The organism is Jiangella anatolica, assembly GCF_003236295.1.
GTDB classification, from domain to species: domain Bacteria; phylum Actinomycetota; class Actinomycetes; order Jiangellales; family Jiangellaceae; genus Jiangella; species Jiangella anatolica.
This window is the reverse complement of record NZ_POTW01000013.1, coordinates 57264-107521: the sequence shown is the minus strand read 5'-3', so window position 1 is coordinate 107521 and position 50258 is coordinate 57264. Positions and strand designations below refer to the sequence as shown.

The window sequence follows — 50258 nt, the reverse complement described above, 5'->3', positions numbered from 1 at the left end:
CAACCCCTCCGCCGCCAGCCCATCCACCGCCGGACTCGTCACATCACCATGCCCATACGCACCCAAATGCGTGCCCACATCATGCCAATGGATCAGCACCACGTTCGGACGCTCAGTCGCCGTCATGTCTCGCCTCCCGCTCCCTCAGTCCTGCCTACGCGGTGATGCGGCCGGCGGCGCGGGCTTCGGCGGTGTCGCGTTGGGCGTCGATCTCGGCGGTGAAGTGGGCGGCCAGGCCGGTGAGGTGGTCCAGGATGTCGGGGTGGCGGTCCTTGAGGTCGTAGGTCTCGCCCGGGTCGAGCTCGAGATCGAACAGCTGCGGCAGTTCCCGGCCGTGGGCCCGGTTGGGGTCGCGGGGGAACCGGTCCAGGTGCAGCTTCCACCGCCCCCACCGCACCGCGTTGAGCGTCCACCAGTGGAAGAAGAACAACGCCCGCCGCACCGGCAACGACCCACCGGCCAGGACCGCCGCGATGTCCACCCCGTCGACCGGACGATCCCCCGGCACGGTCGCCCCGGCCAGCCCGGCCAGCGTCGGCAACAGGTCGAACAGGCACACCACCTCATCCGACACCACCCCCGCCGGGATCCGTCCGGGCCACCGGGCCAGGAACGGGACCCGGATGCCGCCCTCATAGGTGTGCAGCTTGCTGCCCCGCAACCCGCCCGTGCTGCCCTCGAACCACGGCCCGTTGTCACTGGTCACCATCACCAGCGTGTCCTCGCCCAGACCCAGCTCGTCCAACCGGTCCAGCAACCGCCCCACGTGATGATCCAGACACTCCACCACGTCGCCGTAGCGGCCGCCGGCGGACCGGCCGGCGAACTCCTCCTCCACGTGCAGCGGAATGTGCGGCATCGTGTGCGCCAGATACACGAAGAACGGCCCACCCGCATGCGCCCTGTCGATGAACTCGATGGCCTGATCGGTGTAGGCACGCGTCAATGCGGCCTGGTCGACATCGGCGGCCGTGATCTTCTCCCCCTCGAACAACTCCACCGGATGCATGTCGTTGCTGTACAGCAGCCCGGCGTACTCGTCGAACCCGTGCCGGGTCGGGTAATGCTCCGGCCGGCACCCCAGATGCCACTTCCCGAACATCGCCGTCCGATACCCCGCATCACGCAACACCTCAGGCAGCGTGTACTCGAACGAGGACAACCCGGTCCCATCACGCGGGTTCAACACCTTGGGCAGACCGACCCGCTGCGGATACCGGCCGGTCAACAACGCCGCCCGCGACGGCGTACACACCGCCGACGCCGCATACATGTGCCGCAGCACGATCCCCTCGGCCGCGACCGCATCCATCCGCGGCGTCCGCAGGATCCGGTTGCCCATACAGCTCAAATCCCCATACCCCAGATCGTCCATCACGATCAACACGATGTTCGGCCGGCCGCTCATCGGGTCACCGGGGAGATCGCGGCGTGCACCTGGCCGAGGCCCTCGATGCCCCCGCGGACGACGACGCCGGCCTCGTACTCGGCGCGGGTGAGGCGGAGCCGAGCCGTCGTCGACCCGAGCGTGATGACGTCGCCGGGAAAGAGCGTGATCATGGCGGAGATGGTGCTGATGAGCTCGCCCGGCCCGGCGAGGTAGTCCGACGTCGAGCCGCTCACCGCCCGGGAGCCCACCTCCAGGGACATGGCGCGGCCGCGCCAGTCGTGATCGGGCAGCGGCACGAGCGGCGCGCCGACCACGTTGAACCCGTCCGCCCATCGGCCGTACATGGCGGGGATGCCGCGTTCGCCGGTCCGAGCCGGCTCGACGACCGCGTCGGCGAACGAGCGGTCGCACACCGAGACCATGGGCGCGTACCCGAGCACGAGTTCCAGGCCGTCCTCCACCTGGGCGGCGAGCGCACGGACGACGACGGCGAGCTCGATGCTCAGGACGAGGTCCGTGGCGCGCCGCGGGATGTCGACGGGCCCGCCGCCGAGGGAGCTCGCCGGACCGTTGAGGAATCGCGGCACCTCCAGCCGGGCCAGCCCGTCGGACTCCTCGGCGGCTTCGTGATTGCCGAACGACGTGTAGAAGTGCCGGGCCGACCCCGCGGTCCAGTCGTCCGGCGCCTCGAGCACCGGAGTGCCGGAGGACGCGACCTGCCGCACGGCATAGGACGGGTGCGAGTCCAGCCGCACCGGGCCGTCCGCCACGGTCACCGGGTTCACCAGCGTGCCGACGTCCTCGATCTCGACCTCGAGCCGCGTCGCCGGGTCGGCGACGTCGTCCGGGAGGACGGGCAGGCCGTCGACGCCCATGGTCGCGAAGTGGAGGACGTCGCCCGGGTACAGCGAGGCGAACGAGGAGTACCAGGAGATGACGCGCTCGATGCCCAGCAGCGTCGCCCCGCTGTGCGCGCGGTCGCGCGTGCGCCCGGACTGCCGGGTGTACATCAGCAGGTCGTACGGGTCGCCGACCTCGTCCTTCGTCACCAGGAACGGGCCCATGGGCGCCAAGGTGTCCGCCTTCTTCCCGCCCCACGAGGCGGTCGCCTGGTAGAGCCAGTCGCTGTAGCGCTCCGGCAGCGCGTAGCCGCGGCCGGCGTTGCCCGGGACGATGTCGTAGTAGTAGGTGCCGGACACGTCGTTCACGACGGTGTAGCCGGCGACGTGCTCCATGGCCCGCTCCAGCGGGATGTAGCGGCCGGCCCTGCCGATCACCACGGCCAGCTCGACGTTGTAGGCCATGAGCGGACGATGGTGGCCGTTCCGGAACGTGACGGGTGCGCCCGCGCCGATCGCCGCACCCTGCGGGCGCTGGTGGCCGAGCGGGAACAGGTTGACGATGGGGATGCCCGGCTTGTTGCGCACGAAGGACGGAGCGTTCGCGACCAGTCCCCAGTAGAGCCGGGGCCGCGGCACGGGCGCAAGGAGCTCGACGTCCTCCACCGGTGACCCGGCCCTGGGCAGCAGCGTCGCGTCCGTCTGCGCCACGAACCGCTCGACGTAGGTCACCAGACGCGACAACGCCGTCATGCCTTCGTCCTCGAGGGCGAGGAACTCGGCGAGCGTGGCCGGCCAGTCGTCACCGAGGAACCGGGGACGACTGGCGACCAGGCCCGACGACGGGATCGACGCGTACCGGCCGACAAAGGCCTCGGCCCGCGCCGGCTCGACGACCCACACCTGACCGGTGGCCGGCTCGTCGACGACGAACCCCCACCGCTCGGCGCCGTCGAGAAGGTAGCTGGCGAGCCTCACGCGTCGATCCCCTTCACCTCAGGACGTCCTGACCAGGGCGCCCAGCGGCAGCCGGCGCCACCCCGTGCCGTCGGCGACGGCGAGGACGCTCGCTCCAGTCGACCCGTCCCGCACCAGCGCCACCGCGCCCGGTGTGGGTTCGGGCAGGTCCGCGGCCGCCACGGTCGTGAGCTGCAGGTTGTGCGCGTACACGGTGCGGATCTTCCGCTCCGCCGAGCCGATGTCGCGGGCGTTGTCCGCCGTCGGGACGAGCCCGTTGATGTCCACCCGCATGGCCGCGACGGCGTTGGTGTCGTTCGTCGAGCAGAGCAGCTCGACGGCGGCCGCGCCGGACGCGTTGGCCGGGACGACCCGCATGCCGCCCTTGACCCCGGGACCCGCTCCGGTCGCCTGTTCCGACGCGGCGACGAAGCTGCCGTACGCGTCGGCGTCCGGCGCGGGCGCCGCGGTCGCCCGGACCACGAGCGCGCCGTTCTTCGCCGCGCTGAGCTCGTGTTGGCGGGCGCCGGCGCTGCGGCGCTCGACGTAGTTGTCCTGCCCGAACGTGTCGGCGTGGACGGCAGCGCTCGCGCCGTCGACGATGTTGCCCACGATCGTCGAGCCGGACAGCGTCCCGATCACCCGCACCGGCGGCGCCCCGGCGACGGTGTTCGCACCGAACGCGTTGCCCATGACCGATAGACCGGTGGCGTTCCCGTTGACGCGGACCGCGCTCCACCGCTCCTCCGCCAGAAGATTCCAGTTGTCGAACGAGTTCGCCGAGATCGTGATCTCGGCGGCCGCGGCGGCGAAGTAGACCGGCGAACCGTCGACCCAGTTGAAGCTGTTGCCCGTGATCGTCACGTTGCGCGCCGTCGCCTCGGGACGGAACTCGATCGAGTGCCGGGGCCGGCCGCCGCCGCCCGGCTCCCCGCCGCCGAGGACGTTCCCGGTGAAGGTGAGGTTGGTGCCGCCGGACGTCACCGCGACGATCGAGCCGTTGGACCCGTTCTCCACCACATTGCCCGAGAACGTCGAGTTGACGATGCCGCCGGCGAACAGGCGCCGGCCGATGTCGAGCAGGTTGTTGGCGATGATCGCGCCGCGGAAGTTGTGGGCGTCGGCGCCGGTGGTGACGATGGCCGTGCCCATGCTGTGGAAGTGGTTGCCCTCGATGAGCCACTTGCGCATGCCGTACGGCAGGAGGTGGACACCACTGCCCGAGACACCGGCCGTCGGCCACGAGATGTCCAGCCCGTAGTCGCCGACGGCGACGAGGTTGTTGGTGAAGACCAGGCCCCGGCCGACGTGCTTGACCGCCGTGTAGAACTCGACGAACGTGCACTCCGTGATCGTGGGGTCCATGTCGTCGGTGTTCGCCTTCACGGCGTCCGGATCCCGGGCGATGTGGATGGCGACGCTGTTCGGCAGGCTCGCCTGCACGACGAAGCAGAGGCCCTTGACCGCCGCCAGCGGCGCGCGCAGCAGCAGGGCGGTCCCGTCGAAGTCCGGGCGGATGATCGACGTGCGGACACCCATCGTTCCGGCGCCGGCCAGCACGATGCGGTTGAAGTTCGCGCCGCCCTCCCCCTCGACGTCGGGGACGACCAGGGTCCGGGTCGTGCGGTAGGTGCCCGGCGGGAAGTAGACGATCTTGTTCGGCTTGGCCTGCTGGGCGTCGATCGCCTGCTGGATGGCGTCGGTGTCGTCGGCGACGCCGTCACCAACCGCGCCGAAGTCCTGCGGAGTCGTGGCACCGGACACGTCCACGGCCGGCGCTGCCTGCGCCGACGTGCTGACGGCGCCGAGCGTCGCGGTGGCGAGGCCGGCGATACCGGCCGTGCGGAGGAGGCGACGCCGGTCGACTGTCGTACCCATGCTGCTGTCCCTTCGTCGGGTGAAGTAGCTGGTCCTCGTGCGGTGAGCTGAACTCGCGGAGTTGCTCCGCGCCGGCGGGCTCTGCCGTCACTGCTCGCCGGAGAGGCGGGATCGTGCGATGAATGCCTCGCTCGCATCGGTCGCCGAACTCGTCGTCCAGTGCTCGAAGGCTGGAGCCGCGGTGTTCGCCGGCAGGGTCCAGCTCGCGAGCGTGACGCCGTCTCTCTTCAACGTGGCCAGGCGCGCGCTGTCGACGTCGACGTGCCAGACGTGTGCGGCGGAGTCGGTGCTGCCCGCCCAGACCTCGACCCAGGTCGTGCCCGACGCCGACGTCATCGCCCACACGCCGTCACTCTGGATCGCCAGCATGAGCCGATCCGCGCCGGTGGTCACCTTGGTGCCCAGGCTGACGGCTGTGGCCGGCGTTCCCGCCACATAGTTCGTGATGCGGGCCTGGAACTCGACACTGAACGGCTTCCCGGCCGGAGCGCCGGAGCGATGGACCCGAGCCCCGGGTGTGCCCTGCTGGAACAGGCGCAACTCGCTGTCCGAGGCAGTCACCGAACCACCCTGCGGGTCCACGGTCCAGCCCCTCAGGTTGTGCCAGTCGGTGTTCTGACCCTGGACGGTGTCGTCGGCCTCGAACTTCGCGAACATGATGTTCGTCGACGCGTTGTCCCAGGTCGCGTAGAACTTCCCGGGGAGATATTCCGTCATCATGGCGTAGGTGTCGATTCCGGTGCCGTCCGCGAACGGCTGGCCGCTGACCCACGCTCCGTCGCGTTCCTTCTGCTGATAGAGGATCGATGCCCGGCCGCTGGAGTTGTAGAGGTTCACGTACTGGTTGTTGCCGTCGTTGACGTGGTAGCCCTTGGACGCCGTGTTGACGATGTTCGTGTCCGGCGCCGGCGCCGACCATGTTCCGCCGCCGTCGTAGGACACCGTCGTGTAGGCGACATTCCCTGTCTGGGAGCGGATCGCCATCAGCAGTTTCGTCGGGTCGGCATTCGAGACGGTGATGAAGGGCTCGGAGAGGTAGGGAGTGGTTCCGTCGACGCCGTCATAGGCGATGCCGGCCAAGGTCCAGTTCGAGAGATCGGTCGAGGTGAGCACACCGATCACCCGAGTCGGGCCGTGGAAGAACGGCAGCAGGTATTCATTGCCGTACCGCATGATCGCCCCGCCGACGTTCACGGCGCCCGCGTAGCTCATGGCGACGGCGTTGGCCGCCCAGCTCGCGCCGCCGTCGGTGCTCTTGAAGCCGATGTACTCAGGCGGCGTCCTCGCGTCCGGCGCATCGGCAGGGAACCTCGCGATGTAGGCGTAGATGTCCTGGGTCTCCGGCTCTGTGAACAGGACGAAGTTGCCGTACGTGTAGGTCGCGTTCTTCGCCGCCAGCGCGACGCCGGGCCCGAAGCTCACCCCGCCGTCGGTCGACCGAGCGATCATGATGTCGCCGAGTTCCACGCCGTCGGGGGAACCCAGTTCGACGGTCTCGTTGCGCCATCCGACGACGACCGTGTTGGTTCCGGAATGAGCGATCTGCGGGATGCGGGAGCCGGCGACGTCGGCCGGCTTGGTGTAGACGACCCTGGAGCCGCTCGTGCCGTCGGCCGCCGATGCCGGTGCTGCCACGGCTCCGGTCAAGGCGAGGGACAGCGCGACGCCGGCGAATGCGGAACGAGCACGGATTCTTCGTTTGGTGCGCACTTCACATCTCCCTTGACGACGGAACCATCGACCTCGGCGACGCGGCGTAGATCTGATCGACGATGCGTTGGGCCAGGAGGAGGTCGTGCACGTCTCCTGCGACTGATCGCCCCGTGACGGCGAAGTCCGCGAGTGTTCGGCCGAAGGCGAGATACTGCTCGCTGGAGGGGGCGCCCGCGTAGCTCCTCGGACCCTGATCGTCGCGGATCGTCACCGTGCCGTTGCTCTCGCTGACCGCCCATCCGGGCCCGTGGACACGCCACTCCTTGTCGGCCGCGTTCTCCGCCGGCATGGCGTAGCCGGCCTCGATCGTGATGGTTCGCGCGTCCGTCGTCTCCAGGACGGCGATCGCGAAGTCCTCGACCTCCAGGCCATGGAGGCGGTTGGAGGTCCGCGCCGATCGAACGCTGACCTCGGCCGAGCCCGTCAGCTGGGACACCGCGTCGGCTGCGTGGATACCCAGGTTCCTGAGTGCTCCACCTCCGTAGTCCCGACGGCTCAGCACCCACGGCACCCCGTCGCGGACGTATCTGCCGGGCGGTCCGGCAAGGATGCGGAAGTGGGCATGCGTCCAGTCGTCCTTGATCGAGCCGAGCGCGCGGAGCTCCGCCCAGAAGTCGGCGTACCGGTTCACGAACGGGACGGCTGTGGCGATCCGTCGCGCGGCCACGGCCTCGACGATCGCCGCCAGCGCGCCGGCATCGACGGTGCCCGGCTTCTCGAGGACGAACGGCGTGCCGCCTTCGACGATGCGTTCGAGCACGGCCGGCGTTTCGCGAGGCGGCGTGAGCACGATCGGGATCGCCTCAGGATGCCGGGTGAGCGCTTCGTCGACGTCCCCGTACTCGCGCACCGCACGACCGGCTCCGAGCGCGCTGCGGGCGGCGGGCGCGCGATCGACGATCGCGACGACCCGCGCCCCTGCGGCCTCCAGCGCTCGAAGGTGCCACGGCGCGTGCCAATGAGCGGCGCCGATGATCAGGAAGCGGGCCTCGTTCATCCGATGGCTTCCCAACGACCGGATCGTTGTGATCGCCGCACCCCTTCGACCGCCGCCACGATGTGGCGCCCGTAGGCGAAGTCGGGTCCGGTCGAACGTCCCAGGATCACGCCGGCGAAGGCGTCGAGCTCTCCTCGTAGGGTGCGTTCCCACTGGTCAGCTGTCTGGCTCGCGTGTTGTTCCCAGCCACCACCGGAGTCGACGAAGAGGTCGCCGCGGTGGGAGACCCGCATCGTCGCCTCCGTCCCGGTGATCTGGGTGTAGATCTCCGTCGCGCCCTGCCGGATGCCCGCGATCGTCACCGAGACGGGAACGGTCCCGAACCGCGCGAGCGCGGTGCCGTAATCGTCGGCGTCCTGTTCGGGATGGAAGCGCGTCTCGGACCGGCCGACGATCCTGTCGGGCCATGCGTCCAGGAGCCAGCACAGCTGGTCGAGCACGTGGACCCCCTGCACCATCCACATCCCGCCGCCCTGGGCCGCCGAGCGGTGCCAGGGACGTCGGTGCGCCCAGTTCCAGGGGATGACGCGCCGGCTCTCCGCGGCGACCACGTCGCCCACCACTCCCTGGTCCAGCAGGTGGCGGGCGAGTCGGTGCGCGGGCGCCCAGCGCATCAGGTGTCCCACCATCCCTCGTCCGGCGCTGGTCTTCTCCGCGGCGAGCAGCGCGTCGCACTCCTCCGTCGTGACGGCGAGAGGCTTCTCGACGAGCACGTGCTTGCCGGCCTCCAGCGTTCTCCGGGCGAGGTCGAGATGCGTGGCATGTGGCGTGGCGATGATGACGCCGTCGATCGACGGGTCCGCGAGAACGTCGTCGAGGCCGCCGTGGAGGACACCGAACCGGTCCGCGAGGCGAGCGGCGGATTCGGTCGTCGATCCCACGACAGCACGCAGTTCCAGCTCGGGATGAGCGTCGATCGCGGTCGCGTGCGTGAGACCGAACGCTCCCGCACCCACGATCGCGACCCCGCGCGCGGCCATCAGTAGCCCTTCACCTCGGGCCAGGCGAGCTCGAACCCGTCGGCGACGAGCTCGCTCTGGAACGTCGCGAGCCGCCGGGTGTCGCCCCGCACCTGGTCGGGGGTCAGAGAGTTGACCAGGCAGTGCGCGGCCAGGGCGCCCGCCGCCTCGCCGACGTTCCACTCGACCGGGTGCAGGCGGTAGCAGCCGTTGGTGATGTGCGTCGTGCCGAGGTTCTTCCCGGCGGCGAGCAGGTTGCGCACCCGGACCGGCAGCAACGCGCCGAGCGGGATCTGGAACGGGCTGCTCGGTACGTCGATGTAGTTGTCGCCGCCGGTCGACGGGTGCAGGTCGATGCGGTACATCCCGACGCCGACCGAGTCGGCGTACGGCACCGCGCCGGCGTCGCCGCGCACGGTCATCGACAGGTCCTGCTCGACGACGGTCGTCTGCGCCTTGATCCGGCGCGACTCACGGATGTACGGCGCCATCGCCAGGCCGTCGGCCGTCCCCATGACGTCGGGGCGCAGCCGCAGCCCCGGCCAGCCGGCGCCCCCGTCGGGGCGGGGCGCCTCGGTCTGCAGCCAGTGGAGCATGCTCAGCGAGAGCTGCCGGGCGCCCTCGAGGTGCTTGGTCCGCTCGTCGTCGGAGACCCCGGCCAGCGGGCCGGGCAGGTAGTCGATCATCGGCCAGTTGACGACGGTGATGTCGCTCGCGGCGAAGCCGGGCTCGTACTGCTCCCGGGCGAAGATCCGCCGGAACAGCCACAGGTCGCGGTCGCCAGGGTCCTTGCTCTGGTCGGCCACCACCGGTCCGGCCGGCGCATGCGGCACGAAGGTCCGGGTGAGCGGCTCCAGCGTCCGCGGGTCCGGCGCGGTGAGGCTGAGCAGCCGGTCGGGCCAGAAGTCCGGCTGGTAGTCCCGCCAGTACCCGTACTGGTCCGGCCGGTCGATCGTGTGGTCCTCCCCCTCGCGGTGCTCGACCGCGAACACCCACGAGAACGCCTGCTGGTTGAGCGGCTGCGCCTCGCTCGGGGCGCTCGGCTCGCCGGTCTCGGACCGCGCCTCGAAGCCGAGGGCGTGCTCGACCCCGGCCAGCGGCAGCAGGTCGCCGAGCTCGGTCGCGTCCAGGACGTACGCGGCCTCGATGGTCTGCTCGGTCCCGTCGCGACCGGCGACGGTGACGGCGGTGACGCGGTCGCCGTCGGTGAGCGCGGCGACCGGGCGCCGGCCGGTGAGGATCCGCAGGGCGCCGGCGGAGCGGTACGGGGCGAGCATGCCCTCGATCACGGCGAGGGCGGCCCGCGGCTCGTGGCACAGGCGGCTCACCCGGCCCAGGCCCGGGTTCAGGTCGGCCTGTCGGCGCGCGGCCGCCGTGAGCGGGTACCAGGTCCGGTAGTGGTCGCGAACGCCGTCACGGAACGCGCGGTAGGAGCGGGTGCAGCCGAACTGCTCGATCCACGGGTGCTCGTCCGGTGGGACGGCCTGGCTGGTGAGCTGTCCGCCGAGCCAGTCGTACTCCTCCGTCACGATCACCGAGCGGCCGCGGCGCAAGGCCGCGAGTGCCGCGGCGACCCCGCCCACGCCTCCGCCGACGATCAGGATGTCGGTGCGGAGGTTCGCGTCTGTCGTCAACTGACCTGCTCCTGTGTGTGCTCGAATTCGGCTCGGGTGCCTTCGAGGTCGTGTGCCGCGCTCAACAGCCCTCGGGTGTAGGGGTGGGCGGGCGCGGTGAACAGCTGTTCCGCCGTCGTGCACTCGACCAGTTCGCCGCGCTTCATCACCGCGACCCGATCGGCGATCTGCCGCACCACCGCGAGGTCGTGGGTGATGAAGAGAATCGCCAGGTCGTGTGTGCGCTGGAGATCGACGAGCAGCCGCAGGATCTGCGACTGCACCGAGACGTCCAGCGCCGACACCGCCTCGTCGCACACCAGCAGCCGCGGCCGCAGCGCCAGAGCCCGGGCGATGCTCACCCGCTGGCGCTGCCCGCCGGAGAGCGCCGACGGACGACGGCCGGCGACGCCCGCGTCGAGACCGACGTCGGCGAGCACCTCGGCCAGCGCCTGCCGTCGATCGCCCTTCGGCGCGACCGCGGGATGGACGTTCCACGCCTCGCGGATGATCGCGCTCACGGTCATCCGCGGGTTCAGCGACGATCCCGGATCCTGGAACACCATCTGGATGGCGCGCTGCAACTCCGCGGGCCGCTTGTCGATCGGCCCGAGCGCCCGGCCCTCGTACGTGATCGTGCCCTCCTGCGGGCGGACGAGCCCGAGGACACAACGCGCGACGGTCGACTTCCCCGACCCGGACTCGCCGACCAGGGCCAGGGTCTCCCGGGCCCGGATGTCCAGGTCGACGCCGGCGACGGCCTGGACGATCGTCCGAGCCGCGCGCAGCGACCGGCGGGGTCCGGGGAACGCCACCCTGAGGTCACGGATCTCCAGAACGTGCGGACTCACGGCTCCACCTTCTCGGCGCCATGTCATGACGCCACCTCCGTGGCGAAGTGGCAGGCGCTGAACCGGCCCCGCTCGACCTCGCGCAGGACCGGCACCTCGGTGCGACACCGGTCCTGTGCCATCGGGCAGCGCGGATGGAATGCGCAGCCGGTCGGCCGGTCGAACGGGTTGGCCGGGGCGCCCTGCAGTGGCTCGGCGATCGCCGACTTCGTGCTGACCGCCGGCACGTTGTTCGCCAGTGCCCGGGTGTACGGGTGCCGCGGGTGCTCCAGCACCTCCCGCGCCGGGCCGCGCTCGGCGACCCGGCCGGCGTACATGACCACCACGTCGTCGGCGACGTGTGCCATCACGCGCAGGTCGTGGCTCACCAGCAGCATCGCCAGGTCCTCCTGCTCGCGCAGGTCGGCGAGCAGCTGGAGGATGCGTGCCTGGGTCGTGACGTCGAGGGCGGTGGTCGGCTCGTCGGCGATGATCAGCTGTGGCTCGCCGGCCAGCGCCATCGCGATCATGACCCGCTGCCGCATGCCGCCGGACATCTCGTGCGGGTACACGTCGATCCGCTGGTGCGGGTCCGGGATTCCGACCCGTTCCAGCAGCTCCAGGACCCGGGCGCGGACCTGCTGACGCGACTTGCCGCCGCGCCGCAGGATCTCGCCGACCTGCCGGCCGATCGTCTGGATCGGGTTCAGAGCGGCCAGCGGATCCTGGAAGATCACGCCGATCTCCCGGCCCCGGACCTGGCGGATCCGGCGAGCGGCCGCGGTGAGGAGCTCCTCCGATCGCCAGCTGACGCGGCCCGCGGTCTCGGCCCCGGGCGGCAGCAGTCCGACGATCGACATCGCGCTCATCGTCTTGCCGCTCCCGGACTCCCCGATGAGGCCCGTCGTGCGGCCGGCGTCCACGGCGAAGGACACCTTGTCGATCACGGTCCCGGTCGTGGCACCCGACGGCAGCACGACCACGAGGTCCTCCACCCGGAGCAGCGGTGCTCCGGGTGTGCGGGTCGCGTCGCCTGCCGCGGGTGCCGCGGCGGTGGACGAGTACTGATCAGTCACCCGAGACCGTGACCTCGTCGAAGTAGGGCACCCCGTCGGGAACGGGCTCGAAGCCCTCGACACTGTTCTGCCAGGCGTACGGCTGCTCGACGAACATCGGGTACATGCCGACCGCGTCGTCCCAGATGATCTGGCTCGCCTGTGCGTACAGCTCCTCGCGCTGCGCCGTGTCGCTCGTCGAGCCGGCCTCGGCGAGGATCGCGTCGAGCTCCTCGTTGCAGTAGCCCATGCGGTTCGCCTCGCACGTGTAGAGACGGCCCAGGTTGGTCGCCGGGTCGAAGCCCTGTGTCCCGAGCTGCTGGAGGTTCATGTCCCAGTTCAGCGCCAGCAGGTCCTCGAGGAAGACCGCCTGCTCCTTCTCCAGCGGCTCGACGGTCACGCCGATCTCGGCCAGGTCGGAGACCACCGCGTCGACGAAGTTGCGGAAGGTCGGCTGCGAGAACTGCCACCGGATCACGGTGTTCTCGTAGTCGAACCCGGCCGCGTCCAGCGCCGCCTTGGCCGCGTCCGGGTCGTACTCCACCGGCTCCTGCGGCGCGTAGCCGAGCACGGCGGGACTGATCGGGGCGTCCGCCGGCGTTCCGGTCTCCGGGTACAGCGAGGCGATGATCGACTCGAAGTCGACGGCCTGCCACAGGGCCCGCCGGACGGCCGCATCCTGCAGGGCCGGAATCGAGCTGTTCATCCACATCGTGAAGACGGCCGGGCTCGCGACGTTCTCGACCGTGAGGTTGGAGTCCGACCTCAGCTGCGCGATCTGGTCGTCGGGGATGGACCAGGTGATGTCGATCTCGCCGGTCTGCAGCGCCGTCATGCGCGCCGCCACCTCCGGGATCGCCTGGATCTCCAGGGAGTCGAGGGCCGGCTCGCCGTCCCAGTAGCCGGGGTTCGGCGCGAGCTGGAGCGTCGCTCCGGGTTCGAAGGACTCCACGACGAACGGGCCGGACCCGATCGGGTCCTGGAAGAAGCCTTCGTCCGCGGCGGCCTGCGGCGTGACGAAGAACGACGAGATCTTGCCGAGGAACGCCGCGTCCGGCGCCGGCGACGTGAAGACCACGGTCGAGTCGTCCGGCGCGGCCGCGGTGTACCCGCCGAAGTTGCCGGCCAGCGGACCTTCACCGGCCAGGACGCGGTTGAACGAGGCCACCACGTCGGCGGCCGTGACCGGGGTGCCGTCGGAGAACTCGACGCCCGCACGCAGGCTGAACGTCCACTCGCTGGTGTCGGCGCTGGGCTCCCACGACTCCGCGAGCTCCCCCTCGAACTCGCCGGGACCGCTACTGACCACGAGCTGGCTGAAGATCGCCCGGGCCGCGAGCTGGGTGCCGGCGTCCAGGGCTGCCGTCCCGTGGGGATCGAGGTTCTCGATCGGAATCGGCCCGGCGACGGTCAGATCGCCGCCGGCCGCCTCGGAGTCGCCGGTCTCGGACGCCGGGTCGTCGGATGAGCAGGCGGCGGCCACGATGAGCAGCGCGACGGTGCCTGCGGCCGCTGCCAGCGATCGCCGTGTGCGGATAGTCATGTGCGGGAGTCCTTTCGTCGTTGGAAGTGAGCGGGTCAGCGCCCTAGTCCCGCTTGCGCGTGAACCGCCGGGTGAGCCTGTCGCCGACCAGGCCGATGCAGATGACCAGGATGGTGAGCGCGATGCCGGGGAAGACCGTGATCCACCAGGCTGTGCCCAGGTGCTCCCGGCCGCCCGCGATGGCCTGCCCCCACGACACGATGTGCGGGGGAAGACCGAGACCGAGGAAGCTGAGCGCCGCCTCGGACAGCACGGCCGATGCGAGTTCGATGGTGGCCAGGGCGACGACCGACCCGGCCAGGAACGGCACGATGTGCCGCGTGAGGGTGCCGGACCTGGAGACGCCCATGATCCGGGCGGCGTCCACCCAGTCGCGTTCCCGGGTGGACATCGTGATGCTGCGCGACAGCCGCGCGAAGCCGACCCAGCCGCCGACCGACAACGCGATGATCACGACGTGCATGCCGCGCTCGAGCAGACCGGCGATGACGATCGCCAGCAGGATGCCGGGGAAGGCCATCAGGATGTCGATGGTCCGCGAGATGGCCGCGTCGGGCAGCCCTCCCGAGTACCCCGCGATCGCGCCGAGCGCGACGCCGATCAGGCAGCACACCGTGACGACGGCGATGCCGATGATGAACGACGTTCGCGCGCCGTACACGACCTGCGCCAGGACGTCTCGCCCCACGGCGTCGGTGCCCAGCCACGCGGTGCCGGACTCCGTCGCCGAGCCCGGGGGCAGCAGGCGCTCGGTGACCTCGGTGGCCACCGGGTCGTAGTCGATCAGGAACGGGCCGATCGCCGCCGCGAGCAGGTAGATGCCGATGATCACGTACGGGATCGCGGCGAGGGGCCGGCGGCGCCGGCGCCGGACGGGAGGTGCGACCGGGCCGGGAGCCTCGGTGAGCAGGATGTCCGACTGGGTCATCGGCGTGCCTCCAGACGGATCCGCGGGTCGAGCTTGGCGTTGACGATGTCGGCCGCCAGGTTGAGGACGATCACGCACAGCGCGATCAGGACGGTGGCCGCCTGGACGACCGCGTAGTCACGGTTCCCGACCGCGCTGACCAGCAGCGACCCGAGCCCGGGCCACGCGAACACCGTCTCGATGATGACGGCGCCGCCGAGCAGCGTCCCGACCTGGAGACCGACGACGGTGACCACGGGGATGAGCGAGTTCTTCACGACGTGGCCGGTGAGCACCTGCGTCTCGGTGAGGCCCTTGGACCGGGCGGTCTGGACGAAGGCCTCGGACATCGTCTCGACCACGCCGCTGCGGGTCATGCGGGCCACCAGCGCGGTGAACGGGATGGACAGCGTGACCGCCGGCAGCACGAGATTGGAGAGGCTGCCGCCGCCGGCACTGGGCAGCACCTGCAGCTGCAGCGCGAAGATCAGGATGAACATGATGCCGACCCAGAACGGTGGCAGCGCCTGCAGGCCGAGGGTGAACGTGGAGACCGCCCGGTCCAGGACGCTTCCGGGCTTCTTGCCGGCGAGGACGCCGAGGATCAGGCCGGCGATGATCGCGATGACCGTGGCGGCCAGGGTGAGCTCGACGGTCGCCGGGAAGCGCTCGAGCACCTGGTCCATGGCCGGCCGCCCGAAGCGGTAGGACTCGCCGAAGTCGAACCGCACCACGTCGCCGAGGTACGAGAGATACTGCAGCACGAGCGGCCGGTCGAGGCCGAGCGCGGCCCGCAAGGTCTCGATCTCCTCCGCGCTCGCGTCCGGGCCCAGCGCCACCGTGGCCTGGTCACCCGGCGCGAGCCGGACGACGATGAACACGGCGGTCACGACGCCCCAGATGGTCAGCAGGCCGATCGCCAGCCGCCTCGCGATGAAGTAGGTCACCGCGCCGCTCCCCCCGTCACCGCCGGCGGCTGGGCGACCGAGTCGCCGGCGATCGGTGTGCAGGGCACACTCAGCTGCCGGGGCCCGTCGTCCTCGTCGTCCAGCAGGTCCAGCAGCAGCCGCACGGCCTCCCGGCCCATCTGCTCCCGGTGCAGCGCGAACCGGGTCCAGTCGCGGGCGTTCTCCCCGAGCGCCGGGTCACCGAGGAGAACCACCGAGCAGTCCTCGGGGATGCGGACGCCCACTGCCTCGGCGGCACGCTCCACCGCCACGATGGTCGAGTCGTCCTCGCTCGGCTCCACGAGCAGCGCCGTGACGCCGTCGGCCAGCCAGCCGCGCAGCAGGTCGCCGGTGATCGAGTCCGCCTCGCCGACCAGGTGCACCGGACACTCGCCGGCCGGGATGCCGGCCTCGCCGAGACCCTGGAGGAAGCCGGACTCGCGGTCCTGGGTCGGCTCCTGCCCGTCGCTGAGCTTCAGGTACGCCAGGCGGCGGTGCCCGAGTCGCGCGAGCTCCCGGACCATGCCACTCGTGGCGCCCACATAGTCCGCCGCGACATACGAGAGCTCGGCGCCGGCGACCTCGCGCCGGCCGATGAACACGAACGGGAAGTCCTCCTGCACCAGTGCGGCGAGATCATCGCGATGCAGATGACGTCCGAGAAGCACGCAGCCGTCGGCTACTTTCAGCCGGTTCACTCCACTCGCATAGATCCGGCGATCTCCGCCGGAGCTGGCCGAGCTGAACAACAGGAGGTCGTACCCGTACTCGGCGGTCGCTTCTTCGACGCCGAGCAGGAACGGGAAGTAGAAGTCCCTCTGCCCGACCGGAAATACGGGCTCGAAGGTATAGAGGCCGAGCATGCGATTGCGCCCGCCCTTGAGCCTGCGGGCGGCCGCGTTGACCGTGTAGCCGAGCTCGGCGGCGGCCCGCAGCACGGCCCGGCGCGTGCCCTCGGCGACCTGTTCGCTCGCCGCGCCACCACTGATCACCAGTGACACCGTCGCCTGCGACACGCCGACGCGACGGGCTATGTCCACTTGGGTGGGTCGCCGTCGTTGCGCTGCCATCTGAGTCCTTAATACGTATTGGATCCGGTGCGCGCTCACGTTACGGATGGATGACACGAGACGTCAAGAGCCCGGAACGAAACGTGATGGTGGCTCCGGGCTCGAGGGCTGGCGCCGTCACCGTCACGCCGCGGCCCGGCGGGGGCCGCCGACGCCGAGCCGGCTCGGTCAGCGCCCTTCGATCACCGTGCGACGGATGAAGCCGATCATTTCCGCCGTGGTGATCTCGAAGTGCGAATCGGTGTCATCGCCGATTCCGTGGCCGGCCTCAGCCGGATTGAAGAACCCGTGCCGCTGGCCGGCATAGAGCACGAGCTCGGCCCGGCCACCCGCACTCAGCAGCCTGTCCACGAACGCCACCGAATTCTCGTGATGAACGGCGGTATCGGCGGTTCCGTGCATGATCAGCAGCGGCGGGGCGCCACCATCGAGGTGATGCATCGGTGAATAGCGGCGGGCGTCGTCGTCATTGTCGAAATGCCGCCGGCCGAATCCGGCCGGGAAGTCGCCGGTCGTGTCGGTGACCGGATTGAGGAGCACGAGCGCCGCCGGCCGATGACGGTCGTCGATGTCCGGGAGGTCGAGCACGGCTGTCGCGAGCGCCAGCTGCCCACCGGCCGACCCGCCGATCGCCACCACGCGCCCCACGTCGCATCCGAGGTCCCCCGCACGCTCGAAGACGGCGTTCATGGCGGCCACCGCGTCCTCGGTCGCCGTCACCGGGCCCTCCGTGCGGTACTCCACGAGGACGGTGACCATGCCCAGTGCGTTGAGCCGGGCCGCCTGCGGCTGGAACTGCCGCCAGGTTCCTCGTTCCCACCCACCGCCGTGGTAGAAGACCGCCGCCGGCGCCGGTGAGTCACTCGGCTCGGGCGGGGCGGAGACGTGGAGCAGCAGCGCCCTGCCGCCGGCGGTTCGGTAGGGGATCTCGCGCACGGTGTCCGAGGATGCGCCCGCGGCCCGCGTCGGCGCAAGTCTGCCGCGGAGCTCGCGGCCGGAGCATGTCGAGATCCGGGTCCCGGCTCCGTCCCAGCATCGAAGTGCCGGACGACCAGCAGAGGATGGATCACATGACACACCTACGACGCTTCGACCACATCGGCGTCACCGTCGCGGACCTGGAGCCGGCGACGGCGTTCTTCGTCGGGCTGGGGTTCGAGGTCGAGGGCACCGGATCGGTGGCGGGCGAGTTCATCGAGACCGTCTGCGCCATCCCCGGCGCGCACTGCGAGATCGCGATGCTGCGGCTGCCCGCCGACGGGACCCGGCTGGAGCTCTCCAGCTTCGTCACGCCCGACCACGTGCCCGGATCTCCCGCGCCGATGGCCAACGAACTGGGTCTGCGCAACGTGTCCTTCGAGGTCGGCGACCTCGACGCGGCCATCGACGCCGTGGCCGCGGACGGGTACGGGCTCGTGGGCGGTGTCGGCGAGTACGAGGGCAGCGTCCGCATGGCCTACGTCCGCGGTCCCGAGGGGATCATCGTGTCGCTGTTCCAGCAGCTCGGCTGACGCTCGCCGCTCCGCGCGCCCGGCTGACCATCCTTCGGCCGGGCGCGCGGTGGGATCTACTCGGCGTACGCCGCGAACGCGGCCGGCTCGGCCGGAGTCGCGAACACGTGACCGACCGCCCAGAGCCGGTTCCCGTCGACGGCGGCCCCGGTCAAGGTGCCAGCGACATCTGTCGGGCTGTTCACCTGGACGAACTCCGACCCGTCGTACTCGAGGACGAGCTGCCCGGACTCGAAGCTCTCCTCCTCGAACCACTCGCCGACGGCGATCGGACGGCCGCCGCGAAGGACCAGGTCATACAGCTGGGTCGACCCGGGCGGTGCCGCGATCCGCTTCCAAGAGGTTCCGTCGTAGTGCATGAGCAGCGAGCTGCCGAAGGGCGTACCGCTGCCCTGGTCGATGCCGGCCAGCCAGATGTCCTTCGGCCCCACGGCCTCCAGCGCGGTCGGGACGCCGGCCGCCGGCAGGTCGCTCACCAGGCTCCATCGGGTCCCGTCGAAATGGGCGAGGCCGCCGTTCATCCCCAGCCACGCGTCGCTCGCGGACAGCACGGCCAGGGCGTTGCCGTTGATCCCGCCCTCGAGTCCCGCCGACAGCCTCTCCCAGCCTCGGCCGGTGTGGCGGAAGACGGCGGCATGTTCCCGTCCGTGGATGCTGGCCCACCCCGCCACCCAGACGCTGCCGTCGGCGGCGACCTGCACGTCGCTGAACGAGCCCGCCGGAACCGGCGGCCCGGGCACGACCGCCCACTTCACCCCGTTCCAATGCACCACCAGCGGCTTCGACACCGACGGATCGCTGGCGTCGTAACCGACGGCCCACACGTCGTTGGCGCCGGCGACCGCCAGGCTGGTCAACGTGGAGTTGACGATCACCGGGATGCGCGTCACCCTCCACGTGCCGCCCTGCCATCGCAGCGCGATCGGGCGGCCATCCCCGAAGTCGTTCGCCACCTCCGCACCGAGTGCCCACGTCTCCCCCGCACCGGAGTCAACGTCTGCGAGGCCCGCCGTCTGGCGCCCGGTCGGCGTCTGCGTCCACTGCAGCGGCGCCGCCGACTTCGGCGCAGGCTGAGCCACGGAGTGCGGGTGGGCTTGTGCCTGGCCCACGGCACCGCCGGCCGCCACGACCATGACCGATACCGTCAGGATCGGCGCGGCTCGGCGACCGGTCCGCCGCAGAGCCGCGACGACTCGCCCAGCATGCTGTCGCATCACAACTGTCCTCCTCGGGATGTCCCGCCCACGGACGACTCCGCGGGAGTTCACTTCCCTGGACGAAACGGACCCGTGGCGAGTGACATCGGTCACCGTCGGGAGCCGGACGTCGATCAGGAGCCGGCCGGCTCGCTCGTGAGCTTCGTGGTGATCAGCTCGCGGTGGGTCTCCGGGTCGTCGGTGTGATCGACGCCGATCTCGGCGAGCAGGTCCAGGGCGGTCTGCCAGTGCCGCCTGGCCTGCGCCCGGTCGCCCAGGAGGGCGTGGGCGTCCCCGAGCCCGTCCTCGGCCCGGGCGAGATCGGCGCACAGCCGCTCCCGCTCGGGGATGACACGAGCCCGCAGGTGGTGCTCGAGAGCAGATCGGCCGTCGCCGAGGGCGAGATACGCGCGGCCCATGCTCTGGAGAGCCTCGTACTGCCAGTTGAGGTCCCCGATCCGACGTGCGATCGCGAGCACCTCGCGGTATGAGTGCAAGGCGGCCGACGGATCGCCGCCACGGCGGACGGCGTGGCCCAGGTTGGTCAGGGCGGCGAGCTCGCCGACGGGGATGCCCTCCGTTCGAGCCAGTGCCACGGCTCGGCGGAACCAGACCACGGCAGCGCTCGTATGGCCAAGCTCGGCGTCGGCCCGGCCACAGCCGATCAGCGCGTTGACCTCTCGCGCTCGGTAGCTCAACTGCCGGGCCAGGGCCAGGGCCAGGTCGAAGTGCCTCGCGGCCGACCGGTAGTCGCCCTCGTTCAACCGCGCCCGCGCGATCTCCGTGTGCGACTCGAGCTCTCCGAGCTCGTCTCCGGCGTCCTGTGCCAGCTGCAGCGCGCGGGTGAAATGATGATCGGGATCCACCGAGCTGCCGCCGTACTTCACCGTCGCGGCGAGCTCGAGGTGGGCTTCCACCTCCACCAGGGTCAGCCCTTCCGCCGTGGCGAGGGAAAGCGCCTGTTCGAGGTGGCGGGCCGCGGCCGGATAGTCGTGTTGGCGGCGCCGCACCCTGCCGATGTCTCCGTGCGCTCGCGCCGCAGCGGCGCGGTCGCCCAGGTCGCCGGCGGACCGCAGTGCCATCCGGTGCAGGACGTCGGCCTCGCCGAGCCGGGCGCGCGTGATCAGCCACCGGTGCACGGTGCCGGCCAGGTCGACGACGGATCGGGGCAGTTCGAGCTCGTGGGCGGCCCGGGCGCAGGCCAGGATGTTCGGCAGCTCGGTGTCGAGCCAGGCATTCGCCTGTTCGGCGGTCCACGCCGGGTCGGCCGCGTACGGGGGATCCGGTCGCCGGCTGCGGGTGTAGGGATGCGCGACGTCCATCGCCGCGCTCGCCCAGGCGCGGTAATGGTCGACCAGCCGGACCACGGCATCCAACCGGTCCCCGTCGGCCTCGGCGGCCTGCGCGAGCCGAGCGGCATGGCCGCGGGTGAGGTCGTGGAAGCTGTACCGCCCGGCCTGCGCCTCGTCGAGCAGGTGCAGGTCCTGCAGGCTCTCCAGCGCGGCGCCGGCATCGGCGACGCCGGTGGCGAACAGCGCCGCGGCCGCGGCGCTGTCGACGTCAGGGCCGGGGACCAGGCCGAGCAGCCGGTACGCGCGCCGGATCGGCTCGTCCAGCGCGGCGTAGGACAGGTCCAGCGCGGCGGACACGCCGAGGGTCTGGTCGTCGGGCCGGTCGAGGATCGCGGCGCGCTGCTCACGCAGCCGCGCCACCAGGTCGGTCAGCCGCCAGGACGGCCGGGACCGCAGCCGGGCGGCGGCGATCCGCAGCGCGAGCGGCAGTCGGCCGCACAGCTCGGCCACCTCGGTCAGTTGCGAGCCGGCTCCGGGTGGCGCGCTGAACTCCGCGGCCCGGGCGAACAGCTCGACGGCGGTCGGCGGCGGCAGGGTGCCGAGCCGGATGGTCGCGCCGCGGTCGAGGCCGGCGAGCCGGTAGCGGCTGGTGGTGAGGACCTGACAGCTCGGCGCCGCGGGCAGGAGCGGCGCGACCTGGCCGGCGTCGGCAACGTTGTCGTAGACGAACAGCAGCCGCCGGTCGGCGACCAGGCTGCGGAACTGGGCGGCGCACTCCTCCACGTCGATCGGGATCCGGTCGCTGGGCACGCCGAGCGCCCGCATCATCCGGGCCAGCCCGTCCCTTGGCTCGAGCGGGCGGGTGCGCTCGCTGAAGCCGTGCAGGTCGAGGTAGAGCTGGCCGTCGGGGAAGTCCGGCGCGAGCCGCCGGCCCGCCTGGACCGCGAACGCCGTCTTGCCCACACCCGCCATGCCCTCGACGACGATGACGGACCGGCCCGCCGCCACGTGCACCCGCACGGCAGACAGCTCCGCTGCCCGGCCGACGAAGTGCGACGGGGCCGGCGGCAACTGGTGCGGCCGATCGGGGACCGCCGGCGTCGTGGCGAGCGCCACAGCTGGAGCGCCGGCTCCGCGCGCGGCCGCCGCCAGCAGGGCGAACTCGTCGTCGTCCAACGCGAGGACGTCCGCGACCAGCCGGAGGGACCGGCCGTACGGACGGACCGACTCGCCGGACTCCCAGCGGCGCAGGGTCCGTGAGTCGAGGCCGGCCCGGCGCCCGAGCTCCTCCTGGGTCAGCAGCGCGCGCTCACGCCAGGCGCGCAGCAGCTCTGCGAAGTTCGGTGGTCCAGGTCCGGCCATTCCTGCCTCCCCCGCACGGAGTGTAGAGGCCGCGGCTCCTCATGACGGAGGTGTCCGCAAGATGTCCGGCGGGCGACCTGTCGCCGGCGGGCCCGTCGGCCAAGACTGCGGAGATGACCACGACCCATGTCCACCGCTGGACGACGAAGTCCCGGCACCGGACCAGTGAGGGCACCGTCGTGTACGACGGTTGCACCTGCGGCCGCCTGCGCATCCGCCGCGCCACCACGCTCCGGGCCGAGGAGACGCTGGCCGTCACGCCCGTCAGGACGGGAGGGCTTCATGCACCACACCCGTGATCAGGTCGCCCACGACCTCCCCACGGTCTCACCCCTGCCATTGATGCAACTCTCGATCGGCTTCTGGTCGTTCAAGGCGCTCGCGACCGCGGACGAGCTGGAGCTCTTCGCCCGCCTGTCCGATACCGGCGGCGCCACCGTCGACGAGCTCGCCGAGCTGCTGGGCGTCGAGCAGCGACCCGTCGAGCTGCTGGTCACCGCGTGCGCGTCCATCGGGTTGCTCGAGCGCCGCGACGGGCGCTACGTCAACAGCGCGCTGGCCGAGGAGTTCCTCGTGCCCGGCAAGCCCTACCACTTCGGCGGCTGGGTGCGGATGCTCGACCGCAGGCTCTACCCGGCGTGGGGCCGCCTGACCGAGGCGGTGCGGACCAACCGGCCGACGAGCTGGAACCCCGACGAGCAGGCGCACCTGTTCGACAGCGAGGACCCCCAGCTGCTGGCGCTGTTCTGGGAGGCGATGCACTCGCTGTCGACCTTCACCGCGCGCGAGCTCGGCGCACACGTCGACCTGTCCGCCTCCACCGCCCTGCTCGACGTCGGCGGCGGTTCGGGTGCCTTCGACATCGAGCTGTGCCGGCGCTACCCGAACCTGCGTGCCACGGTGTTCGAGCTGCCGGCGGTCTGCGAGATCGCCGCGAAGAAGATCGGGGCGGCAGGCTACGCGGACCGCATCGCGGTCACCCCGGGTGACTTCCTCGCCGATCCCGAGCTTCCGACAGGCCATGACGTCGTGCTGCTGTCCATGATCATGCACGACTGGGCGCCGGAGCAGGACCTGGCCATCTTGCGCAAGTGCTTCGCCGCCTTGCCTCCCGGCGGGCGGATCGTGATCAGCGAGTTGCTGGTCGACGACGAGAAGACCGGGCCGCCCGCCGCCGCCCTGATGGGCCTGAACATGCTGGTGGAAGCGCTGGGGCGCAACTACACCGCGGCGGAGTACGGGCAATGGCTGCGCGCCACCGGGTTCGTGGACGTCCGGACCCTGTCGTTCGAGGCTCCCGGCGCGAACGGTGCGGTCCTCGCCCGCAAACCATGACGGCCGCCGCCGCGGCCCGGCGCTACGTGGCGACCTTGGGCGTGGCCCGGCCGAAGTGCAGGTACGGCGCGCCGTCGGGGAGCTCGTAGAACACGACCGGGCTCCAGGTCTGCGCGCCCGGGTCCCGGACGACGAACACGTTCTCGTCCACCGGCACGAGGGCATAGTCCTTCGGCGGCCGGTCCAGGCCGGGCGTGGTGTCGGTGCTGATCATCCGCAGCCGCGGGCCGGTCTCGTCCTGCCACACCTCGAACCGGATGCCGGTGCGTTCGTAGCGGCCCGTGTGAGCGGCGATGTCGACGGCGACGGGCTCGGCCGGCGGCGCGACGGGCGCGGCCATCTCGACACCGGCCACGTCACGGAACAGCTCCCGGAACAGGTCCTGGTAGAGGTCGAGCGCGCGGCCGCCGTTGGTCAGCAGGACGACCGCCAGGTCCAGCTCGGGCAGCACGCGCAGGAACGAGAACTGGCCGATCGTGCCGCCGTCGTGGCCCACCAGCCGGTGTCCGCCCCAGTCCAGGCGGCACCAGCCGAGCCCCCACGTGTCGGCCTTCGTGTACGAGTGGGGCAGCCGGACCTGCTCGGCCTGCATCTCGGCGACGGACTCGGCGGACAGCACGCGGGTGCCGTCGGCGGCCACCCCATCGGACAGATGCAGCCGGGCGAAGGCGAGCACGTCAGCGACGGTCGAGGCGATGAGACCGGCCGGCCCGGCCGAGCGCGGCAGCACCCACACCGACGCCCGGCACGGCTCCTCGTCGCCCTCGTGCACGTGCCCGACGGCCGCGCGGTGCAGCAGCGCCTCCTCCGGCAGCGTCACGGTGTGATCGAGCCCGAGTGGGGTGATCAGGACGTCGCGCAGTGCCGCGTCCCACACCTGCCCCGTCAGCCGCTCGATCACCCGGCCGGCCAGCGTGAACCCGGCGTTGCAGTAGGACCAGGTGGCGCCCAGCGGATGGTTGATCGGCAGGGTCGCGAGCGCCGCGACGTACTTCTCGACGCAGTCGTCGCCGCGGCCGGTGTCATGGAAGAAGTCGCCGTCGATCCCGCTCGTGTGGGTCAGCAGGTGCCGCATCGTGACGCGCGCGGTCGTCCCGGGATCGGCCAGGACCAGCTCCGGCAGATAGCCGACGACCGGCTCGTCGAGGTCGAGCTTGCCGGCGTCGACCAGCGCCATCGCGAGGCTCGCCGTGTACACCTTGCTCACGGAGCCGATCTGGAACAGCGTGTCGGTCGTCGCCTCGACGCCGGTCTCGACGTTCGCGACGCCTGCGGCCACCTCCAGCGTCTCGGCGCCGAAGGCGATGCCCAGCGCGGCGCCCGGAACCCGGTGGCGTGCCGCCAGGTCGGCCAGGCGGCGGCGCCAGTGATCGTGGTCGAGTGCGGTGATCGCCATCACGTCAGCCTCTCAGTGCGGGGCACACGGTGGTTCGTCGTCGGCGCCGAACATCGCCCGCCGCGATCGGCGGCTCGAACAGGTGCCTCTCACGCGCGCGGCCGGTCGAAGACGCGCAGCTGGAGCATGGCCGCGAACCGCGCGTCGGGGTCGTCGAGGTCCAGGCCGCTGAGCGCGCTGAGCCGGCGCACGCGGTAGCGCAGCGTGTTGGGGTGCACGTGCAGCGCGGCGGACGCGGCGATGACGTCGCCGAACGCGTCGAGCCAGACCCGCAGCGTCTCGACCATGCGGCCGTTGTGCTCCTGGTCGTACTCCCACAGCCGGGCCACCGCACCGGTGAGCCCGTCACCGCGGGCGGCCACGAGGTCACGCAGCTCGAGCATGAGCGCCTCGACGGTGACGTCGGCCAGCCTGGCCACCCGCGGACCGGCGCCCTGCTCCGACCGCAGCACGCGCACCACCCGGTCGGCGGCGCTGCGCGCATAGGCGAGCTCGGCGACGTCGCGGGCGACCGGCCCGACGGCGATCGCGGCGCGGCCACGGTGGCCCACCCGGCCCAGGAACTCCGCGGCGATGCGGGCGGCGCGCTCCTCGCCGTCGGCGGTGTCGCCGCTCAGCGGCAGCAGTCCGTAGGTGACGTCGCCGATCAGCGCGGCCGCCGACCGCGGGTGCACGGCGCTGAGGTGCATCGCGAAGCCGTCTCCCAGCTGCTGCCGCTCGGTGGCCAGCGCCGCGTCGACGTGGAGCGGCTGCACGGCGCCGGGCTCGTCGAGCACCGTCAGCGCGAGCACCACGACCGGCTGGCGGGCCAGGCCCAGCCGGCTCAGCGCGTCCCTGGCGCCCGCGCCGCCCTCGAGCGCGGTGCTCAGCAGATCGGTGCGCAGCCGACGTTCGACGTCGGCGCCGGCGCGGATGCGCAGCATGTGCAGCGCCACCAGCTTGGCGGCGTCGCGCAGGGCGCGTGTGCGGTCCGGATCCAGCGGCTCGCGCACAGCGGCCCAGATGGAGCCGAGCACCTCGTCGCCCGCGCGCACGGCCACCGCCACGCGCGGCTGTTCGTCCGGGCCCAGCGGCAGCGGCTCGATCCAGACGGGGTCGTCGTCGCGGTAGATCCGCCGGAACACGCCGCGCTCGGCCAGCATGCGCGTGTACTTCTCCGGGACCTGCCGGCCCAGGATCGTCTCGATCCGGGACTGGTCGGCCTCGTCCTGGCGGCCGGAGAACGCGAGCACCCTGGAGCTGCGGTCCTCGATGGTGATCGGCGCGTCGACCAGCGCGCTGATCGCGTTGGCCAGCGTGAACAGATCGCCGGACGGGACGCCGCCCAGGCTCTCCGCGTCGACGACGCCCACGTCGCCCTCGGCCAGCAGCGATCGCAGGATCGCGACGAGCTGGGTCCAGGACGCACCCGGCGCGAGCCCGAGGATCACCACGCCGGACTCCTCGGCAGCGGCCGCGACCGCGGCGTCGCCGGGAACGGGAGCGCGAACGATCAGCGCCGCGACCTCCTGCTTGCCCAGGTCCGGCAGCACCGCCGCGATCTCCTCGGCGTCGCGCAGGCCGACGCCCAGCACGACGGCGTGCCGCGGCAGGTCCGGCTGGTCGACGGGATCGTGGATGACGACGCCGCCGATCTCGACGCCGCGGCGCGGCTGCCCGTGACCGAGCGTGAGCAGGGTCGACCCGAGGTCGTCGAGGACCCTGCCCAGGCTGGCCCGCGGCCGTCCTCTCGTCATCGGGACACCACCACCCCACCGCCGAGTGACTTGTCCGGGAGTGGGCGCCGGCCCGGTCCCGGTTCGTTCCAGCGAACGAGACACGACCATAACGTACACCGTACTTTAGTGCCTACCTTAAGCCGCTCGACCTATCGCCCGAGCAGCAATCACCGGCCCGCGTTTCGTCCGATCCGACGAGCCGAGCCGATAACTTACGCCGTACAGTAATGCCGACCCCATCGTCGTCCCGGCACAGGAGGCACCGCCCATGACCAGCGACCGTCTGCCCGCGTCCGCGTACGAACGTGCCGAGCGGATGCTGGGCCACCACCGCTCCCGGCTGGCACTGCGGGCGTCGGTCCGGCCGCGCTGGATCGGCGACAGCGGGCGATTCTGGTACCGCGTCGACACCGAGCGCGGGACGGAGTTCGTGCTGGTCGACCCGGGCGCGGGGGCGCGGGCGCCGGCGTTCGACCACGAGCGGCTCGCCGCCGCGCTGGCATCGGCGAGCGGTGAGACGGTCGAGCCGTACGCGCTGCCCTTCGACGCGATCGAGGTCTCCGAGGACGCGGTGGCGTTCGAGGCGTTCGAGGCCCGCTGGAGCTGCCGCCTCGACGACTACACCTGCGCCCGCGACGACAGCAGGCCGCGGCGGACGCCCCTGACGCGAGTCTCGCCGGACGGGCGGTGGGTGGCGTTCCGTCGCGGGCACGACCTGTGGGTGCGCTCGGCCGCGAGCGGCGAGGAGTTCCCGCTCACGACCGACGGCACCGCCGACCGCGCGTACGCGATCAACCCCGACGTGGGCGGCAGCCGGTGGTACCTGCGCCGCGTCGGCGTGTTCGAGCCGGTGCCGGTGCTGGCGTGGTCGCCGGACTCGCGCCGGATCCTCGCGCACCGCACCGACCACCGCGGCGTCGCCGTCATGCCGATGATCGAGGCCGCACCGGCCGACGGCGGCCGGCCGCGGCTGCACACCTACCGCTACGCGATCCCGGGCGAGACGCTGCCGCGGGGCGAGTGGGTGGTCTTCGACGTCGAGACCCGGACGGTGGTGCCGGCGGACGGCGACCCGTTCCCGCTCGGCTTCACCTCACCGCTGCGCTCCGGCGCCGCGTGGTGGTCCTCCGACGGAGCGACGGTGTACCACCTCGACCGGTCGCGCGATCAGAAGACGTTGCGGCTGGCGTCGATCGACGCCGCCACGGGCGCGACCCGGACGCTGATCGAGGAGACCGGCCGGACCCGCGTCGAGGCCGCGCCGGGTGCGCTGCAGAAGCCGATGGTGCACGTGCTGGCCGGTGGCCGCGAGGCGCTCTGGTTCTCGCAGCGCGACGGCTGGGGTCACCTCTACCTGTACGACCTCACCACCGGGCAGCCCGAGGCCCAGGTCACCAAGGGCGACTTCGTGGTTCAGGAGATCCTGCACGTCGACGAGGAGTCCCGGACGGCGTTCCTCTCGGTGTCCGGCCTGGACGACGACGACCCCTACCGCCGCACGCTCGTCTCCGTCGGCCTCGACGGCGGCGCGCTGACCCGGCTGGTCGACGACGGTCTGGACCACGTGCTCAGCGCCGCTCCGGACGGCCGCTGGTTCGTCGACTCCGCCTCCACCGTCGACACTCCCCCTGTCACCACGCTCCGGGACCGCACCGGAGCCGTCGTGCTGGAGCTCGAGCGCGCGGACATCTCCCGGCTGCTCGAGGCCGGCTGGACGGCGCCGGAACGGGTGCGGGCGATCGCCGCCGACGGCGTCACCCCGATCTACGGGGTCCTCTACAAGCCGTACGGGTTCGACCCCGCGCAGCGCTACGCCGTCGTCGACCACCCCTACCCCGGCCCGCAGGTCAAGCGGGTCGAAGCCGGCTTCGACTGCGGCCGCTACGGCCACGACGCCGAGGCCGTCGCCGCGCTCGGGTTCGCCGTCCTGGCCATCGACGGGCGCGGCACACCCGGCCGGGACAAGAAGTTCCACGACCACACCTGGGGCGACATGGGCGCCGCCGGGTCGCTCGAGGACCACGTCGCCGCACTGCACCAGCTCGCCGAGACCCGGCCGTGGCTCGACCTGGATCGCGTCGGCATCTTCGGGCTGTCCGGCGGCGGGTTCGCCACCGGGCGGGCGCTGCTCGCATTCCCCGACACCTACAAGGTCGGCGTCGCCGAGGCCGGCAACCACGACAACCGGACGTACCACACCCTGTGGGCCGAGACCTACCACGGCCCGTACGACCCCGACGCCGGCGCCCGGCTGTCCAACACCGAGCTGGCCGAGAACCTCGTCGGGAAGCTGCTGCTGATCCACGGCGAGATGGACGACAACGTCACGCCGCACCTCACCATGCGCCTCGTGGACCGGCTGATCGCCGCGAACAAGGACTTCGACCTGCTCATCGTCCCCAACGCCGAGCACTCCTTCGCGGGCTACCAGGACTACGTCTCCCGCAAGCGCTGGGACTACCTCGTCCGCCACCTCATGGGCGTCGAGCCTCCGGAGTACCGGCTGGCGCCCGTGCCGGTCGACCCGGACGTCCTGGAGTTCTACCTGAGCTAGGCCGGCTGCGCGCGCCCGTACAGCGTGGGCAGGTCGACGAGCGCGATGTCGGGTGCCGCATCGGCTGCAGCGCGCGCCTTGTCGTTGAAGCCCGCACCGCTGAAGCCGAGCAGGCGCGTGCGGGTGGTGTCACCACAACTTCGCACCGTCCGCGCGTCCGTTTCACCCCGGTTAGCCGGACTCCCAGGGCCTGTGGACAGCCATGATCATCAACCACGCGGTACGCCACTAGGCGCCTGTTCGCTCTACCACCCATGCATGCCTGGCGAAGCGAACAAACCCCTGGTACGGGCACCCGAAACGCCGGGAAATCTCACCCATTGGACGCCGCCACGGGCCCAACGACCCCAACGGCGTCGCCACACTCCCCCCGTCCCTATCTATCGTCGCGGCGTCGGCATCCACGGCGCGTTCACGACCAGCCGATGGGCTGCCAGGGCACGAGGTCGGGACGGCCGAGGGCGACGCTGACGGCCGGTGGGCCGGCGGTCAGGAGGAACTGCGCGCTGCAGAACGTGACGGACGGCCGCTGCGGGGCCGGACGGACGCAGAGTCCGTCGGCCGGCGAGCTCAGCAGCGGCCGTACGTCGCCGGAGCGGCGGACCGCGGGCAGACCCGCCCGCAGGGCGCGCAGCCGCGCATGGGTGGTGGTGGAGCGCGCGGCCTCGGTCGTGGCGCTCCACAGGGCGTGGTTCGTGTGCAGCAGGTCCGGCCCGCCCGGACCCGCCGCACAGCCCGCCGCCGAGCACTCGTAGCCGCGCGGCCCGTGCCGGTCGGCGAGGGCGTAGTGCTGGCCGGACGCGTGCGGCACCGACGACAGGTACCGGCCCGCGGACGCGGTGTCGCGGCGCCGCAGGAGCTCCCGGACGACGACCGCCACCGGCAGCCCGTCGGGGTCGGCCGGCAGGTCGGTCAGCGTGTTGACGCAGCAGCCGAGGCCGGCGGCGTTGACGCCGAACAGCCCGATCATGCCGGCGGACGTCAGCACCAGCTGGTCCGGCGCGTCACCCGCCGCCGCGATGCGCAGGATCGTCTGGGCGCCGTCCATCCATGCGGGCAGGTCCATGTTCTGCGCCAGCAGCGTCGATCCCTCCCCGTCGAGGACGGTCGCGACGACGCTGCAGCCGGTGTCGGCGTCGCGGTCGTAGCGCCACTGCTCGTCCATGAGGTTGTAGGCGAGCACGTCGTCGCGGGGCTGGCCGCTCGCGGCGGCGATGGCCAGCAGCTCGCCGTACAGGTCGGGGCTGAGGCGGGCCGTCGTCGCGACGTGGCCGGTGGAGCCGAGGAAGTCCGCGACGTACTCCCCGGCCGCGCGGCCGGTCCGCGTGGCGATCCCGTCGCGCCAGCGGTCCAGGGCGCCGGCGATCGCGCCCCGCAGCTCCTCCCCGTGGACGGCGCCGCGTGCGGGCCCGTCGCCGGACAGGTCGACGAGCCGGCTAGCGGGCGGTGAGCACATCGCTGGCGTAGTGGCAGGCGGCGTGGTTGGGGTGGTCGGTGGCCGGCTCGATCGTGAGGCAGTCCGAGCGTTCGGGCAGCACCAGCGGGCCGATCGGGCAGCGCGGGTGGTAGCGGCAGCCGGCCGGCGGGTGGTGCGGGTCGGCCGGTTCGGCGTCGGCGATGGCGCGCAGCACGGGGTCGGTCTCGATGCGCGTCAGCGTGTCGGTGTCGGCGTCGGGCGCCGCGGCGAGCAGGTCGCGGGTGTAGGGATGACGAGGGTCGCCGAGGACGTCCTCGGCCGGCCCGTACTCGACGATGCGGCCGAGATACATGACGGCGATGACGTCGCTCACGTAGCGCACCACGGCGAGGTTGTGCGAGATGAACAGCATCGACAGCCGTAGCTGCCGCTGCAGGTCGCGCACGAGGTTGAGCACCGTGCCCTGGATCGACACGTCCAGCGCCGAGGTGATCTCGTCGGCGATGATGACGTCGGGCTGGGCCGCGAGCGCGCGGGCGAGCGCGACCCGTTGCCGTTGTCCGCCGGACAGCTGGCCCGGGTACGCGTCGGCCCGGGCGGCCTCGAGGCCGACGAGGTCGAGCAGGCGGACGACCTCGGCCCGGCGGGCGCCCGATCCGCGCAACGCACGGCGCGGGATGGCCTCGGCCACCGAGTCGCCGATCGTCATGCGCGGGTCCAGGGACGAGTAGGGGTCCTGGAAGACCATCTGCACCGGCCGGCCCGACCGGCTGCCCCCGCCGTGCCGCAAGGGCGCGCCGTCGACGGTGATCTGACCGTCGCTCACCGGCGCGAGGCCGACCGCGGCCCGCGCCAGCGTGGATTTCCCCGATCCGGACTCCCCGACGAGCCCGACCACCTGGCCGGACGGTACGACGAGGTCGACGCCGTCGACGGCGATCAGGCCGCCGCGTCCGGTGCCGAACCGCACCCGCACGCCATCGAACCGCAGCTCGCTCACGACGCCTCCCCGACTCCCACGCTGTCCTCCTCGGTCACGACGGGCAGTGGCTCGCCGGCGTGCCAGCAGGCCACCCGCCGGCCGGACCCGTCGTCGGTCAACGCCGGGTCGACGGCCCGGCAGTGGTCGTCGGCGAGCGGGCACCGGTCGGCGAACGCGCAGCCCGGCGGGAAGTGCGCCGGGTCCACCGGCCGGCCCGGGATGATGGTCAGCGGCCGGTCGCGGTCGGCCTTCATGCCCGGCACCGCCGCCAGCAGCGCCCGCGTGTACGGGTGCCGGGCCGCGGTGCGCAGCTCGCTGCTCGGCAGGTCCTCGACCACCCGGCCGGCGTACATGACCAGGACGCGATCGCACACCTGCCCGACGACGGTGATGTCGTGGCTGATCAGCAGCACGGCGACGTGGTTCTCGGCGCGGATCTCCTGGAGCAGCCGCAGCACCTGCCGCTGGACGGTGACGTCCAGTGCCGTGGTCGGCTCGTCGGCGACGATCAGCGCCGGGTCGCCCATCATCGCCATGGCGATCATGGCGCGCTGGCGCATGCCGCCGGAGAACTCGTGCGGGTACTGGTGCGCCCGTCGCTCCGGCGCCGGCACCCGGGCGGCGCGCAGCCGGTCGACGGCGCGGGCGCGGGCCTCGCCCCAGCCCTTGCCGAGATGACGGCGCACGACCTCGCCGAGCTGCCGGCCGATGCGCATGGTCGGGTTCAGCGACGTCGTCGGGTCCTGGAACACCACGCCGAGCGACGTGCCGAGCAACCGGCCGATGCCCTTGGCGCGCCCCCGCGTGTGCACGAGATCGGTGCCCTGGAACTCCAGCCGGCGCGCGTCGACGCGGCCCGGCGCCTCGATCAGCTGGGCCACCGCGAGGGCCGTCAGGCTCTTCCCCGACCCGGACTCCCCCACCAGGCCGACGGCCTCGCCGCGCCCGATCGCGAAGGAGACGCCGCGCACCGGCGTCACCGGTCCGGCCGGTCCGGTGACGGTGACGTGCAGGTCCTCGACCTCGAGGACGGGCGAGGGGTCCGGGCGGCCGGCCGCCGGAGCCTCGTCGCCGGTCGCCGGCGGCACGGGGCTGTACGCCGTCCGCACGTTGGCCGTCCGCAGCCCGACCTTCTTGGCGACGACCTCACCGGTCAGGTTGAACGCGAGCCCGGCCAGCACGATCGTCACGCCCGGCGCGAGCGCGCCGGCCGGGCTGACGTAGATGCCGTTCAGGCCCTCGTTGAGCAGCAGGCCCCAGTCGTACGACGGCGCCTGCACGCCGAGGCCGAGGAACGACAGCCCGGCGAAGGCCAGCAGCGCGCCACCGGCGCCCAGGGTGGCGTTGACGATGAGCGGCTCACCGATGTTGGGCAGGATGTGCCGCAGCAGGATCCGTGTCCGGCCGAGGCCGACGGTGCGCGCGGCGGCCACGAAGTCGCGTCCGGACACGCCGGCGACCAGCGTCGACGTCACCCGGGCGTAGTACGGCGCCATGCCGAGCCCGACGGCGAGGACGGCGCCGCGGATGCCGACGCCGAAGATCACCGCGAAGAACAGCACCAGCAGCAGCGCGGGGAACGCCACCGCGACGTTGATGGTCGCGACGGCGAACCGGCCGGCCCGGCGCCCCAGCAGCCAGGGCGCGGCGCCCAGCAGCACGCCGGCCGCGACGCCGATCGCCGTCGCCAGCAGCGCCAGCGCCACCGACAGGCGGGTCGCCACCAGCACGCGGTAGAAGATGTCGCGGCCTAGGCTGTCGGTGCCCAGCCAGTGCTCGGACGACGACCCCTGCGACAGCGCGTTCGTGTCGATGGCGTCGGCCCGCTCACCCCACAGGATCGGGCCGACGATCGCGAGCAGGAGCACCAGGCCGAGCAGCGTCGCGGCGACGAGGCCCAGCGGCGACCGCAGGGCCTGGCCCCAGCGGCCCAGGCCCGCGGCCCACCTGCGCCCCCTGACGCCGGAACGCCAGCGCGACAGACTCTCCGGCCGTTCCACACCCGTGAACACCTGCATCGCTCAGCTCTCCCGAATCGCCGACCGCGGATCGAGCAGCGCCAGCGCCACGTCGACCACGAGGTTGATCACCAGCACCCCGACGCCGTACACCAGGACGATGCCCTGGACGACCGGGTAGTCCTTGGACAGGATCGACGACACGATCGTGCTGCCCAGGCCCGGCCAGGCCAGCACGTTCTCGACCAGCACGGTGCCCGCGACGAGGCCGCCGAGCAGCAGCCCGCCGACCGTCAGCGTGGTGGTGATGGCGTTGGGCAGCGCGTGCCGCAGATAGATCCACCGGGCGGGCAGGCGTTTGGCCCGGGCGGTGCGGATGTAGTCGGCGTCGAGCACCGTCAGCATCTCGACCCGCACGATCCGCGCCAGGACGGCCATCGGTCCCAGCGCCAGCGCGAGCACCGGCAGGATGTAGGACTCGACGGTGCTCTTGCCGGCCACCGGGACCCAGCCCAGGCTGACACCGAACGTGTAGACCAGACCCACGGCCAGCAGGAAGTCCGGGATGGCGGCGACGACCACACTGGACGAGGTGAACGCGAGCTCGGTCCGACGGCCGCGGCCGCCCCGCGTCAGCGCCGCCATCAGCACGCCCACCGGCAGCGCGACCAGCATGATCACCACGAACGCGTAGGCGGCGATCTCGACGGTGGCCGGCAGCCGGTCGGCGATGATCTGCGACACCGCCACGTCGGTGGTCATCGACGAGCCCCAGTCACCGGTGAGCAGGTTCCGCAGGTAGTCGGTGTACTGCTGCCAGAGCGGGTCGTTCAGCCCGAGGGCCTCACGGCGCGCCTCGACCAGCTCCTGCGGCGCGGTGGCGCCCAGCGACGCGCGCACCGGGTCGCCGGGGATCAGATGGATCATGAAGAACGCGGCGGTCACGAGGACCCACAGGGAGACGAGCAGACGGCGCAGGCGCCGCAGCACGAAACCCACCCACGGGCTCTCGACGGCACCTCTCAGTGCGCTGGGCGTGGCGGTTGCGGTGGTCACCGGCGCGGTCTCCTCCCGTCGCGGTCCGGATCATCTGGTCATGGTGCCCGGCTCCGGCCGGGAGGTGTTCATCGCTGCGGACAACTCGATGCCGTCCGCGTAGTCCCGAATGATGAAGGCCCGGAGGTCGCTTGGGTGTAACACCCTACACCTGCTAACCGTCGCTGGGTACCCCCAGCGAACCGCCCGGCAGCGGCTCGAGGCCGGCCGCCATGGCCACCGTGTAGAGCAGCGCGTGCAGCCCGAACTCGAACGCCTCGTGCTGGCTGAAGGCCGGAAAGTCGTGGCTGGCCAGCTCGTGCATGGCCGGATACGCGTCGGCCGGCAGGGTGAGCCAGCGCAGCCGAACCCGCTCCCAGTGGTCGGGCTCCTCGTCCCACAGGCGCCGCGTCGGGTAGACGTACGCGCTGCCGAGGATGAGCCGCATGAACGTCGCCACCAGCCCGACCGCGGTGTGGTGGTCGAACCGCAGCCGGCGCATGCAGCCGTAGATCGCCTCGGTGAGCCGCGCCTCGGCCGGGTTGATGTCGTCGCCGAAACCGGCCTTCTCCAGCTGCAGCAGCGCCGGGTGCTCGACGAACATCCGGAAGTAGGCCCGCATGATGTCGCGCAGCTGCTCCAGATCCGAGCCGGTCTGCTCCGGCGGCTCGAACCGGCCGAACATCTCCGCGGCCACCGCGCGCAGGATGGCCTCCTTGTCGCGGAAGTGCGTGTAGAGCGCCATCGGGCGCACGCCGAGGTCGTCGGCGAGCCGCCGCGTCGTCATGGCCTCCAGCCCGTCGGCGCCGATGACGTCGATGGCCGCGCGCACGATGACCTCCGGATTGAGCGTGCCGCGAGGGGCGCGGCGGCGCTTGACGGTGCGGCTGGTGCGCGACGACGACACAGGATCCCTCGATTCATCCGAAACGACCATCCATCCGGCCATAACTTACGCTGTACTGTATCACCTACTTCAGCGGTCCCGACGTCTCCGAGGAGCCTCGATGCCCATCAGCCCTGCCGGCGTCACCGAGTCCGAACTGCGCGAGCTGTGCGAGAAGACGATCGCCCGGCTGGACATCGCGGGCGCTCAGATCGCCGTCGCCATCGGCGAGACGATGGTGCAGGCCGAAGCCGGTGTCGCCAACGCGGAACGGGACACGCCGGTCACCGCCGAGACGACCTTCCAGATCGGGTCGACCACCAAGGTCTACACGGCCGTGCTGATGATGCAGCTGGCCGACGAGGGCCTGGTCGACCTCGACCGCCCGGTGACGGACTACCTGCCCGACGTGCGCCTGGCCACCGGCGAGGCGTGGCGGACCATCACCCCGCGCCTGCTGATGGCGATGACCAGCGGCCTGGACAACGGGCCCTACACCGACACCGGCCGCGGCGACGACGCCGTCGCGAAGTACGTCGCGCTGCTGGAGCGGATCCCGCTGGTGTTCGCGCCGGGGACGGCGTACGGCTACAGCAACGCGTCGACGAACGTCTCGGGGCTGATCGTCGAGACGCTCACCGGACAGTGCTGGGACGACGTCCTGCGCGAGCGGATCCTCGGCCCGGCCGGGCTGACGGAGTCGGTCAGCCTGTTCGAGGAGCTGCCCTACCACCGGCCGGCGGTCGGGCGGCTGCCCGGCTCCGACACGGTGGTCCGGCCGTGGTGCTTCAGCCGGGGCATGGCGCCGTCGGGCTCGTCGCTGGCCACCACGGCCCGCGACCTCGCCCGCTTCGGGCAGCTCTTCCTGCGCCGCGGCCGGGCCGCCGACGGCACCCGGATCCTGTCCGAGGCGGCGGTCGCGACGATGCAGACGCCGCAGGCCGACGTGCCGTCGCGGGTCTTCGCCGACTCCTGGTGCGTCGGCCCGTACCGCAAGGTCTGGGGCGGCGTCGAGGTCTTCGGGCACAGCGGGACCACGCACAACGGGTCGTCCACGCTGCTGTGGATCCCCGAGCACGACGTCGCCGTCGCCGTCGTCGTCAACACGCCGCCCCGCGGCTACCCGTTCGCCGACGCGGTCTTCGACGCCGTCCTCCGCGACGGGCTCGGGCTGCCCAAGCCGCAGCGGCCCGAGCCGGACGCCGGGCTGACCTTCGACCCGGACGACTATGTGGGCCGCTACGACGCCTGGGGCGTGCGTTACGACGTCGCGCGGCAGGGCGGCGGCCTCGCGCTGACCGTCCGGCGCATGCGCGACAACGACCCCGCCACCGGCGAGGCCGAGGAGCCCATCCACACGCTGCTGCACCCCATCGCGCCGCAGCGCTTCCTGCCCGCCGACGACGCCGTCACCGGCAACCACACCTGGGACATCGCCTTCACCGCCGGCGCCGACGGCCGCATCGCGCTGCTGCACAACGGCGCCTTCGCCGCCCGCCGCGGGGACTGACCGGAGGGACACCCTCATGCGCACGTCGCACACGCTGCTCCTGCTCCTCGCCGCCGCTCTCGTCGGCAGCGCCGGCTGTGGCGCCTCGTCCGGCCCCACCGGCGGCACCGGTGGCGCCGGCGAGACGCCGGACTACGCCACCGACGGAACGTTCACCTACGCCGTCAACGCGGATCCGGGTGGCTTCGACCCGTACCACAGCCAGCTGATCTTCGGCCTCGCCTACCTCGCCTACGACTCGCTGGTGAACCTTCGTCCCGACGGCGAGTTCGTGTCCGGCCTGGCCGAGGAGTGGACGGCGGATGCCGACGGCGCCACGTTCACCCTGCGCGACGACGTCACCTGCTCCGACGGCGCGCCACTCACTGCGAGCGATGTCGCCGCCGCCATCAGCTACGTCGCCGACCCGGCCAACCAGTCGCCGCACTACGGGACCATGGTGCCGACCGTGCCGCTGACGGCCACCGGCGACGACGACGCCCGCACCGTGACGGTGACCTTCGAGGAACCGTTCGGGTTCCCGTTGCACACCATCGGCAACCTGCCCATCGTCTGCGCCGGTGGCCTGGCCGATCCGGACTCGCTGAAGACCGCCTCCAACGGCACCGGGCCGTTCACGCTCACCGAGGTGGCCCCCGGGCAGACCTACACCTTCACCCGCCGCGACGACTATGCATGGGGCCCCGACGGAGCCAGCACCAGCGCGCCCGGGACGCCGGCCCAGGTGGTCCTGCGGATCGGCCTCAACGAGACGACGATGGCGAACCTGCTGCTGTCCGGCGAGGTGAACTTCGCCCTGATCAGCGGGCCGGACGGGCAGCGGCTGGACGCACAGGGCCTGACCCGGCTGGACACGCCCGGCTCCGGCGCGTGGCTGTGGTTCAACCAGCGGGACGGCCGCGCCACCGAGGACCTGCGGGTCCGGCAGGCGCTCGCCCATGCGCTCGACCTGGACGAGGTCATCAAGGTCAACGGCAGTGGCCGCGGCACCACCTCGACCGGCCTGGTCACGATCGAGCCACAGGTCTGTCCCGGCGACACCGTCAGCGGCCAGCTGCCCGAGCACGACGTCGCCGCCGCCGAGGAACTGCTCGACGACGCCGGCTGGGTGGCCGGCGCCGACGGCGTCCGGGAGAAGGACGGCCGGACGCTCACCCTGGACCTGCACTACTTCGGCCCCGGATCGGTGTACAACGAGCCGACCGCGGAGCTGATCGCCGCGCAATGGCAGGCCATCGGCGTCCAGGTGGAGCTGACCGGCGACGACGGAACCGGTCTGAACCGCGTCATGTTCGAGACCGGTGACTTCGACGTCTACATGCAGGGGTTCGGCTACAGCCTGCCCAGCCAGGCGATCGCCTACAACACCGGCCCGGTCCCGCCGGAGGGCACCAACCTCGCCGGCATCCACAACGAGGAGTACGAGGAGCTCGTCGCCCAGGCGCAGGCGCTGACCCCGCCGGACGCCTGCGAGTACTGGGACCGGGCCGAGCAGGCGCTCTGGCGCAACCTCGACATCGCTCCCATCGCCAACCGGCCCAACACGTGGTTCCTCCAGCACGCCGACGCCCAGATCGCCGGCTTCAACTTCCCGATCCCGACCAGCATCCGGGTGTTCTCATGACGACACGCCTGCCCCTCCTGTCCGCCGCCGCCCTGCTGGCCGTGAGCGGCCTCGTCACCGCGTGCGGCGCGACCTCGAACGACGACACCGGCAGCACCGGCGGGTCGGCGAGCTACGCCACCGACGCCACGTTCACCATCGGACTGCGCGACGATCCCGGCGCGTTCGACCCCTACCACAGCCAGCTGATCTTCGGCGAGGCCTACCTGGCCTACGACTCGCTGCTGAACCTGGCCGAGGACGGCGAGTTCGTGTCCGGGCTGGCCGAGGAGTGGACGGCCGACGCCGACGGCGCCACGTTCACCCTGCGCGACGACGTGACCTGCTCCGACGGCGCGCCGCTGACCGCGACCGACGTCGCGGCGGCGATCTCGTTCGTGAGCGACCCCGCCAACCAGTCGCCGCACTACGGCGTGTACACCCCGACGGTCCCGCTGACGGCCACCGGCGACGACGCGTCGCGCACGGTCGAGGTCACGGTGGCCCAGCCGTTCGGCTTCCTGCTGCACACCGTCGGACAGCTGCCGATCGTGTGCGCCCGCGGCCTGGCCGACCCCGAGCTGCTCAAGACGGAGTCCGACGGCACCGGCCCGTTCGTCCTCACCGACGTCGTGCCCGGGCAGAGCTTCACCTTCACCCGCCGCGACGACTACGCCTGGGGTCCCGACGGCGTCGGCGCCGACCAGCCGGGGATGCCGAAGCAGGTCGTCCTGCGGATCGTCACCAACGAGTCGACGCGCGCCAACCTGCTGCTGTCCGGCGAGCTCAACTTCAGCCTGATCACCGGCCGCGACTGGCAGCGCCTGGACGCCGAGGGCCTGGACAAGGTGGTCGTGCCGTCGTCGGGCGCCTGGCTGTGGTTCAACCAGCTCGACGGCCGCGTCACACAGGACAAGGACCTGCGCCAGGCGCTGGTGCAGTCGCTGGATTTCGAGGAGCTCGTCGCGGTGTCCACCGGCGAGACCGGCAGCGCGTCCGACGGTCTCATCACGGCCGAGCCCAAGGCGTGCCCCGGCGACACCGTCAGCGGCCAGTTGCCCGGGTTCGACGTCGCGGCCGCCGAGGAGCTGCTCGACGACGCCGGCTGGGTCGCGGGCGCCGACGGCGTCCGGGCCAAGGACGGCGTGCCGCTGGCGATCGACCTGCACTTCGTCCCGTCGATCACGCCCGACTACCAGCCGGCCGCCGAGCTCGTCGCGCAGAAGTGGGAGGAGCTCGGCATCCAGGTCGAGCTCACGTCGGACACCTTCACGACAATGAGCCAGTTCATGTTCGAGACCAGCGACTACGACGTCTACCTGGGCGGGTTCGGCTTCGGGCTGCCGCACCAGGCGGTGCCGTACCTGTCCGGAGCGGTCCCGCCCGAGGGGACGAACCTGTCCGGCCTGCAGAACGCCGAGTACGAGGAGCTCGTCGCGCAGGCCCAGGCCCTCACGCCGCCGGAGGCCTGCGAGCTCTGGCACCAGGCCGAGCAGGCGCTGTTCCGCAACCTGGACCTGGTGCCGATCTCGAACCGGCCGTGGCCGTTCTACCTGCGCAACGCCGAGGCGCGCACCAGCAGCACGAACTTCCCGGTGCCCACGAGCATCCGGGTGCTGGGGTGACGGCGCTGCCGGACGCGCTGGCCGGGCTGCTCGCAGCGACGGCGAGCGGGACGCCGGAGCCCCGGTTCGACGCCGAGGCGATCCGCCGCGAGACGGTCCGGATGCCGGCGCGCGACGGGACGCTGCTGGCGGCCGACGTCTACCGGCCGCCCGTCACGCCCGCGCCCGCCGTCGCGATCCGCACGCCGTACGGACGGCGCCAGCTCGCCGAGAGCCTGCTCACGCTGGCCCGCCGGGGCTACGTCGTCGTCGCGCAGGACTGCCGCGGCACCGGCGACAGCGAGCCGGACCGCTGGGACTTCATGGTCCACGAGCGCGAGGACAGCGTCGACCTCGTCGAGTGGATCACCCGGCAGGACTGGTACAGCGGGTTCGTCGGGGCCCTCGGCGGGTCGTACGCCGGCTGGATGCAGTGGTGCACGGCGCTGCACCCGGCCATGTCGGCCATCGCACCCGAGGTCGCCGGCTTCGGCGTCGGCCGGCCCGCCCGCGGGCCGAACAGCTACCTGTTCGTCAACTCCTACTCGCGCTCGGTCGGCAAGGGCGCGGACCAGCTGGCGCTCGGCTACGAGGAGGCCGAGCGGCGGATGCGGGCCGAGACGCTGGCCGGCGGCTGGTTCAACGAGCCGCTGGACGCGCCGTTCCCCGCGTCGCTGCGGGAGCGGCATCCACGACTGCGGACGCTGCCGCCGGACGCGGCGCGGGAGTGGCTGTGGGAGCACTACCGCGCGGCGGACCCGGCCGGCCGGGCCGAGCTCGTCACCACCGCGCTCGGCGGCAACCGGGTCACCTATGAGGACCTGAGCCGCTGGTCGGCGCTGTTCCCGCGGCGGGTCGGCGACGGCTACCTGTTCCCCCGGGCCGCCGACGGTGAGCTGTTCGGCGCGCTGCGCACGCCGTCTCTGAGCATCACCGGCTGGTACGACTGGGGTCTTGACTACACGCTGGCCACCTGGGAGCGGCTGGTCCGGCTGGCGCCGGAGCCGGTCCGCTCGCGCAGCCGGCTGCTGATCACCCCGGCGGCGCACCACCGGCCCGGCTACCGCGAGGGCCGCGAGGACCACCCCGAGCTGGACCGCGTCTACCGCAGCGCGCACATCCTCGACCTCCTCGACCACTGGTACACGGCCGTGCGCGAGGACCGGCTGGACGACTGGCCGGCCGTCGTCTACTACCTCATGGGCGCCAACGAGTGGCGCAGCGCGCCGGCGTGGCCGCCGCCGGAGGCGACAGTGCGGGAGCTGTACCTCGGCGCCGGCGGCACGCTGACGGCCCGGCCGCCGTCGGCTCCCTCGGAGCCGGACCGGTTCACCTACGACCCGGCCGATCCGGTGCCGACGGTGGGCGGGAGCCTGGTGTCGTCGGTGTACGTGCCGGGCAGCGTCGACGTCGCCGCGGTGCAGGCCCGCGCGGACGTGCTGACCTACACGACCGCGCCGCTGGAGCACGACCTCGACGTCGCCGGGCCGCTGCGACTGGTCCTGTACGCCTCGTCCAGCGCGGTCGACACGGACTTCACCGCGCGGCTGACCGACGTGTTCCAGGACGGCCGGGCGATCCAGCTGCAGAGCGCCACGCTGCGCGCCCGATTCCGCCATCCCGGCGGGGAGGTGGCGCCGCTCGAGCCGGGCCGCGTGTACCGGCTGGACGTCGACCTGTGGGCCACCGCCAACCGGTTCCGCGCCGGCCACCGCATCCGCCTGGACGTCACGTCGTCGGACTTCCCGCGGTTCGACCGCAACACCAACCGCGGCGGCGAGCCGGGCCCGCCCGTCCCGGCCGAGCAGGCCGTCTTCCACGACCCGCGGCACCCGTCCCGGCTGGTCCTGTCCGTCCTGCCCCAGGGTGAGTCAGCCTAGCGCGAAGCGGTGGCCGCGGCCGGCGCGGCGGGCCCGCTCGAGGACGGCGGTCGCGGCGGCGGCGTCCTGCACGCCGAGGCCGGTGCTGTTGTAGAAGACCAGCTCGTCCGGCGCGCTGCGGCCCGCCGCGTTGCCGACGAGCACGTCGCCCAGGCCGGTCAGTCGATCGCGCGCCAGCGTGCCGGCCCGCAGCCCGGCGACGATCGGGCCGGCGTGCGCCGCCGCCGTCGCGGGGTCGTCGACGACGACGCGTGCGGCGGCGACGACGTCCGCGCCCACCTCGCAGCGGCCGGGCGCGATGGAGCCGACGGACACCACGGTGGCGCCCGGGGCCAGCCAGTCCAGCCGCACGAGCGGCTCCGCGCTCAGCGTGCACAGCACCACGACGTCCGCGCCGTCGACCGCCTCGCGCGCGGTGGCGCAGGCGCGGACCGGCAGCCCGGTCTCCGCGGCCAGCGTGCGCGCCGCCGCCTCCCGGCGCGACTCCGAGCGGCCCCAGATCCGGACCGCCCGCAGCGGCCGCGTCCGCGCCAGCATCCGCACGTGCTCATGGCCCTGGACGCCGCAGCCGACGACGGCCAGCTCGGCGGCGTCGGCGCGGGCCAGCGCGTCGACCGCCACGGCGCTGGCCGCGGCTGTGCGGCGGGTGGTGATGACGGTGCCGTCCATGATCGCGGCCGGCAGACCGGTGCCGCCGTCGAGGACGACCACGACGGCGGCGATGGTGGGCAGCCCGGCGGCGGCGTTGGCCGGCGTGACGCTGCCGAACTTGGACACCGGCCCGTCCTGCGGCGACAGCCGGGCCGCGTAGCAGAACGCCACGGCTCCGTCGCCGGCGCCCGGCAGCATCAGCTTGTCCGGCTGCACCGCCACGCCCTTCCCGAGCGCCTCGAACGCCACCCGCTGCGACTCGACGGCGGTCGCCGGGTCGAACAACGCCGCGACGTCGGCGGCCGAGAGGACCATCACGTCCGCTGTCATCCGCTCTCCAAACCTCAGGTGTAATACCTTACATTCCGACCACCTTGAGGTCGAGAGGACAGCGCACGTGTGCTGAGCCGCCGCCGGAGCGTCCTCGACCCGAGCGCCGCAGGGCCGGTCGCACCGGCGCCCGGCGATCCCGTCGGCCGCTTCGTCACCTGATCGTTTGCACGAAGACGATCAGGTGACGAAAGCGCGGGAGACAAGGCCCGTCCGTCACCTGATCGCCTCCACCATGCGAACGCAGAACGATCAGGTGAGGCCGACCCCGCGGAATCGGTTCGGTACGTCACCCGATCGTTTCGGACGCTTCCGCTGCGCCCGTCCCGGCTGTGAGCCGCAGCGCGCGTCAGCCGCTCTGTTCGGCGTGGCCGGCCCAGATGCCGCGGGTGTGGCGCAGGTGACGGTCCATGATGGCGGCCGCGAGGTCGGCCTCCCCCGCGGCGACGGCGTCGATGAGGGCGTCGTGCTCGTGGGTGGACTCCATGAGGCTGGCCGAGCCCGCGACCCGGTCGAGGCCGTAGAGCCGGCCCTGGTCGCGCAGGGACCCGACGATTTTGAGCAGCCGCTCGTTGCCCAGGTGCGCGAGCAGGCCCATGTGCAGGTCGCGATCGTGGTCGAGGAAGCCGACCCAGTCGCCGTCGGCGGCGCACTTCTCGGTGGCGGCGGCGATCTCGCGGAGGCGGTCGGCGTCGGCGAGCAGGCCGCGCTCGGCGATGGTGCGCACGGCGGCAACCTCGATCATGCGCCGCAGCTCGACGATCTCGTCGAGGTCGCGCTCGGTCATCTCGCGGACCCGGAAGCCGCGGTTGCGGGCCAGCTCGACCAGGCCCTCGCGGGCGAGGTCGAGGACGGCCTCGCGCACCGGTGTCACCGAGACGCCGAGCTGCTCGGCCACCGCGCCGAGGGCGTACAGACGTCCCGGCGCCAGCTCGCCGGAGATGATCCGTGCCCGGATCACCCGCAGCGCCTGGTCGCGCAGACTCGAGGCGGTCAGCTTCGCGCCGCCCAGCTCACGGCCGAGATCGATCTCCGCTTCACTCACCCGGTCATTGTCGCACAGACGCGACCGAAAGGCTTGACACCACACACGTAAGGTATTACACCTAATGTTCAATCCAGGCGGATCGACGGGAGCGAGCGATGACCCTGCACTCCGACGCGATCGTGATCGACGGCACCTGCCCGGCCGTGTGGTGGCGCGAGCAGTACCCGGCCTGGATCGCCGGCGGCGCCACCGCGTGCGTCGTCACGGTCGCCGCCTGGGAGAGCTGCCGCGACACCGTCGGCCTGCTGGGCGACACGTACCGGTTCCTCCGCGAGCGGGACGACCTCGTCCTCGCCACCACGGCCGACGACATCCGGGCCGCCAAGCGGGACGGGAAGCTCGCCGTCGTCCTGCACTTCCAGGGGACGCAGCCGGTCGAGTACGACGCCGGGCTGGTCGAGGTGTACTGGCGGCTGGGCGTGCGCGTGGTCCAGCTGACCTACAACGTCCGCAGCCCCGTCGGCGACGGGTGCGAGGAGCCGGACGACGCGGGGCTCAGCCGGTTCGGGCGCCAGGTCGTCGGCGAGCTGAATCGCCTCGGGATGATCGTCGACGTCTCGCACACCGGCCTGCGGACCAGCCTGGACGCCGTCGAGGCCTCCACCGCGCCCGTCATCGCGTCGCACTCGAACTGCGCCGCCGTGCACCACAGCCGGCGCAACCTGACCGACGACCTCATCCGGGCGCTCGCGGCCAGCGGCGGCGTCATCGGCGCCAACGGCTACGGCGCGTTCGTGGTGCCGTCGGCCAAGCCCACGCTCGACGACTACATCGACCACATCGCCTACCTCGCCGACCTGGTCGGCGCCGAGCACGTCGGGATCGGCCTGGACTACACGACGCCGAACCCGCCGCTGGACGTCTACGAACAGCTGGTCCGCGACGGCGTGTGGTCACGGGAGAGCTACCCGCCGCCGCCCTGGCACTACCCCGCCGAGCTCGAGGACGCCTCCGGCCTGCCGCGCCTGACCGAGCGGCTGCTCGAGCGCGGGTTCGGCGCCGACGACGTGCGCGGCATCCTCGGCGAGAACTGGCTGCGCGTCTTCGGCCAGGTCTGGCACTGACGGCGGGAGGCGAGGGCTCCGCATGGGCACAACGACGATCGCCGGGCTGGACGAGCACGTCGAGCGGGCCCTGCGCGACTGGGGCATCCCCGGCGCCGCCGTCACCGTCGTCCACGGGACCGACGTGCTGCACGCCGGCGGCCACGGCGTCAAGGAGGCCGGCCGCGGCGACCGCGTCGACGAGCACACGCTGTTCCAGCTCGGCTCCACCTCCAAGGCGTTCACCGCCGCCGCGGCCGGCATCCTCGTCGACGAGGGGCGGCTGGGCTGGGACGACCCGCTGGCCGCCCACCTCCCCGGCTTCCGGCTGCACGACCCCTGGCTGACGCAGGCCGTCACCGTCCGCGACGCGCTCGCGCACCGGACCGGCCACCCGGACGTCTGGGCGCCCGGCATGGAGATCATGGGACCGGACGAGGCGCTGCGGCGGATGCGGTACCAGCGCCAGGCCGAGCCGTTCCGCGCGTCCTACGTCTACAGCAACCTCATGTACGGCGCCGTCGGCCAGGTCGTCGCGGCGGTCTCGGGCACGAGCTGGCAGGAGTTCGTCCGGACCCGGATCCTCGAGCCGCTCGGCATGACCCGCAGCGGCACCAGCGCCCTGGACCGCTGGGACGACAAGCACGTCACCGCCACGTTCTTCGGCACCGCGCCGGCCGGCGAGGTGCACCACACCGACGCGCACGACGACAACGTCGCGATGCCGCACCGCCTCGGCGACGGGCCCGCCCGCAGCATGCCCTGGCAGAGCTACGACACGCTGGCGGCGGCCGGGGCCGTCGTGTCCAGCGCCGCGGACCTGTCGAACTGGCTGCTCATGCAGCTGAACGAGGGCCGGCCGATCCTGAGGCGCGACACGCTGCGCGAGATGCACAGCCCGCAGAACCCGCACGACACCGCCCGCTTCCCGTTCGAGGGCACGACCTACGCGCTCGGCTGGCGCAACGAGCGGTACCGCGGCGAGCCGCACGTGTCGCACAGCGGGCTCATCATCGGCTTCCCCGCCCAGGTCTCGCTGCTCCCGGACCGGCGGATCGGCGTGGCCGTGCTGGCCAACGGCGACCGGTCCAGCTTCGACCGCGCGGCCCACGGCTACGACCCGTTCGCGTTCCACGCCGACGTCTCACTGTGGGTGCTCGACCGCCTCGCCGGCGCGCCGGCGACGGACTGGAGCACCCAGCTGGCCGCCCGCCGGCGCGCGGCCGAGCGGGCCCACGACGACGAGGCCGCGGCGCTGCGCGCGGCCCGGCTGCCCGGCACCCGGCCCACCCTCGCGCCCGCCCGGTACGCCGGCGACTACCAGGACCACCACGGTCTCTACGGACGCCTCCGGATCACCGCCGACGACGACGGTCTCCTGCTCGCGTTCCCCGGTGCGGGCGCGTTCGCCGCCCGCCTCGAGCACTGGCACGGCGACGTGTTCCGGCTCCGGCCGATGGGCGTGCCCTACGTGCGCCCGTTCGCCCGGTTCGCCGTGGGGCCGCGCGGGACCGTCGAGGCGCTGAGCCTCCTCGACGGCGACTTCCGGCCCGCGTCGTGAGCGCCCCCAAGAGTGAGGAGAGCTCCCATGCGTAGAACGTTCGCACTGCTCGTCGCCGCCGGCTGCGTCGCCGCCGGCTGCGGCGCCTCGTCCGACTCGCCCGCGAGCCAGGACGACGAGGCCCGCTACGCCGTCGACGGCACCTTCACCCGGTCGACGCCGGCCGACCCGGTGTCCTTCGACCCGTACCACTCCCCCGGCGCGCTCGGCTACGACGACCTGCTCTACGACCCGCTGGTCAACCTGACGCCGGACGGCGATTTCGTCTCCGGCCTGGCCGAGGAGTGGACGGTCGACGCGACGACGGCGACGTTCACCCTGCGCGACGACGTGACCTGCTCCGACGGCTCGCCGCTCACGGCGTCGCAGGTGGCCGCGGACATCGCCTATGTCAGCGACCCCGCGAACGGCGCCGTGCTCTACGGCCTGCACACGCCGACCGTCCCGATCACCGCGACCGGTGACGACGCCACGCGCACCGTGACCGTGACCGCCGGGCAGCCGTTCGGGTTCCTGCTGGAGACCGTCGGGGTGCTGCCGATCGTCTGCGCCAAGGGCATGCAGGACCGGACGATGCTGCAGGCCGCGTCGGACGGCACGGGGCCGTTCGTCCTCACCGACGTGGTGGCCGGGCAGACCTTCACCTTCACCCGCCGCGACGACTACGCGTGGGGCCCCGACGGCGTCGGCACGGACGAGCCGGGCACCCCGAAGACCGTGGTCGTCCGCGTCATCCCCGACGAGACGACGGCCGCCAACCTGCTGCTGTCGGGCGAGCTGAACTTCGCCCAGATCACCGGGGACGACCACCAGCGTCTCGACGCCGAGGGTCTGGACAAGGACCAGGGCCACTCCGGCGTGGCGCTGTGGTTCAACCAGCGCGACGGCCGCGTGACGCAGGACGAGAACCTCCGGCGCGCGCTCGCCCAGGCCCTGGACCTCGACGAGCTCATCCCCGTCGCCACCGGCGGTACCGGCACCGCGGCGACCGGCCTGGTCGCGCTCGACCCGAACGTGTGCGACGGCGACACCGTGTCCGGCCAGGTGCCCGAGTTCGACGTCGCCGCGGCGGAGGCGCTGCTCGACGAGGCCGGCTGGGTGCGCGGCACCGACGGCATGCGCGCGAAGGACGGCACGCCGCTCACCATCGACCTGCACGCGATCCCGACCACCAACCGGTACGACCAGCCGACGGCCGAGCTGGTGGCCGACCGGTGGGAGCAGCTCGGCGTGACCGTCGACCTCAGCCTGGACGGGCCCAACGGCTACACCGAGGTCGCACTCGGCGCCGCCGGCAACTGGGACGTCTTCGTGCTCGGCTACGGCTTCTACCTGCCCAGCCAGTGGATCCCGTACGCCTCCGGGCCGGTGCCGCCGGACGGGGTGAACGTCTCTGGCATCCAGAACGAGGACTACCTGGCGCTGGTCGCGCAGGCCCAGACGCTGACCGCCCCGGAGTCGTGCACCTACTGGAACCAGGCCGAGCAGGCGTTGTTCCAGGATGTCAACACGCTCCCGATCGCGTTCCGGCCCTCGTTCTACTACCTGCGTGGCGCCGAGGCCGAGGTGTCCGGGTTCTCGTTCCCGATCCCGACCAGCATCCGCGTCTTCGAGGAGTGACGGGCATGACGGAGCACACGTACGGCAGCTTCGACTTCGGGCTCACCCCCGAGCAGGAGCTCCGCGCCGCCCGCCTGCACCGCGACAGCGTCATCGTCGACATGACGTACCAGGGCCCGTTCTCGCCCGACGTCTGGACCGACGAGCTGGTCAAGGAGTACGAGGCGGCCGCGGCCGCCGCGCCGGGACAGGCGGCGGGCCTGGCCTTCGACTTCCTCGTGAGCAAGGCGATGCGCGGCGAGTTCCCCGAGTACCGCGAGCTGTTCGACGCCTCCGGCGCCACCGCCGGGCTGACCGGCTGCACGCTCTCGGACCGGGCGGCGATCCTGGAGGCGGCCGCCTCGCTGACGGCGACGACGCGCGCGCTGCCCTGGCTGCGCGCGGTGCGCCGGGCCGACGACATCCGCGCGGCGCACGCCGACGGCGAGCACGCGCTCTGGGGCATGTGCCAGTTCAACCGCCTGCGGCTCGGCGACCTCGACCTCGTCGACGCCGCACACGAGCTCGGCGTGCTGCACACGGCCGACTGCGCCTACAACACGATGACCTTCGTCGGCACCGGGTGCACCGAACGGTACGACGCCGGGCTGAGCCACTTCGGGCTGGAGTTCGTCCGGCGCTGCAACCGCGTCGGCGTCATCGTCGACACCGCGCACTCCGGCCGGCAGACCACGCTGGACGCCTGTGCCGCGTCGGAGCAGCCGGTGCTGGCGACGCACACCTGCGCCGAGGCGCTGTACCGGCACGACCGCGCCAAGAGCGACGAGGAGCTGCGCGCCATCGCCGCGACCGGCGGCGTCATCGGTGTCGTGACGGTGCCGGCGTTCCTCGCGCCGCCCGACCACCCGCGGCCGACCATCGAGCTGACGCTGGACCACATCGACCACATCGTGGCCCTCGTCGGCTGGGAGCACGCGGGCATCGGCACCGACTGGCCGCTGGGCTACTCGCACGACCTCCAGCAGCGCTTCATCGTCCCGCTGCTGAACGCGAACGGGTTCCGGCCCGAGCACCACATCGACGTCACCGCCACCCTGGAGGGATTCCGCGACTACCGCGACCTGGTCAACATCACCCGCGGCCTGGTCGCGCGCGGCTACACCGACGAGCAGATCGCCGGCATCCTCGGCGAGAACTTCCTCCGCGTCCTCGAGACCGTCAACGGCTGACAGAAGAGAGGAAGAACCGGCCATGGCCGATCTCAGCACCCTGCGCGACCGCCTCACCCACGTCCTGGAGACCCGCTCCGCCGAGCTGAAGGTGGCCGGCGCCGTCGTCGCCGTCTCCGTCGGCGGTGAGCGCGTCGCCGTCGCGCACGGGAGCGCGAACCTCAACACCGGTCAGCCGTTCACCACCGACACCGGCTTCCTGCTCGGATCGGTGACGAAGGTCCTGGTGGCGACGGCGCTGCTGCGGCTGGTGGAGCGAGGCGCGGTCGACCTCGACGCGCCGGCGCAGCGCTACGTCCCCGAGTTCACGCTGGCCGACCCCGAGGCGGCCGCCGCGATCACCGTCCGGATGCTGATCAACCACACGAACGGCATCGACAGCGACGGCCTGTGCCCCACGCCGGTCCGCGGCCGCGACGCCAGCCGTTCCTACACCGAGCACCTGCCGCGCATGAGCGTCCTGTTCGAGCCGGGCACCTACATCCACTACACCAACCCGGGCTTCGTGCTGGCCGGGCGGATCCTGGAGGAGCAGACCGGGCTGCCGTTCGAGCTCGCCATCGAGCGCGAGCTGTTCGAGCCGTGCGGCATGGCCGGTGCCACCGGCGTGCAGACCCAGGCGTTCCTGCGCCGCACCGCCATCGGCGCCTACGCCGACCCCGAGACCGGCGCGCTGCGCGCGACACCGCGCTTCACCCTCGGCGAGTCGCTGGCCGGTGGCGGCTCGACACTGATCGTCACCGTCGACGACCTCATGGCGTTCGGCCGGATGCACCTGGACGGCGGCGTCGCGCCCAACGGCACCCGCGTGCTGTCGGCGGAGTGGGTCGACGCCATGCGGGCGCCGACGTTCGACATCGGGCTGCCGCAGGCGCCGCCGATCGGGCTGGGCTGGTGGC

38 protein-coding genes (1 of these 38 only partly in view) are annotated in these 50258 nt (G+C 72.2%); 13 read left to right on the top strand and 25 right to left on the bottom strand.

The genetic code is table 11. The features are described 5' to 3' along the window. Positions 1-154 precede the first annotated feature (154 nt). The 14 genes from C1I92_RS07820 to C1I92_RS07750 form a co-directional block, all read right to left on the bottom strand. Positions 155-1408, bottom strand: a complete 1254-nt coding sequence (locus tag C1I92_RS07820; RefSeq protein ID WP_111254103.1) for a sulfatase family protein — start codon at positions 1406-1408, stop codon at positions 155-157. Then, entirely contained in the window at positions 1405-3207 is a 1803-nt protein-coding gene (locus C1I92_RS07815) for a fumarylacetoacetate hydrolase family protein (RefSeq protein WP_111254102.1), read from the bottom strand. The genes C1I92_RS07820 and C1I92_RS07815 overlap by 4 nt, the downstream gene beginning before the upstream one ends. Before the next feature lie 18 nt (positions 3208-3225). Continuing rightward, the gene (locus C1I92_RS07810) at positions 3226-5064 is read right to left on the bottom strand and encodes a right-handed parallel beta-helix repeat-containing protein (protein ID WP_111254101.1); all 1839 of its coding nucleotides are present in this window, start codon (positions 5062-5064) and stop codon (positions 3226-3228) included. 87 nt (positions 5065-5151) lie between these two features. Continuing rightward, complete coding sequence (locus tag C1I92_RS07805; RefSeq protein ID WP_146605060.1) at positions 5152-6774, bottom strand: sialidase family protein; 1623 nt, start codon at positions 6772-6774, stop codon at positions 5152-5154. Position 6775: 1 nt separating this feature from the next. Further along, the gene (locus C1I92_RS07800; protein ID WP_111254099.1) at positions 6776-7774 is read right to left on the bottom strand and encodes a Gfo/Idh/MocA family protein; all 999 of its coding nucleotides are present in this window, start codon (positions 7772-7774) and stop codon (positions 6776-6778) included. Further along, complete coding sequence (locus tag C1I92_RS07795) at positions 7771-8754, bottom strand: Gfo/Idh/MocA family protein (RefSeq protein WP_111254098.1); 984 nt, start codon at positions 8752-8754, stop codon at positions 7771-7773. Before C1I92_RS07795 ends, C1I92_RS07800 begins: the two co-directional genes overlap by 4 nt. Continuing rightward, complete coding sequence (locus tag C1I92_RS07790) at positions 8754-10367, bottom strand: FAD-dependent oxidoreductase (RefSeq protein ID WP_111254097.1); 1614 nt, start codon at positions 10365-10367, stop codon at positions 8754-8756. The genes C1I92_RS07795 and C1I92_RS07790 overlap by 1 nt, the downstream gene beginning before the upstream one ends. After that, positions 10364-11197 carry an ATP-binding cassette domain-containing protein gene (locus tag C1I92_RS07785; protein WP_199521038.1) on the bottom strand — a complete coding sequence of 278 codons (834 nt, stop codon included), beginning with the start codon at positions 11195-11197 and terminating at the stop codon, positions 10364-10366. The genes C1I92_RS07790 and C1I92_RS07785 overlap by 4 nt, the downstream gene beginning before the upstream one ends. Before the next feature lie 23 nt (positions 11198-11220). Further along, positions 11221-12252 carry an ABC transporter ATP-binding protein gene (locus C1I92_RS33325; protein WP_158564042.1) on the bottom strand — a complete coding sequence of 344 codons (1032 nt, stop codon included), beginning with the start codon at positions 12250-12252 and terminating at the stop codon, positions 11221-11223. After that, complete coding sequence (locus tag C1I92_RS07770) at positions 12245-13774, bottom strand: ABC transporter substrate-binding protein (RefSeq protein ID WP_111254094.1); 1530 nt, start codon at positions 13772-13774, stop codon at positions 12245-12247. The genes C1I92_RS33325 and C1I92_RS07770 overlap by 8 nt, the downstream gene beginning before the upstream one ends. 43 nt (positions 13775-13817) lie before the next feature. Further along, entirely contained in the window at positions 13818-14702 is an 885-nt protein-coding gene (locus C1I92_RS07765) for an ABC transporter permease (protein WP_111254093.1), read from the bottom strand. Next, on the bottom strand, positions 14699-15628 hold the full coding sequence (locus tag C1I92_RS07760) for an ABC transporter permease (protein ID WP_111254092.1): 930 nt from the start codon (positions 15626-15628) through the stop codon (positions 14699-14701). The genes C1I92_RS07765 and C1I92_RS07760 overlap by 4 nt, the downstream gene beginning before the upstream one ends. After that, positions 15625-16698, bottom strand: a complete 1074-nt coding sequence (locus C1I92_RS07755; protein WP_111254091.1) for a LacI family DNA-binding transcriptional regulator — start codon at positions 16696-16698, stop codon at positions 15625-15627. The genes C1I92_RS07760 and C1I92_RS07755 overlap by 4 nt, the downstream gene beginning before the upstream one ends. 168 nt (positions 16699-16866) lie before the next feature. After that, a complete protein-coding gene (locus C1I92_RS07750) occupies positions 16867-17634 on the bottom strand; it encodes an alpha/beta hydrolase (RefSeq protein ID WP_158564041.1) in 768 nt (255 codons plus the stop codon). Between the two features lie 134 nt (positions 17635-17768). Here C1I92_RS07750 and C1I92_RS07745 point away from each other — a divergent pair, with 134 nt between their 5' ends. Further along, entirely contained in the window at positions 17769-18209 is a 441-nt protein-coding gene (locus C1I92_RS07745; protein ID WP_111254089.1) for a VOC family protein, read from the top strand. A 56-nt stretch (positions 18210-18265) separates the two neighbouring features. Here the strand turns inward: C1I92_RS07745 and C1I92_RS07740 are convergent, their stop codons facing one another. Next, complete coding sequence (locus C1I92_RS07740) at positions 18266-19162, bottom strand: hypothetical protein (protein ID WP_146605058.1); 897 nt, start codon at positions 19160-19162, stop codon at positions 18266-18268. A 377-nt stretch (positions 19163-19539) separates the two neighbouring features. Then, positions 19540-22059, bottom strand: coding sequence for an ATP-binding protein (locus tag C1I92_RS07735; RefSeq protein WP_111254087.1), 2520 nt, complete (start codon positions 22057-22059; stop codon positions 19540-19542). 113 nt (positions 22060-22172) lie between these two features. On the opposite strand from C1I92_RS07735, the gene C1I92_RS07730 reads away from it, so the two are divergent. Together C1I92_RS07730 and C1I92_RS07725 are read left to right on the top strand one after the other, a co-directional pair. Continuing rightward, positions 22173-22358 carry a hypothetical protein gene (locus C1I92_RS07730; RefSeq protein ID WP_146605057.1) on the top strand — a complete coding sequence of 62 codons (186 nt, stop codon included), beginning with the start codon at positions 22173-22175 and terminating at the stop codon, positions 22356-22358. Between the two features lie 43 nt (positions 22359-22401). Continuing rightward, positions 22402-23394, top strand: a complete 993-nt coding sequence (locus tag C1I92_RS07725) for a methyltransferase (protein ID WP_111254085.1) — start codon at positions 22402-22404, stop codon at positions 23392-23394. A gap of 22 nt (positions 23395-23416) precedes the next feature. Here the strand turns inward: C1I92_RS07725 and C1I92_RS07720 are convergent, their stop codons facing one another. Further along, positions 23417-24790: a serine hydrolase domain-containing protein gene (locus tag C1I92_RS07720; RefSeq protein ID WP_111254106.1), complete on the bottom strand. Its 1374-nt coding sequence runs from the start codon at positions 24788-24790 to the stop codon at positions 23417-23419. Between the two features lie 89 nt (positions 24791-24879). Next, positions 24880-26526, bottom strand: coding sequence for a PucR family transcriptional regulator (locus C1I92_RS07715; protein WP_111254084.1), 1647 nt, complete (start codon positions 26524-26526; stop codon positions 24880-24882). A 250-nt stretch (positions 26527-26776) separates the two neighbouring features. Here C1I92_RS07715 and C1I92_RS07710 point away from each other — a divergent pair, with 250 nt between their 5' ends. Next, the gene (locus tag C1I92_RS07710; protein WP_111254083.1) at positions 26777-29062 is read left to right on the top strand and encodes a S9 family peptidase; all 2286 of its coding nucleotides are present in this window, start codon (positions 26777-26779) and stop codon (positions 29060-29062) included. 412 nt (positions 29063-29474) lie between these two features. On the opposite strand, the gene C1I92_RS07705 is transcribed toward C1I92_RS07710, so the two are convergent. The 5 genes from C1I92_RS07705 to C1I92_RS07685 all read right to left on the bottom strand — a co-directional run bounded on the left by C1I92_RS07705 (position 29475) and on the right by C1I92_RS07685 (position 35361). Continuing rightward, the gene (locus tag C1I92_RS07705; protein WP_111254082.1) at positions 29475-30518 is read right to left on the bottom strand and encodes a C45 family autoproteolytic acyltransferase/hydrolase; all 1044 of its coding nucleotides are present in this window, start codon (positions 30516-30518) and stop codon (positions 29475-29477) included. Continuing rightward, complete coding sequence (locus tag C1I92_RS07700; RefSeq protein WP_111254081.1) at positions 30499-31479, bottom strand: ABC transporter ATP-binding protein; 981 nt, start codon at positions 31477-31479, stop codon at positions 30499-30501. The genes C1I92_RS07705 and C1I92_RS07700 overlap by 20 nt, the downstream gene beginning before the upstream one ends. Continuing rightward, positions 31476-33479 (bottom strand): dipeptide/oligopeptide/nickel ABC transporter permease/ATP-binding protein, encoded by a 2004-nt coding sequence (locus C1I92_RS07695; RefSeq protein ID WP_111254080.1) that lies wholly within the window; start codon positions 33477-33479, stop codon positions 31476-31478. Before C1I92_RS07695 ends, C1I92_RS07700 begins: the two co-directional genes overlap by 4 nt. A 3-nt stretch (positions 33480-33482) precedes the next feature. Then, positions 33483-34475, bottom strand: a complete 993-nt coding sequence (locus C1I92_RS07690) for an ABC transporter permease (protein WP_199521037.1) — start codon at positions 34473-34475, stop codon at positions 33483-33485. A gap of 154 nt (positions 34476-34629) precedes the next feature. Further along, complete coding sequence (locus tag C1I92_RS07685) at positions 34630-35361, bottom strand: TetR/AcrR family transcriptional regulator (RefSeq protein ID WP_158564040.1); 732 nt, start codon at positions 35359-35361, stop codon at positions 34630-34632. A gap of 100 nt (positions 35362-35461) precedes the next feature. On the opposite strand from C1I92_RS07685, the gene C1I92_RS07680 reads away from it, so the two are divergent. Genes C1I92_RS07680 through C1I92_RS07665 form a run of 4 tightly spaced genes read left to right on the top strand, consistent with a single transcriptional unit; the run spans position 35462 to position 41937 of the window. After that, positions 35462-36850 (top strand): serine hydrolase, encoded by a 1389-nt coding sequence (locus C1I92_RS07680; RefSeq protein ID WP_158564039.1) that lies wholly within the window; start codon positions 35462-35464, stop codon positions 36848-36850. 16 nt (positions 36851-36866) lie between these two features. After that, complete coding sequence (locus tag C1I92_RS07675; RefSeq protein WP_111254077.1) at positions 36867-38474, top strand: ABC transporter substrate-binding protein; 1608 nt, start codon at positions 36867-36869, stop codon at positions 38472-38474. Further along, positions 38471-40078 carry an ABC transporter substrate-binding protein gene (locus tag C1I92_RS07670; protein ID WP_111254076.1) on the top strand — a complete coding sequence of 536 codons (1608 nt, stop codon included), beginning with the start codon at positions 38471-38473 and terminating at the stop codon, positions 40076-40078. Before C1I92_RS07675 ends, C1I92_RS07670 begins: the two co-directional genes overlap by 4 nt. Further along, positions 40075-41937 carry a CocE/NonD family hydrolase gene (locus C1I92_RS07665; protein ID WP_111254075.1) on the top strand — a complete coding sequence of 621 codons (1863 nt, stop codon included), beginning with the start codon at positions 40075-40077 and terminating at the stop codon, positions 41935-41937. Before C1I92_RS07670 ends, C1I92_RS07665 begins: the two co-directional genes overlap by 4 nt. On the opposite strand, the gene C1I92_RS07660 is transcribed toward C1I92_RS07665, so the two are convergent. Further along, positions 41929-42918, bottom strand: a complete 990-nt coding sequence (locus C1I92_RS07660; protein ID WP_111254074.1) for an ornithine cyclodeaminase family protein — start codon at positions 42916-42918, stop codon at positions 41929-41931. The genes C1I92_RS07665 and C1I92_RS07660 overlap by 9 nt on opposite strands. A gap of 349 nt (positions 42919-43267) precedes the next feature. Beyond that, the gene (locus C1I92_RS07655) at positions 43268-43963 is read right to left on the bottom strand and encodes a GntR family transcriptional regulator (protein WP_199521036.1); all 696 of its coding nucleotides are present in this window, start codon (positions 43961-43963) and stop codon (positions 43268-43270) included. A gap of 98 nt (positions 43964-44061) precedes the next feature. On the opposite strand from C1I92_RS07655, the gene C1I92_RS07650 reads away from it, so the two are divergent. The 5 genes in view from C1I92_RS07650 to C1I92_RS07630 are tightly spaced (at most 27 nt apart) and all read left to right on the top strand, a layout consistent with a single transcriptional unit that may run on beyond the window. Continuing rightward, positions 44062-45030 (top strand): dipeptidase, encoded by a 969-nt coding sequence (locus tag C1I92_RS07650; RefSeq protein ID WP_111254073.1) that lies wholly within the window; start codon positions 44062-44064, stop codon positions 45028-45030. Positions 45031-45052: 22 nt separating this feature from the next. Next, positions 45053-46570: a serine hydrolase gene (locus tag C1I92_RS07645; protein ID WP_111254072.1), complete on the top strand. Its 1518-nt coding sequence runs from the start codon at positions 45053-45055 to the stop codon at positions 46568-46570. 27 nt (positions 46571-46597) lie between these two features. Beyond that, positions 46598-48190 (top strand): ABC transporter substrate-binding protein, encoded by a 1593-nt coding sequence (locus C1I92_RS07640; RefSeq protein WP_111254071.1) that lies wholly within the window; start codon positions 46598-46600, stop codon positions 48188-48190. A gap of 5 nt (positions 48191-48195) precedes the next feature. Continuing rightward, a complete protein-coding gene (locus tag C1I92_RS07635) occupies positions 48196-49359 on the top strand; it encodes a dipeptidase (RefSeq protein WP_111254070.1) in 1164 nt (387 codons plus the stop codon). A 22-nt stretch (positions 49360-49381) separates the two neighbouring features. Next, positions 49382-50258, top strand: partial view of a serine hydrolase domain-containing protein gene (locus C1I92_RS07630; RefSeq protein WP_111254069.1) — the 5' portion only. 545 nt of this gene lie beyond the right edge of the window; 877 of the gene's 1422 nt are visible here — the first part of the coding sequence; its start codon is at positions 49382-49384; its stop codon lies beyond the right edge, outside the window.

Excerpts from the sequence above, each read along its gene's own strand:
- C1I92_RS07650 (WP_111254073.1), top strand. The coding sequence starts at position 44,062 with ATGACCCTGCACTCCGACGCGATCGTGATCGACGGCACCTGCCCGGCC.
- C1I92_RS07670 (WP_111254076.1), top strand. The coding sequence starts at position 38,471 with ATGACGACACGCCTGCCCCTCCTGTCCGCCGCCGCCCTGCTGGCCGTG.
- C1I92_RS07645 (WP_111254072.1), top strand. The coding sequence starts at position 45,053 with ATGGGCACAACGACGATCGCCGGGCTGGACGAGCACGTCGAGCGGGCC.
- C1I92_RS07640 (WP_111254071.1), top strand. The coding sequence starts at position 46,598 with ATGCGTAGAACGTTCGCACTGCTCGTCGCCGCCGGCTGCGTCGCCGCC.
- C1I92_RS07755 (WP_111254091.1), bottom strand. The coding sequence starts at position 16,698 with ATGGCAGCGCAACGACGGCGACCCACCCAAGTGGACATAGCCCGTCGC.
- C1I92_RS07675 (WP_111254077.1), top strand. The coding sequence starts at position 36,867 with ATGCGCACGTCGCACACGCTGCTCCTGCTCCTCGCCGCCGCTCTCGTC.
- C1I92_RS07795 (WP_111254098.1), bottom strand. The coding sequence starts at position 8,754 with ATGGCCGCGCGCGGGGTCGCGATCGTGGGTGCGGGAGCGTTCGGTCTC.
- C1I92_RS07765 (WP_111254093.1), bottom strand. The coding sequence starts at position 14,702 with ATGACCCAGTCGGACATCCTGCTCACCGAGGCTCCCGGCCCGGTCGCA.
- C1I92_RS07695 (WP_111254080.1), bottom strand. The coding sequence starts at position 33,479 with ATGCAGGTGTTCACGGGTGTGGAACGGCCGGAGAGTCTGTCGCGCTGG.
- C1I92_RS07770 (WP_111254094.1), bottom strand. The coding sequence starts at position 13,774 with ATGACTATCCGCACACGGCGATCGCTGGCAGCGGCCGCAGGCACCGTC.
- C1I92_RS07720 (WP_111254106.1), bottom strand. The coding sequence starts at position 24,790 with ATGGCGATCACCGCACTCGACCACGATCACTGGCGCCGCCGCCTGGCC.
- C1I92_RS07725 (WP_111254085.1), top strand. The coding sequence starts at position 22,402 with ATGCAACTCTCGATCGGCTTCTGGTCGTTCAAGGCGCTCGCGACCGCG.
- C1I92_RS07705 (WP_111254082.1), bottom strand. The coding sequence starts at position 30,518 with ATGTGCTCACCGCCCGCTAGCCGGCTCGTCGACCTGTCCGGCGACGGG.
- C1I92_RS07680 (WP_158564039.1), top strand. The coding sequence starts at position 35,462 with ATGCCCATCAGCCCTGCCGGCGTCACCGAGTCCGAACTGCGCGAGCTG.
- C1I92_RS07810 (WP_111254101.1), bottom strand. The coding sequence starts at position 5,064 with ATGGGTACGACAGTCGACCGGCGTCGCCTCCTCCGCACGGCCGGTATC.
- C1I92_RS07800 (WP_111254099.1), bottom strand. The coding sequence starts at position 7,774 with ATGAACGAGGCCCGCTTCCTGATCATCGGCGCCGCTCATTGGCACGCG.
- C1I92_RS07715 (WP_111254084.1), bottom strand. The coding sequence starts at position 26,526 with ATGACGAGAGGACGGCCGCGGGCCAGCCTGGGCAGGGTCCTCGACGAC.
- C1I92_RS07635 (WP_111254070.1), top strand. The coding sequence starts at position 48,196 with ATGACGGAGCACACGTACGGCAGCTTCGACTTCGGGCTCACCCCCGAG.
- C1I92_RS07735 (WP_111254087.1), bottom strand. The coding sequence starts at position 22,059 with ATGGCCGGACCTGGACCACCGAACTTCGCAGAGCTGCTGCGCGCCTGG.
- C1I92_RS07745 (WP_111254089.1), top strand. The coding sequence starts at position 17,769 with ATGACACACCTACGACGCTTCGACCACATCGGCGTCACCGTCGCGGAC.
- C1I92_RS07820 (WP_111254103.1), bottom strand. The coding sequence starts at position 1,408 with ATGAGCGGCCGGCCGAACATCGTGTTGATCGTGATGGACGATCTGGGG.
- C1I92_RS07730 (WP_146605057.1), top strand. The coding sequence starts at position 22,173 with ATGACCACGACCCATGTCCACCGCTGGACGACGAAGTCCCGGCACCGG.
- C1I92_RS07660 (WP_111254074.1), bottom strand. The coding sequence starts at position 42,918 with ATGACAGCGGACGTGATGGTCCTCTCGGCCGCCGACGTCGCGGCGTTG.
- C1I92_RS07710 (WP_111254083.1), top strand. The coding sequence starts at position 26,777 with ATGACCAGCGACCGTCTGCCCGCGTCCGCGTACGAACGTGCCGAGCGG.